Below are 57,671 nucleotides of genomic sequence, written 5' to 3'. Positions count from 1 at the left end.
CATCGCCTCGATCGCCGGGCGCGCGGGAGCGGCCGTGGCCAGCGCGGCCACCAGCGCGGCGGGCGTGCGGGCCTCGAAGAGGGCGGCCACCGGAACCTCTACGCCGAACACCGCACGGATCCGCCCGATCAGCCGGGTGGCCAGCAGGGAGTGCCCGCCGAGCAGAAAGAAGTCGTCGTCGCGCCCCGTGCCGGGCACGCCCAGGACGTCGGCGAACAGGGCACACATCCGCTCCTCCTCGGGTGTGCGCGCAGCGGCGCCCGAAGCGGTGAGCGGCGCCGCGGCGGGAAGGCGGCCGGTGTCGAGTTTTCCGTTGGACGTGAGCGGCAACGCGTCGACGACGGCATAGGCGGAGGGAACCATGTGCTCCGGCATCCGTGACGCCAGTGCGTCGCGCACGCCGACGAGATCGGGAACCTCGTGGCCGGGCCTCGCCACGAGCCAGGCCGTGAGGCGCTGGGGGCCGTCGTGCCCGGTGACCAGCGTGACGGCGGCCTCCGCGATCTCGGGCAGGGAGCCCAGCGCGGACTCGACCTCGCCGGTCTCGACGCGGTAGCCGCGCACCTTGACCTGCCGGTCGCTGCGGCCGAGGAACTCCAGCGCGCCGACGTCACTCCACCGGGCCAGGTCGCCGGTGCGGTACATGCGCGTGCCGGGCGGGCCGAACGGGTCGGGGAGGAAACGCTCGGCGGTGAGGTCGGAGCGGCCCGCGTAGCCGCGTGCCACCCCCTCGCCCGAGAGATACAGCTCGCCGGCCGTGCCGGGCGGCATCGGGTGCAGGGCGCTGTCCAGGACATAGGCGCGGGCGCCCGCGACCGGGCGGCCGATGACGGGCTGCGTTCCGCGCACGATCCGTGCGGTGACGGTGTCGACGGTGGTCTCCGTCGGGCCGTAGAAGTTGAAGACCAGGAGGTTGCTGTGGGCCGCGAGCTCCTCCCACAAGGCGCTGTCGACGGGTTCGCCGCCGAGGGCGATCACGCGGGGACGGTGTGCCGCGGACGTCAGAAGTCCGGCCCGCATCAGCTGGCGCACATACGTGGGCGTGCTCTCGACCACGTCGATCCGCTGCGCCACCAGGTGCCGCACCAGGGCCTCGGGGTCCCTGCGGGTCGTGTCCGAGACGATGTGCAGCTCGTGCCCCGCGATCATCCACAGCACCGGGTCCCACGACGCGTCGAACGAGGTGGCAGCTGTCAGGGCCACCCGCGCCCGCCGTCCGAGCATGTCCTGCGCGGGCGCGTGGAACTCGCGGCGGTGGTGTGTCAGGAGGTTGGCCAGCGAACGGTGCTCCACGACCACTGCCTTCGGGCGGCCGGTGGACCCCGACGTGTAGATGACGTAGGCGGCGTCGTGCGGGCCCGGTGGCCGGACGGGCGCCGCCGCCCGGTCCGCCGACTGCCCGTGGGCGTCGGGCGCCACGAGGGTGACCGTGCCCTGTGGATCCACCCTCCGGCGCGTGTCCGGCGTGGCGATCAGTGCGACCGGCCGGGCGTCCTCGAGCATCCAGGCGAGTCGATCCGCCGGGTACGAGGAGTCCAGGGGCAGGTAGGCGGCCCCGGTGCGCAGCACGGCGAGCATCGCGACGACCAGGTCGACCGAGCGCGGAAGGGCGACACCCACTCGGGTACCCGCACGCGCCCCGTGCCGGGACAGTTCCGAAGCCAGGGCGTCGGCGCGCGCATCGAGTTCCGCGAAGCCCAGCCGGCTGTCCTCGGCGACGACGGCGGTCTCCTCGGGAGCAGCGGCGACACGGCGGGCGAACTCCTCCAGCAGTGTCGTCGGCGTCCCGGCCACCGGCGCCGGCCCGGGGCTCAGTGAGAGCACGTGTGCTCGTTCCTGGCTGCGGAGAAGGCTGAGCGACCCGATCACGCGCCGCGGATCCCCGGCGAATTCCTTCACCAGGTCGGCGAACCGGTTCCGGTGGGCATCCAGTTCGCCCGCATCGTGCAGGCGGGGGTTGCCCAGCAGTTCGATGCCGAGCTCACCGTCCGCGAAGGAGGCATGGACCGCGAGGGCGAGATCCTCCACGGGCCCGATGGAGAGATTGTGGAGTGTGGCCAGTGCGGCGCCGAAGCGCAAGGCGTCGTCGAAGGCGAGGACGTTGACCGACGGCCCGACCAGACGTCGTGGGCTGCCGGTAAGACGGTGGTCCCGGCGCATCTGCTCGGCGGGGTAGCGCTGGTGGCGCAGCACGAGCTTGGCCTGTGCGGAGGCGCGCCGCGTCACCTCGGCGACGGTGTCCGACGGCGACACGGAGAAGCGCAGCGGCACGATGTTCGACAGCATCCCGGGGGTGGTGCGCGCCGTCTTCGTGCGCCGTCCCGTCACCGGCAGGCCGAGCACGACCTCCCCGAGCCCCCGGGCGCGGTGGAGGTAGACGCCCATGGCGGCCATGAAGAGGGTGGGCCAGGCGACACGCATCTCTTTGGCCGCCGCTCTGAGGGCTTCGACCGGCAGGTGGGAGGCGCCGCGGCCGCTGACGATCGTGCCGTGTCCCAGCGGGGCGGTGGCGTCGGCCAGACCGGTGGCGGGCGGCGCGTCCGCGAGGTGATCGGCCCAGAAGCGGGCGTCGCCTGCCCGCTCGGTCTCCTCGTAGGCCCGCTCTTCGCGCAGCAGCGGGCTGAGAGGTGCCGGTACGAAGGGCGCCGGGGCGCCTGACGAGCATGCCAGGAGGCTGTAGATCTCGGCGATCCGCGCGAGCGCGAGCGCGGCGCCGTAACCGTCGAGCGCCAGGTGGTGCACCTGCTGGTGAAACAGGTGCCGTTCCCGGGACAGGCGATAGAGCGTCAGCCGCACGAGCGGCCCGCGCGTCACGTCGGCGGCCTGCGTGAGGTCGCGCTGCATCCGGCGAGCCGCCTCGTCCGCAGGCTGCTCGTGCCTTCGAAGGTCGACGAGGGCGATCCGGAGCCGGCCCGGCGGGTGCACCCGCTGGAAGGGGACCCCTTCGCGCTCTTCGAACGTGACACGCAGCGCCTCCATCTCCCGCTCGGCGTGCCGCACCGCGCGTTCCAGGCAGGAGAAGTCGAGATCGCCGCGGATGTCGGCGTACTCGGCGATGTTGTACGACGGGTTGCCCGGATCGATCCTCTGCGCGAACCACAAGCCCGACTGGGCGGCCGTGAGCGGGAGGATCTGCACCTTGTTCGTCACATGCGCGTCGGACACGCGGCAATCACCTTTGCGTAAGAGCGGGAGAGATCAGGCGAGGAAGGGAGAACCCGCGATCGAGAAGGCTCGCGGGAGTCGCCTCCACGTCACGGGATTTGCGAAGGAACACGGGTTCCTCCGCGGGCGTGGCATCGCATGTGCCTCTCCTTCGAGCGCGGCCGTGCAGCGGGTTCGGTCCCACCGCCGCTGTTAGCCCCTGTGGGCGCCATCGGTGGACCATTCGGAGGCCCCGTGACCGAGGATTGGACTTTGTGCCGCACACCACACGACGTCACCACATGTTCACAAACGCACAGTTCGCCAGGGTGAGGTGCGTCACGTCTGTCTGCGGCCACCAATCCCCGAGGGCCCGGGTGCCGAACGAAGCTGAGTGACACATTCGATTCGACGTACCGGAGGATCCGTGACCATCTCCCGTTCCGCGTTGCGTTGGGGCACTGCGGCCACGGCCGCCGGCCTCCTGCTGATGTCCACGACTGTCACGGCCGAGGCCGCATCGGCGAGTGGCTCCGCGCTGCCGAGCCACCACGTCGTGCGGCACTCGGGGACCACAGGACAGGAAAGGACGTCGGCGTTTGGGCGACCGGCCATGCCGACGTCCTACGAGGGGATACAGGGCTTCAATCTCTGCCTGCTTGCCCAGTGTTCACTGGGAGGCGGGCACAGCGGCGGTGTCAGCAACACGCAGGGCGGAAACCTGTGCCTCCTGGCTGTGTGCTCCCTCGGTTCGAACTAGGCGACCCGCCTGGTCGCGTCGGGCGGCGACTGAGCCCGTCAGCTCCCGCAGCGGGGCACGCGTTGTCGACGCGGTTCCCGGGACCGTGGCATCGCCGGACGTGCCGCGGCAGCCGCACGCGACCCTCCTGATCAGGTGTCCCACGTGCAGGGAGCCGATGACCTCGCCGATGGCGACCTCGCGGGCGGGCCGCCCCGGCCGGGTCATGTCCCGGTCCGGCGATCCTGTGCTCGACCAACTGGGCCCGCCGGCGGCCCACCGCATGCGCTGCCGACCCCGACTCCACGACCACACCTTCGTTGGAAGCGCCGGTTGAACAGGCCGGGACGATCCGACACCGCGAGGCCCAAGCGCTCCGATCGAGGAGCCGGGGTGGCTGCTGCCGTTCGGGGCGGGGTGGGAAACTGGCGGGTATGGATATCCGCCGCAGGAACAATGTCACTGTCGTCGGCCGCGAGGACGGACCGGTGCTCCTGCTGGCTCACGGGTTCGGCTGCGATCAGAACATGTGGCGCCTGGTGCTTCCGTTGCTGACCGACGCCTACCGGGTGGTGCTCTTCGACTATGTGGGTTCGGGTCGGGCGGACTCGGCGGCCTGGGACGAGCGGCGTTACGGCTCGCTGGAGGGCTACGCACGGGATGTGCTGGACGTCGTCGAGGAGCTGGACCTGCGGGATGTGGTGTTCGTGGGACATTCGGTCAGTGCGATGGTGGGGGTACTCGCGGCGGCCGGAGCCCCGCACCGCATCGCACGACTGGTGATGATCGCCCCCTCACCCCGTTACGTCGACGAGGACGGGTATCGGGGCGGTTTCAGCGCAGAGGACATCGAGGAGTTGCTGGAGTCGTTGGAGTCGAATTATCTGGGCTGGTCGGCGACGATGGCCCCCGTCATCATGGGCAACGCGGAGCGCCCGGAGCTCGGGCAGGAGCTGACGGCCTCGTTCTGCGCGACCGACCCGGACATGGCCCGTGTCTTCGCCCGCACGACCTTTCTGTCGGACAGCCGCAACGATCTGAGAACGGTCACCGTGCCGACGTTGATCCTGGAGTGCCGGCAGGACCTGATCGCGCCCCGGGAGGTGGGCGCATACGTCCGCGACGCGATTCCTGGTAGTCGGCTGATCACGTTGGAGGCGACGGGGCACTGCCCGCAGCTGAGCGCTCCGCAGGCGACGGCGGCGGCGATCGCCGAGTTCATGGGGGCAGTCTGATGATGTGCCGCACCGACCAGGTGCCCGAGCCGGGCGAGGGACAGGACGTGGATGCCACGGACGCGGTGTTCACATCGCTGCTGGAGGACAGTGCCGAGGAGCTGTACGAGGAGGCTCCGTGCGGCTACGTGTCGACGCTGATGGACGGCACGATCGCGAAGATCAACGCCACGTTGCTGGCCTGGCTGGGTCTGGAGCGCTCCGAGGTGGTCGGGCGGAAGCGCTTCGCTGATCTGCTCACCGTGGGTGGCAGGCTCTACCACGAGACGCACTTCGCGCCCATGCTGCAGATGCAGGGCGCGGTCAGCGGCATCGCCATGGACATCAAGACCGCCGCGGGCCGGATGCCGGTGCTGGTCACCTCGAAGGTGAAGACCACCGAGGAGGGCGAGCCGCTGCTGATCCGCACCACCGTCTTCGACGCCCGGGACCGCCGCGCCTACGAGAGCGAGCTGTTGCGGCGCCGCACGGTGGCCGAGGAGGCACGCCGGCAGGCCGAGGCGGACCGAGCCCGGCTCCAGGAGGCTCTCGCGGTGCTGCAGCAGAACCTGCTGCCCGCGGAGCTGCCCACGATTCCCGGACTGGAGGCGGGTTCCTACTACCACACGGCGTCCCCGGATCTGCTGGGCGGAGACTTCTACGACCTGTTCCCCCTGGAAACCGGCAGATGGGCGTTCTTCCTCGGAGACGTGTGCGGCAAGGGGCCCCAGGCCGCCGCGGTGACCTCACTGACCCGCTACACGCTGCGCGCCGCCGCCCTGCACAATCCCGATCCCGTCACGGTCCTGACCACCTTGAACACGGTGTTGCACGAGCGCTACACCAGCGGCGATCCCCGCTACTGCACCGCCATATACGGCGTCCTCGACCTCACCGGCGAGCACGTCGGCGTGCACCTGGCCTCCGGCGGCCACCCTCCGGCTCTGATCCAGCGCACAGACGGCAGCGCGGACTACCTGCCCACCCCGGGCGGCATGCTCATCGGAGTCCTGCCCCAGGCCCACTTCAGCGCGACCCGCACCGACCTGCTGCCCGGCGAGACCCTGCTGCTGTACACGGACGGCCTGACCGAGGCCCGCACCGGGCCCCAGCGCGAGCGGTACGGCGACGACGCCCTGCGCGAGTTCACCGCCGCCCGGCCCGGGCACGGCCCGCAGGCCCTGATCGCTGCCCTGACCGGCCTGTTGGCCTCCTTCGGCACCGGACTCGACGACGACACCGCGCTGCTCGCCCTCGGCGTACCCGCCCCGCTTCCCACCACCGTGAGTGAAAGCTGACATGAGCCCACTGACGATCACCACCCGAGACGCCGCCCCCGGTCCCGTACTGGAGATCACCGGCGACCTCGACTACATGACGGCGCCCGAACTGCGCACCGCGGTGGCCGGCCTCTCCCTGACCGCGGGCCACCTGCTGGTCCTGGACCTGGCCGCTTTGGAGTTCTGCGACTCCAGCGGGATCAGCGCGCTGCTCGCGGCGCGCAACGTGGTCATGGAGCATGATTGCGGCCTCGCCTTGGCCGCCGTCCCCGCCAACACGGCCCGCATCCTGTCCATCGTCGGTCTGGACCAGGTCTTCACCCTGCACGCGGACGTCTCGGCGGCCACCGCCCGCACCTCCGCCAGGCACTGAGCCGGTCTCGACCGCACGGCACGGCCCGTCCCGGCGCCTGGCCAAGGCCGGCGCGCGGTGTCAACGGTCGCACACCACGGCGGTCGGTGGACGTTCGTAGGGGCTGGCAACTGCGCGGCCCATCGGCTACCAGGTCTCCCCGCCGAAGGGCGCCGAGCCGGCACCACAACCCGGCACCTGAGCCCCGTTCGCCGGGCCCCTCCAAGCGGCACATAAGAGAGTTCGATATTCGGCACATGCCATGACCTCTCGAGGGCATACGGCTCCTCGGAGGTAATAACCATGGTTCCCATTCTGCTCGTTCTGCTTCTCGCACTGATTCTCGCCGGTGCGGGTTTCGCGCTTCACCTGCTGTGGTGGATCGCAATAATCGTTTTGATCGTGTGGGCGCTGGGCTTCCTGATCCGCCCGGCGGCACACGGCGGAGGCAAGCGGGGGCGCTGGTACCGCTGGTAGAAGCACCCGCACACTTGGTGAGGGCGGCCCCGCATGTCGGCGCCGCCCTCACCAGTTGTGCGGGTCCCTTCACTCCACGCGTGGGAAAGGTCCTGTCGGGTAGGTGATGAATCGGCCGGGACGGCCCTCGTATCAGCGATAGGGAACCGCTCCTCCAATGCGAGGACCATCCCGCGCACCAATCGGGTCCTGCCGAAGGTCGTAGACCTTCGGCAGGACCCGGTCGCGCATTCGCTGCTTCGGAACGCGGACCGCGAGCGGCCGAAAGCCCAGCCGTACACGTCGGCCGGCCGCCCCGCCACAGCCGCACGTCGAGCGGCGCCCGGCAGCGGAGGGAGCCCGGACGCCCCATCGGCAGGCTGCGGACGACCGGACGCACCAGGTGCTGGACGACTGGATGAACTGCGGGGGGAGCAACCGAACGCCTCGGTCGAGCGGGGAGAGCGTCCGTTGAGGGGCCCGCGAGACCCTGGTGGAAGCGTCCTGCGACGCGGATCCGGTTGTGCCGGTGCCCGGTATCGGGGTCGTGGAGAGGGGCACGGAGTCGGCCGGCCCGGCCGCGTCGGCCATGTGGACGTCCAGGATGCCTCCTGCCCGGCGGTGCCTGAAGGCAGCTGCGAGCGGGCGCGGCATCCGTCACCGTAGCGGTCGGCACCCGCCCAGGCGTGCGAGACCAGTGACTGCTCCTCCAGAGGTGGGGGACGGCGGGTCGGCCGGCCGGGATCACCGGGTCGGTTCAGGATTCATGGCGGTGGAATCCGCGGGTGCGCCATTCGGTGCCGTCGGGCAGGACGGCGAGTGCCTCGTAGCCGTCCTGTTCTTCGACCCATTCGCGGGCGGCCGGGCCCATGGCGAACGCGGCGGTGGCGTAGGCGTCGGTCAGGGTGAGCCCCGGGCCGACGAGGGTCAGAGAGGCGAAGCCGCTGACAGGGCTGCCGTCGTGGGGGTTGAAGATGTGCACACCGCGCTCCGCCGTACCCGACGTGGCGACGGCCAGATTCCGGTCGATGGTGATCACGGTGGCGAGGGCGCCGGGCCGCAGCGGGTGGGCGACGCCGACACGCCAAGGTGTGCCGGGCGCCCTGCGGCCCGTGATCTGCAGGTCTCCACCGCCGTTGACGTAGGTGTGGCGGGCGCCCGCCTCCTGAAGTATGCGGGAGGCCCGCTCCGTGGCCCAGCCCTTGACGAGACCCGACGGGTCGAGGGTGCCGGCCGGAACGATGCTGAACCAGCCGTCCGTGGCCCTGGCGGCGTGGGCACAGTGTTCGAGCACTTCAAGGACGTCCCGGGGGCAGTCGTGCATCCCGATCTCTCCGCGGTCCAGCCGACTGATGCAACTGTCCGCGCGGTAGGTCGAGAAGATTCCGTCGGCCCGGTGGAGTTCGTCGACGGCCCGGGCGAGGGCGCAGCGGAGGTCGGGTGTCGGCGCGTCGCGGATGTCGAAGGAGAAGACGGTCCCCATGACGTCCTCCACGTGCCGCAGCCCGTGCGTGTGCTCAGGCATGGGCCTGGTCCAGAGCGCTCTGGAGGGACTGGACGTAGCCCTGGCTCGTGTAGCTGGCGCCGGACACGGCGTCGATGTGGGCGCTCTGCGCGCCCATCGCCTCCCGGGTCAACCGCGGCAGGGCGTAGGCGGCGATCTGCTGGTCTCGACCGCTGCGGTCGGGTGCCCGCAGGACTGTGATCGACGTGATCCTCCCGTGGGTCAACCGCGCCTGGATCTGGACGGGTCCGTACTGGGTGTCGACGGACGATCCGGTGAAGGTGCCCGACCCCCCGGGGCGGGGCGTCGCCCCGCCCCGGGGGGTCGGCGCGGACGACTGAGGGGAAGCGGGCGCGGACAGGACCGCGGGCTGGTGGGGCTTGACGGCCAGCAGTCCCACCACGACGGTACTGATTCCCGTGGTGACGACGAGGGCTCGGCGCATGGTGGTCGCTCCTCAGAACGCGAAGGACTCGTGGTGGATGCGCCGCAGGGGTACACCCGCGTCGCGCAGGGCCTGGATCGCGGCGTGCGCCATGCCGGGAGGTCCGCACAGATAGACCTCGTGTGCGGCCAGGTCCGGGACCAGGGCGCTCAGGCCGGGGCCGGTGAGTGGGCTGTGGTGCCCGGGCGGTTCGTCGACGGTGTAGTGCACTGCTGCCCGCCGCCGGGCGGCTATCGCGTCGAGCTCCCGGCGCAGGGCCAGGTCGTCGAGGCGGCGCGCGCGGTAGACGAGTGTGACCTGTCCCGGCAGGGTCTCGAAGAGTGAGCGCAGGGGAGTGATCCCGACGCCGCCTGCCAGCAGCAGCACCTTGTCGAAATGGCGGCGATCGGCGGTGAAGCTGCCGTAGGGCCCCTCGGCCCAGACCCGGGTTCCCGGGGCCAGGTGCCTCACGGCGGCGCTGTGGCCTCCGGCGGTCTTCACGGTGATGCGCAGCCGCCCAGGCTGTGGCGGAGCCGACAGGGAGTAGGGGTTGGCCGTCCACCACAGGCCGGGGGCCAGGAAGCGCCAGCGCAGGAACTGTCCCGCCTGGCCACCGAGCTCCTCCAGGTGCTGCCCCGTCAGGTGGACCGACACCACGCCCGGGGCCTCGGGTGTCACGGCGGCCACGCGCAGCCGGTGCCGCAGCCCCCTGCGCAGGGGTACGGCGAAGCGGTACCACCCCAGGAGCGCCGCGACGCCGACGAACAGGGCGTACCAGGCGGCCTGTGCGGGCCGGTTGCCCACGAAGTCCGCCCCGTTGGACAGCTGGTGCCCGAAGGTGAGAAAGACCGCGAGGTACGTGGCGAAGTGCAGGTAGTGCCAGGTCTCGTAGCTCATCCTGCGCCGGGCCGCACGAGCCGAGAGAACAGCGGTGACGAGGAACAGCAGGAACCCCGCGGTGCCTTTGAGGAGGTCGGGGTAGTGCAGGACGAGCGTGGCAGCCTGGCTCGTCACCCGCGCGTTTGAACTCAGGGAGTAGCCCCAGATGATCAGCAGAGTGTGGGCGAGAGCCAGGCTGACGGTGCAGCGCCCGCCGAGCGCGTGCCAGCGGGCGAGCCGGTCCGTGCCGATCGTGTGGTCGAGCAGCGGCACGCGGGCCATGAGCGCGAGCAGGACGGCACACGCGTATCCGGCGAGCAGCCCGGTGATGCGCCCGGCGCCGGTCAGCCACCCGGCCGCGCCGATCACCGACGTCGTGTCGCTCCACCACAGGGCGAGGACCCCCGCGGCACCGGCCCAGACGACGACCTGCGCCAGGAGCGGTACCGGGCTGCGCCGTGACCGCCGGTGACGCACCCCGCGGGAGTCGTACGTCGTGCTGGATGTGGTCGCCATGGCGCTCCTCCGGATGAGACACGCTCGGTGCTGGGTGGACAGCGTCACAGCGGAACCTCTGTGTACCTTCTGAAACAGCGCCGAGGAACAGCGCCGGCGCCTACTCAGAGGAAACTCAGAGGTTCACCCGGCCCGGCTTCCGACATGTGCCCTGAGATGCTGAGGGAACCATGGACGAACCGCGCGCCACCCCGCTCCTGCACCGCCCCGACGGACTCCCGGTGCGGGTACTCGTCGTCGACGACGAGCCCGACGTCACCGATGTGCTCGCCCGTGCGATGACCGGCGAGGGCTGGCAGGTCCGCACCGCGGGCGACGGAGCCGCGGCTCTCACGCAGGCCCGCGATTTCCGTCCCGACGCGGTGGTGCTGGACTGGATGCTCCCCGACCTGGACGGCCTGCACATCCTGCGGGTGCTGCGCCGGGAGGCGCCCAGCGTCTGCGTGCTGTTCCTCACGGCGCGCGACGCGGTCGAGGACCGCATCGCCGGGATCACGGCGGGCGGCGACGACTACGTGACCAAGCCCTACAGCCTGGAAGAGGTGCTCGCCCGACTGCGGGGGCTGCTGCGACGCGCGGGGATGGCGGCGGAGCCCAACGGTGACCGGCTCGTCGTGGGCGACCTGGTGATGGATGAGGAAGCCCGGGAGGTCCGGCGCGACGAAACGCCCGTCGAGTTGTCGCGCACCGAATTCGAGCTCCTGCGCTTCCTCATGCGCAATCCGCGCCGCGTACTGTCCAAGGAGCAGATCCTGGACCGGGTGTGGGCCTACGACTTCGGAGGGCGGGCCCACGTGGTCGAGCTCTACATCAGCTACCTGCGTAAGAAGATCGACGCGGGCCGCACCCCGATGATCCACACCGTGCGTGGCGTCGGCTACGTCCTGCGGCCGGGACCGGCATGAGGGGGCTGCCGGTGCGCAGCCTGCGCGGCCAGCTCACCGCCGGGCTCGTCACCCTGCTCGCCCTGGCCTGCCTGGCGGTCGGTGTCACCACGGTCTTCGCGCTCCGGGGATTTCTGCTGGGCCGTCTGGACGACCAGTTGTCCGCGTCCGGCGGCCGGTTCGCCGCCAGCTTGGAACACGACAACGACCACGACGCCGACAACCGCCCCGACACGCGCGGTCAGGCCGATGCCACCTTCGGAGCCCGTCTTCTCGACGGCACGGTGCCCCGGGCCGGCGTGGTCGACGACGCCACCGACCGGCCGCTCGATCTCACGGGTTCGGACCGGCGTGCGCTCGCGGGCGTTCCCACCGACGGCAGCGGTCACACCATCCACATCACCGGGCTCGGGGAGTATCGCGTCGCGGCCGTCACCGGGGACGACGGCGACATCCTGGTGACGGGCCTGCCCCTGCACCCGGTGGAGGAGACGCTCCACCATCTGGAGGGACTGGAGGCAGTCCTCTTCGGCGCCGCACTGGTGGTCACGGGTGTCGCCGGCGCGGTGTGGGTACGTATCTCACTGCACCCGCTGCAGCGGGTCACCGCCCGTGCGGCCGAAGTAGCCGGGATGCCTCTTGCCAGTGGAGAGGTCGCCATGCCCGAGCCACTGCCCGACACGGACCCGCGCACCGAGGTCGGGCAGGTCGGGACGGCCCTCAACCACATGCTGGCCCGCGTCGAGGACGCGCTCTCGCACCGGCAGGCGAGCGAGGAGAGGCTACGGCACTTCGCCGCCGACGCCAGCCACGAACTGCGCACACCAGTCGCCAACATCCGCGGTCACGCCGAGCTCGCCCTGCGGCAGCCCGGGCCGGTCCCAGGCGCCGTCCGCCACGCCCTGGAACGCATCGACGCCGAATCGCGGCGCATGACCCGCCTCGTCGACGACCTGCTGCTCCTGGCCCGGCTGGACGCCGGCCGTCCGCTGGAGCACGAGCAGGTGGACCTGACTCGCCTGATCCTCGACGCGACGCAGGACGCGCGCGCCGCCGGGCCGGCGCACCACTGGCTCCTCGATCTGCCCGAGCAGCCCGTCGCCGTCACGGGCGACTCCCACCGGCTGCAACAGGCCATCGGCAACCTCCTCGCCAACGCCCGCGTCCACACACCACCGGGCACCGAGGTGACCGTCGGACTCTCCACCGGGCAGGACCAAGTGATCCTCACGGTGAGCGACAGCGGTCCCGGTATCCCCGAGGAACTGCAGGATGAGGTCTTCGGGCGGTTCGTGCGGGCCGATCACGCGCGTTCCCGAACCACGGGCAGCACGGGCCTGGGGCTGGCCATCGTCCATGCCGTCGTCACGGCCCACGGAGGGACGGCGGAGGTGACGAGCCGCCCCGGGCGCACCACCTTCCGCCTCACATTTCCCCGCTCGTGATCCCGGGTGCTCGGCGCCGGCCCGCGGCGACGTGTCACCGCGACTCCACCCGCCGACGCCGTTGATCGCGATACGCCCGCCGCGTCCGGCCGTGGCGAGAACGTGGACCGGGACGGGAACGGGCCCGGCGTGGTGGCGCCGGCCGCCGCCCTGGATCTCTCGCAGGCCCCGCCGTGTTCACCTGGCCGACCAAGGGCTCGGTTATGGTGCGCGGACTTCGTACCTCATCGTGGGGGAGGCCGGGACATGAACACGCGGAGGGCGTCTGCCGGGGCGGGAGAACTCCGGCGGAGCCTGGGCATGTTCGATGCCGTGGTGATCGGGCTCGGGTCGATGATCGGCGCCGGTGTCTTCGCCGTGCTGGCACCGGCCGCCTCCGCCGCCGGCTCCTGGCTGCTGCCCGGTCTCGCGCTGGCTGCGGCGGTCGCCTACTGCAACGCCACGTCCTCCGCGCGTCTCGCAGCTCGTTACCCGCAGTCCGGAGGGACCTACGTCTACGGGCGCGAACGCCTTGGAGAGTTCTGGGGCTTTCTGGCCGGCTGGGGATTCGTGGTCGGCAAGACCGCCTCCTGTGCGGCGATGGCGCTGACGGTCGGCTCCTACGTCTGGCCCACCCAGGCGCACGGCGTCGCTGTCGCTGCCGTGGTGGCAATGACGGCGGTGAATTGCGCCGGAGTTCAGAAGGCCGCCTGGCTGACCCGGCTGATCGTCGCCGTGGCCCTGGCGGTGCTCGCCGCCGTGATCACCGCATGCTCCACCGGCTCGGCCGCCGTCACCGGTCACTGGGGCCCCGGCGCTGGAGGACACGGCGTACTGCGGGCCGCAGGGCTGTTGTTCTTCGCTTTCGCCGGGTACGCGCGCATCGCGACCCTCGGCGAGGAGGTCCGTGACCCGGCCCACGTGATCCCGCGCGCCATCTCGACGGCACTGGGCATCACCCTGGTCGTCTACGTCATGGTCGCGCTCGCCGTCCTGGCGGTGCTGAGCCCCGACCAGCTCGCCCGCACCTCCGCTCCTCTGGCCGACGCGGTCCGTGCCGCCGGCGCGCCGGGGCTGGCCCCGGCGGTGCGCACGGGAGCCGCGGTCGCCGCCGTCGGATCGCTGCTGGCGCTGATCCTCGGCGTCTCGCGCACCACTCTCGCCATGGCCCGCGACCACCACCTGCCCAAGGCCCTGGCCGTGGTGCACCCGCGCTCCCAGGTTCCCCAACGCGCCGAACTCGCCGTCGGGACTGTCGTTGCCGTCCTCGCGGCCACCGTGGACGTGCGGGGGGCGATCGGCTTCTCCTCCTTCGGCGTCCTGGCCTACTACGCCGTCGCCAACGCCTCTGCCTGGACCCTCACCCCGGTGGAGGGCCGCCCGCCCCGGATCGTGCCCGTCCTCGGCGGCTCCGGCTGCCTCGTCCTTGCCTTCGCCCTGCCCGGCACTTCGGTGCTGTGGGGCGCGGCCGTACTCGCGTTCGGTGCTGCCGCCTACGGCATCCACCGGATGCTCGCCCACACCTGAGTGTCGGGGGCAGGAGCCACCGGCCGCGACTCCACCCCGTCGGCACGACCCACCACGTGGAGTGCGTCGCGGTCCTCGACCCGGTCGTAAAAGGGTTGCTGACCTGTGGTTTTGCCGGGCCTGCGGGATGGCCCTCTTGAGCAGTCCGCGGGTCGGGGACGACGGCCGGCCGCAGCAGGACGACAGACGCCTTCGTCGTAGGCGATGCCCGGAATCCGACTGATCACCGTCAGCGATGCGCCCCCTCGGATCGGCTCGCCCGAGGGTCTATCGGGACGCTCATATGAGCGCGGTCGGGTGGTGGCGCCGTGCGGTTCCCGCCGCGATCAGGTAACCAGGAAGGGTGGTTAAGGACGCGTCCGACCCCTTCGTGCATGTCCGGGGCGCCAGTGAGAACAACCTGCGGGACGTCGATCTCGACGTTCCGCGAAATGCGATGGTCGCCTTCACCGGTGTCTCCGGTTCGGGCAAGTCCTCTCTGGCGTTCGGGACCCTCTACGCAGAGGCCCAGCGGCGCTACTTCGAATCCGTGGCGCCGTACGCGCGCAGGCTGCTGCAACAGGTCGGGGCGCCGCACGTGCAGGAGATCACCGGACTGCCGCCGGCCGTGGCCCTGCAGCAGCGCCGCGGGTCGCCCAGCTCGCGCTCGTCGGTCGGCACCATCACCACGCTGTCCAATCTGCTGCGCATCCTGTACTCCCGCGCCGGCACCTATCCGCCCCGGGCCGCGCGGCTGGAGGCGGAGGCGTTCTCACCCAACACGCCGGCCGGCGCCTGCCCGGAGTGCCATGAACTGGGCGTCGTGCACGACGTCGCCGAGGACCTGCTCGTCCCGGATCCCTCGCTGAGCATCCGCGAGGGGGCCATCGCCGCCTGGCCGGGCGCCTGGCAGGGCGCCAACCTGCGCAGTGTCGTCAGCGGTCTGGGCATCGACATCGACCGGCCGTGGCGCAGGCTCAGGAAGAGGGACCGGGACTGGCTGCTGTACACGGACGAGCAACCCTCCGTGTACGTCGAGCCGGAGGAGGACCGCGTCGACTACGGCTACCAGGGCACATTCTGGAGTGCCCGCAAGCACGTCATGCACGTCCTCGCCGACTCCAAGAGCGAGAAGATGCGCGAACGGGCGCTCCGGTTCGTCAGGAGCGTGCCCTGCCCCGTGTGCCACGGCAGCGGGCTGCGGCCCGAGGCGCTCGCCGTGACCTTCGCCGGACGTTCCATCGCCGAGATCAACGCGATGCCGCTCACCGAGGTCGTTGCCGTACTGCGGCCCGTCGCGGGGCGGGCGGAGGCCGACGCCACCACGTCGACCGCCCGGTCCGGGGAGACGACCGAGGTCGCGGTCCGGATCTGCGGCGATCTGGTGGCGCGGATCACCGTGCTGCTGGACCTGGGTCTCGGGTATCTCAGCCTCGGGCGCCGCTCGACGACCCTGTCGCCCGGTGAGGCGCAGCGCCTTCGGGTCGCCGCCCAGTTGCGCTCGGGGCTGTTCGGCGTCGTCTACGTTCTCGACGAACCCTCCGCGGGCCTGCACCCGGCCGACGCGGAGCCCCTGCTGGACGTGCTGGACCGACTCAAGGCGGCGGGCAACTCGCTGTTCGTCGTGGAGCACGACATGGACGTCGTGCGGCGGGCCGACTGGGTGGTCGACATCGGCCCCGGCGCGGGTGAGGCGGGCGGACGCGTGCTGTACAGCGGTCCGGTCGCCGGTCTGGAGCGGGTCGGGGAGTCGGCCACGAGCGAGCACCTGTTCGGGCGCGCCCGGCCGCTCGACCGCCGACCGCGTACGCCGCAGGGCCGGCTGCGCCTGGGCGGCGTCTCCCGTCACAATCTGCGCGACGTGTCCGTCGACGTACCGCTGTGCGTACTGACGGCGGTGACGGGCGTGTCCGGCTCCGGAAAATCGACGCTGGTGACGCAGGTGCTCGCCGAGGTCGTCCGCGGCCACCTCGGACTCGAAGCCGAGGAGCCCGACGAGGCACGGCTGGAGGTCGACGTCCAAGGCGCCTCCGGGGTCGAGTCGTTCGATCGGCTGGTCCGGGTCGACCAACGGCCCATCGGGCGAACTCCGCGGTCCAACCTGGCGACGTACACGGGGATGTTCGACGCGGTGCGCAAGCTGTACGCAGGGACGGACGAGGCCAGGAAGCGTGGCTACTCGGCCGGGCGGTTCTCCTTCAATGTGCCCGAGGGCCGGTGCGAGACTTGCCAGGGCGAAGGGTTCGTCGCGGTGGAGCTGCTGTTCCTGCCCGGTACCTACGCTCCTTGCCCGACCTGCCACGGCGCCCGGTACAACCCCGAGACCCTGGAGGTCACCCACCGCGGCAAGAACATCGCCGAGGTGCTGGAGCTGTCCGTCGACGCGGCCGCCGCGTTCCTTGCCGCCGTCCCGGCCGCCTCCCGCAGTCTGGAGACGCTGCGCGAGGTGGGACTCGGGTACTTGCGCCTCGGGCAGCCTGCGACAGAACTGAGCGGTGGTGAGGCGCAACGCATCAAACTGGCCACCGAACTGCAGCGGGCCCGCCGCGGGCACGCGCTCTACTTGCTCGACGAGCCGACGGCGGGGCTGCACCCCTCGGACATCGCACTGCTGCTGCGACAACTCCACCGGCTCGTCGACGCCGGCAACACAGTGGTCCTCGTCGAGCACGACCTCGACACGGTCGCCACCGCCGACTGGGTCATCGACCTCGGGCCGGGCGGCGGCGACGCGGGTGGGCAGGTGGTCGCGGCGGGCCCGCCGGCCGAGGTGGCGAGGGTTCGCCGCAGCGCCACCGCGCCCTACCTCGCGGCCCGGCTCGCGCGCCCCTGACGACGTTCCGAGGAACTGGGCGCCGGTGGGCCTGGGCCGCCGGAGGGTCGCGCGCCTCGACATACTGCGGTCCAGCCGGTGGTGGACGTCGCTCGCGAGGTGTTCCGTCTGGGCCGGCCCATTCCGTCGCGTCAGCCGTGCGGGGGAGGCGCGACCGGGTGGTCTGCTCCACGAGAGCGGCGCGGAATGCGGGCGGGCCGGCCGGACTGCAGGTGTACGTCGTCGGCCGCCCCTTGATCTGAGGGGTGTCCAGATGGCCGCCGGGGACGTAGGCCCCCGCTTGGAGGCGTGCCATCGTGTGTCAACTCCTTCAGAGCGTCTCCAGGGGCGTGGGCCCGCTGGGCGGCGGGAACGCCTTGTCCAGTGCGTCGAGCGCCTCGGCAGGAAGGTGGAGGTCGGCTGCTCCGCGGTTGTCCCGAACGTGTTCGGGTGAACCGGAACGCGGGATCGCTGGCGTCCCTTGGGCCAGCACCCAGGCGAGTGCGACCTGGGCCGACGTGGCTCCGAGGGCACGGGCCACGGCGCTCAAAGCCCCGGTCTTCATCAGACGTCCCTGCTCGATGGGGGAGTAGGACATGACCGTCACCCCTGCCTCGCGGCACCACGGGAGCAGATCCCATTCGATGCCGCGCCGGGAGAGGTTGTACAGCACTTGGTCGACGGCCCCGGTGTCGCCGCCGGGGAGTGTGGTCAGCTCCAGCATGTCGGCGGCGTCCAGGTTGCTCACGCCCCAATATCGGATCTTTCCCGCCTCCATCAGGTCGGTGAAGCCCGCAAGGGTCTCCTCGAGCGGCCACCGTCCTCGCCAGTGCAGCAGGTAGAGGTCGACCCGTTCCGTACGGAGTCGCCGCAGACTGCCCTCGCAGGCGGCGACGGTGCCCTTCCGATCGGCGTGGCCGGGCAGTACCTTGCTGACGAGAAAGACCTCCTCCCGCCGTCCATGGAGGGCCTCCCCGACGAGTTCCTCGGCCGCGCCGTCGCCGTACATCTCCGCCGTGTCGACGACGGTCATACCCAGTTCCACGCCCAGCCGCAGCGCGGCGATCTCCTGGTCACGCCGGTCCGGATCCTCCCCCAGGTACCAGGTGCCCTGCCCGAGCGCCGCAATCTCCTCACCGGAGGGGAGCGCGATCGTCCTGGTCGATTCCGCAGACATCTCTTGCCTCCCGTCTGCCGCGGGTTCGTGTCGCGTGCCTCGCACCGAGTGCCCAGGCCCGCGGAGCCGAGACAACCCGTGTCGCATGCGCCGGCGGAGGTCGGCAGGGGTGGACCGCGCCGAGCGCGGACCGCGGCAGGGCCTGCGGTAGCGCGACGCGACGGGACTGGCACGACGGCACCGCGGGAGAGGACCGCAGCGAAGCCGATCTTCGCCGGCTGCACGGTGAAGTGCCGCAAGACGATGTCGAGCGGGAAGAAACCGTGGGGCGACCATGAGAGGCGAGTCGATGTGCGGGGTGACAGCCGCGCCGAAGGCGGGAACGACGGGACGACAATCCGAGCCACCTGAAAGTCCGGGCGCCGATGCCGTCGCAGGCAGCACACTGGAATCATCGGCAGGAGCCGCCACCTCACTACCTTGGCGGGTGACACGCATGCGCGACACAGAGCCAGGAGACGTTTACGTTTTCGGGTATGAGCTGCTCTTCCAAGAACCAGGCCGCGAAATCGAGACGGTACTCGTCCACCGCACAGACCGCACCGGCCCCGGGGGCAACCCCGTCTACGCAGATGAGACAGGCATCGTGCTGGCAGAGATCAGTCCCCAGGCGGAAGTCCGGATCATCCACACCAGCGGCTTCCAGGAACCCTCCAGTGTGAAAGCGATTCGGATCTCGCCGTAGGCGCCGACGCTGGACCGTCCCCTGACCAACGTTCGCCCCGACGCGCCAGGCACCTGGCATTTCCCTTTTTCGCTGTGCCAGCTCGCCTGCCTGCAGGCGTCCGGTGAAGCCATGAAGGGCACCGCCGCGCCAGAATCGGTGACAAGGCCCGCACGCAGATGCCTGGGCCCGGTGGAGCAGTACCGCGAGGTTGAAACGGGCCCGGCAGGGTCATGCGGTCGCGCGCGCCCATCGGCAGGCTGTGCTGGGAGTTCGGGTGCCGAGAATTGTTCGCGCGCGCATTAGGAGGTTGCCGCCATGCCAGTGATGTCCATCGCCAGGTTCGAGAAATTCTTCCGCACGGCCGCGGGGCTGGACGTCGACAAGAACGATCTCAAACGCTACAGCGACTTCGTCGACGCGAAGCTCTACGACCTGCTGACCATTGCCCAGGCCACTGCCAAGGCAAACGGCCGCGACATCGTCCGGATCTCCGACCTGCCGATCACGAAAGGCCTGCAGGAGAGCATTCACCGTTTCCGGGAGATCGACCAGGAGCTGGAACTCGGGCCCATTCTGGAACAGCTCGCCGCCCGACCGGCCCTGGACCGGGCACCCGACGAGGAGACCGAGGCGGCCTATCCGGAGATCATCGGGGGACTCAGCCTGGCTCTCGCTCGGAGCTTCAAGATCATTCACCCTGACCTGAAGAACCCGCGGACCCAGCACTGGGATGACGCTCGAGCCGTCTTCGACCTCCTGCTGTGAGGTGTCACGGTGTCGGAGCGGCCCGAAGCGCCATCTGTCGAACGGGCAGCGCCCCGCACGAGCAAAGGGTCGTGGTGCCGTGGCCCCGGGTGTCGGCGCTCCAGGGGCGCGGTCCCGCCGTGGGTGCTTCGTCGCCGAATGGGGGGCTCCTCCTTTTCGGCGTGCCGCAGTCCTTGAGGGCCGCCTTGGAAGGGGAAGGCCCCGCCGGTTATGTCGCGACCCTGGCGCCGCCGGTGCTCGCACCCCGCTGCGGTCTATCCTCGGCGGGCACCGCTGTACGAGATCCTCCTCGGCGGGCACCGCTGCACGAAAGGGTCGCAGGCGATGACGATGACGCGCAGGCTCGCTCGTGCCCGGAGCAGACATCCCCGGCACGAGCGCCGTGGAGAGGCGCGTCTGCCCGGTGTGGTCGCGACGCTCTCCGCGATCGCCCTCTATGTGGGCTTGCCTCAGCGGCTGCTGATCGCACCGCGCTACGTCCTGCCTGCTCTGGAACTCCTGCTGCTGGTGATGCTCATCGCCGTCAATCCCAAGCGGCTGACCCGGCAGAGTACGGCGTTCCGTGTCCTGTCACTGGTGCTCGTGCTGGTGATCGCCGCGAGTAATCTGGTTGCCCTCGGCATCCTGATCCACGACCTGGTCTACGCGGGGGTGAAGGACGGGCGTTCCTTGTTGGTGGCCGCGTTGCAGGTCTGGCTCACCAATATCATCGTCTTCGGCCTGGCGTACTGGGAGCTGGATCGTGGCGGCCCCGTGACCCGCACTCAGGCCCGTCGCGTCGATCTGCCGCTGGCGGACTTCCGTTTTCCCCAGGACGAGGACGACGACGCGGTGCAGGAAGTCGCGGACGGCGCCAGTACGACATCGGACTGGATGCCGACTCTGGTCGACTATCTGTATGTCTCCGTGACGAACTCGGCTGCCTTCAGCCCTACGGACACCATGCCGCTGTCCACTCGCGCCAAAGTGATGATGAGTGTGCAGAGCCTCGCCGCACTGGTGACGTCGCTCCTCGTCATCGCCCGGGCGGTGAGCATTCTCCACTGACCTGGCCGCGGCGACCCATCCGCGCCCGCCCGAAGAGCGGCCGGCGTCCGTCACCGGATCAGTCCTCTTGACGCACGGGGTCCGGTTCACCGTGCGTGGTCCGTCGGCGGAGGGCCAGTGCCAGGGCGCGGACGGTCCCCCGCCTGTGGTCGCCCCTCCGCGCTCGCGGAGTGGACGAGATGGCCGTTCTGTTCCCGGTGCTCGTGCAGAAAGCTGATAGCCATGGCGCCTTCGCCGGTCGCCGAAGCCACCCGTTTGACCGAGCCGCTCCTGATGTCCCCGGCTGCGAAGACACCGGGAAGGGTGGTTTCCAGCAGATACGGCTCGCGGCCGAGGGGGGACCACCGGGCCGTGTCGGCGGAGGCCCAGGCGTCGGCTCCGGTGAGGACGAATCCCTTGTCGTCAAGTGCCACCGCGCCCCGGAGCCATTCCGTGCGCGGCCGGGCCCCGATGAAGACGAACAATGCCGCCGCCTGCAGTTCAAGACGGTTACCACTTGCCGTGTCCTCGACCGTCAGGGACTCCATCGCCTCCTCCCCGGACACGCCCCGGACCTCGGCGTTGAGCCGTGTCTCGATCCTCGGATGCCGCTCCACCCGGTCCACGAGGTAGCGGGACATGTTCGCGCCGAGGTCGTCGCTCCGGACGAGGAGGTGCACCGTGGACGCGTGGCCCGCGAGGAACAGTGCCGCCTGCCCGGCGGAGTTCCCGCCGCCGACCACGGCAACAGGGCCCGCCCGGCAGAGACTGGCCTCGTGGACCGTCGCCGCGTAGTAGACGCTGGTGCCTTCAAGGCGGTCGATGCCGGGAACGTCCAGCCTGCGGTACCGCACACCCGAGGCGAGGACCACGGCGCCCGCCCGTATCCGCGACCCGTCCGCAAAGGCGACGTCGTACGCGCCGTCCTGCGGCGTCAGACCGTTGACCTGAGCCGGTATCAGCAGGCGTGCACCGAATTTGCGGGCCTGGAGCACTGCGCGTTCGACCAGTTCGCCCCCGGAGACGCCCGATGGGAAGCCGAGGTAGTTCTCGATGCGGGAGGAGGTGGCTGCCTGGCCTCCGGTGGCCTCGGCGTCGGCACTGACGGTGGTGAGGCCGTCGGAGGCTCCGTACACGGCGGCGGCAAGCCCTGCGGGGCCCGCGCCGACCACGAGCACGTCGCACTGGCCCGCGTCCGGCGGGTTGGCCGGCAGCCCGATGAGCCGCGCGAGTTCGGCGTTGCTCGGGTTGCGCAGCACCCGTTCGCCCTTCCAGACGACCACCGGGGTCTCTTCGGGACGGATGGAGAACCTGCGCAGCAGTGCCTCGGCTTCCCTGTCCTGCTCCAGATCCACCCACCGATGGGGGAGGCGGTTGCGGGCCGCGAACGCACGGAGGCGCAGTGTGTCAGGCGAATAACACGAGCCCAGGATGCGGAAGCCGGCGCCGAGGCCGATGAGCAGATACCGGCGGGCCACGTAGGCGCGGAGGATCAGGTCACCGAGCGCGGAGTCGCGCCCGACCAGGGCGCGCTGCCGCTCGACCGGCACCGCCACGATCTCTCCCGCCCGGCGCACGACGGCCGTTTCGAAGGCAGCCTGTCCCTCCAGCAGTCCGAGTTCCCCCAGGAATTCGCCGGGCCCCTGTACTCCCAGCGTGAGTTCGTCGGGCCCACCTCGGTCGTGGACGACCTCGACGGTCCCCGTGAGGATCGCGAGGAACTCCCGGGAAGGCTCGCCCTCGCAGTACAGCACCTCCCCCTCGGTGGTCCTGCGACGCTCGCCGAGCTCTGTCAGCTCATCGAGTCGCTCCGGCGGCAGGCGCGGAAACTCCCCAAGCCGTTCAGGGGGCGTGGGGACCGGCGCCTGCTCGTGCGCGGGCCCGCCCATCAGACCGGAGCCTCGTGAACGTAGCACCAGCGCCATTCCTCTCCCGGTTCGAACGACTGCACGACGGGGTGGCCGACGGTGCCCGCGTGGCGCCTGGCGTGTTTGCGGGGAGAGGAGTCGCAGCAGCCCACGTGCCCACACGTGAGGCAGAGCCGCAGGTGCACCCAGGGGGAGTGCTCCTTGAGGCACTCCTCGCAGCCCTCGGGGGTACGCGGCGTGACCGGGTGCACCATGGCCAGGTGCGGGTCGGGAATCGTCGTCATGCGGGACCCTCCTTGCGTACGGGGCTGTGCCCCTTGGCCTTCGACGTGGCCGCCGGCCGTGGTGTGCCGACCGCGGCGCGGCGCCCAGATGTGCGGTGGCCCTTCATCGAACCCGTGTGCCGACCACCTGCGGCAGGGAAATCGATACGTAGCCGGACCATCTGTTCACCCTCCTGCGGACGTGTCCCGGGCCGCCATCGCGTGCTCGATCCACGAGCGCAGGGTGTGCGTGGGTGCGGCCCCGGCCTGCCGCGCGATCGGCTCGCCCCGGTCCAGGACGAGCAGAGTCGGCACCGCCTGCACCTCAAAGCGGCGGCTGAGCAGCGGGTTGCGGTCGATGTCGACCTTGACCAGCTTGATCCGTCCCGCGAGGTCCCGTGCGACCTGTTCGAGGGCAGGGCTCACCGCGCGGCATGGGCCGCACCACGTGGCCCAGAGGTCGACCACGACGGGCGTGGTGGCGTTGTCGGCGATGTCCAGGAAGTCGTAGTCGCCCGCGTCGACGATCCACGGCAGGGGCTGCCGGCAGTGACCGCACCGGGGGCTGCCCTCCGCGGCCACGGGAACCCTGTTGCCGCGCCCGCAGTTCGGGCAGGTGACCGTTGTGGTCCGGATGGTGTTCACGCTGTCGCCGCTTCCCGGTCTCCCGCCGGCTGGTCGTAGGTGACCAGCAGTTCTCCGTGCACGGCGTCGACGCGTACCGTCGCGCCGTCTTGAACGTCCCCGCGCAGCAGCGCCCGTCCGACGAGTGTCTCGACCTCGTGGGAGATGTAGCGCCGCAGCGGCCGGGCCCCGTAGACCGGGTCGTAGCCCTGATGGGCGATCACCTCACGTGCCGCGTCGCTGAGTTCGACGGCGATGCGGCGCTCGGCGACCCGCTGACGCAGCTCGTCGAACTGCAGCTCCACGATCCGCTCGATCTGCTGTTCACCGAGCGGCTTGAACAACACGATGTCGTCGACGCGGTTGAGGAATTCCGGGCGGAAGTGCCCGCGCAGTTCGCCCATGACCAGGGCGCGGGCGTCCGGCTTGATCTCGCCCTCGGCGGTGGCGCCGTCGAGGAGGTGCTCGGAGCCGATGTTGGACGTCATGATGATCACCGTGTTGCGGAAGTCGACGGTGCGGCCCTGGGCGTCCGTGATGCGGCCGTCGTCGAGGATCTGCAGCAGGGTGTTGAACACGTCGGTGTGCGCCTTCTCGATCTCGTCGAACAGTACGACGGAGTACGGCTTGCGGCGTACCGCCTCGGTGAGCTGGCCGCCCTCCTCGTAGCCGACGTATCCGGGCGGTGCGCCCATGAGCCGGCTGACGGTGTGCCGCTCCTGGTACTCGCTCATGTCGAGGCGCACCATGTTGTCCTCGGTGTCGAACAGAGCGCGGGCGAGCGTTTTGGCCAACTCGGTCTTACCGACGCCGGTGGGGCCGAGGAAGATGAAGGATCCGATGGGGCGGCGCGGGTCGCGGATGCCGGAGCGGGCTCGGATGATGGCGTCGGCGACGAGCTTGACGGCCTCGTCCTGGCCGATGACGCGTTCGCGCAGGATCTCGTCGAGGCGCAGCAGTTTGTCGCGCTCGCCCTCCGTCAGGCGGGCGACGGGAATGCCGGTCCAGGTGGCGACGATGTCGGCGATCTCCTCCTCAGTGACGACTTCGCGCAGCAACCGGTCCTGGCCCTGCTTGGAAGTCAGTTGCTCCTCCGCCGCGGCGAGTCGGCGTTCCATGTCCTGGAGGCGTCCGTAGCGGAGCTCCGCGGCACGGTTGAGGTCGTAGGCGCGTTCGGCCTCTTCCGCCTCGTGGCGGACCTGTTCCAGCTCCTGGCGCAGTTCCTGCACACGCCGGATCGCCTGCCGCTCGGCCTCCCACTGGGCGCGTTTCGCGTCGGCCTCGCCCCGCAGGTCGGCGAGTTCCCTGTGCAGCTCCTCAAGGCGGGTGCCGCTGGCGGGGTCCGTCTCCTTGGAGAGGGCGGCCTCCTCGATCTCCAGACGGGTGACGCGGCGCGTGATCTCGTCCAGTTCGGCGGGCATCGAGTCGATCTCGGTCCGCAGCCGTGCGCATGCCTCGTCGACGAGGTCGATGGCCTTGTCGGGCAGGAAACGATCGGTGATGTAGCGGTGGCTGAGGGTGGCTGCCGACACCAGCGCGGTGTCCTGGATTTTCACGCCGTGGAAGACTTCCAGGCGTTCGCGCAGTCCGCGGAGGATGGAGATGGTGTCCTCCACGCTGGGCTCGTCGACCAGGACCTGCTGGAAGCGGCGTTCGAGGGCCGCGTCCTTCTCGATGTGCTTGCGGTACTCGTCGAGGGTGGTGGCGCCGACCATGTGGAGTTCGCCGCGGGCCAGCATCGGCTTGAGCATGTTGCCGGCGTCCATGGCTCCTTCGGCGGCGCCCGCGCCGACGACGGTGTGCAGTTCGTCGACGAAGAGGAGGATGCGCCCCTGGGCTGCCTTGACCTCGCTCAGCACGGCCTTGAGGCGTTCCTCGAACTCACCCCGGTATTTCGCGCCGGCGACCAGGGAGCCCATGTCGAGGGCGAAGACCGTCTTGTCGCGGAGTCCTTCGGGGACGTCGCCGCGGACGATGCGCTGTGCGAGGCCCTCGACGATGGCGGTCTTGCCGACGCCGGGATCGCCGATCAGAACCGGGTTGTTCTTGGATTTGCGGCTGAGGATCTGGGTGACGCGCCGGATTTCGGCGTCTCGCCCGATGACGGGGTCGAGCCGGCCGCTCCTGGCCTCGGTGACGAGATCGCGGCCGTACTTCTCCAGCGCCTCGTAGGCCACTTCGGGATTGGCCGATGTGACGCGTTGGTTGCCGCGGACCTGTGTGAGCGCGCCGAGGAAGGAGTCCTTGGTGACGCCGGCCTGCTTGAGAAGGCGCCCGGCGACGGTCGAGGAGCCCTCGTCGAGCAGGGCGAGCACGAGGTGCTCCACTGACACGTACTCGTCTTTGAGGCGTTTGGCCTCGTCGTCTGCGGCGTCGAGCAGGCGGGTGAGGCGCTGGGTGACGAAGACCTGGCCGGGGGTGGCGCCGGGACCGGTGACCTTCGGGCGCCGGGAGACCTCCTCGCTCAGCGTCGTGCGCAGTTCGTCCGGCCGGGCCCCGGCCTCTTGCAGCAGCCGCGGGACCAGACCGTCCTCCTGGTCGACAAGAGCGAGCAGCAGGTGCTCCCCGTCGACCTCGGTCTGGCCCGCACGGACGGCCGCGGTCTGTGCCTCCTGGAGGGCGTCCTGTGACTTCTGGGTGAGACGGTTCATGTCCATGGGGGCGATTCACTCCTCGTGCCGCGGCCGCGCAGGGCGGCTTCGAGCAGGCTGATGCGGTCGAGCAGGTCGAGCACCAGACCGATGGATGCGTAGTTGAGGCACAGGCCGGTTCGCAGCCGCTGGATGCGCGCGAGAGCGGCGGGCGCCGTGCGGTCGAAGACGAGGCGTCCCGCGGCGTCACGCTCGGCCTCGACCAGGCCGAGGGCGACGAACCTGCGGATCAGATCGGGGTGGAGGCCCGAACGGCGGGCCACATCACCGAGGGAGAGCCTGGTGGTGGGGACCGGCGCGTACCGCAGGGCTGTCGTGGGGGCGGTGCCGGTGAGGCCCCTGCCCCCTGCTCCCGAGGGTCGGTCGTTCATCGAGTCCTCCTGGGGTCGAACGAGGAGACGGCCGCGAGCTCTTCGAACAGTTCGCGCTCACGGTCACTGAGGGTGGGCGGTACCACGACCCGCAGTTCCGCGTACAGGTCGCCGTCAGCGCCTCGCGGATTGGGCATGCCCTCGCCCCGCAACCGCAGGCGTCGGCCGGTGGACGAGCCCGCGGGAACCGTGACCTTGGCCGTGTCACCGCCGGGAGTGCGGACCGGTACGGTGGCGCCCAGGGCCGCCTCCCAGGCGGCGACGGGTATCTGGACATGCACGTTCCGGCCGTCCAGCCGGAACTCGGGGTGCGGCCGGACACGGACCCTCAGGTACAGGTCGCCGGCGACGGCGTCGCCGCTGCCCCGGCCTCCCTCGCCCGACAGCCGGATGCGCTGCCCGTCGACGACACCGCGTGGCACGTCGACCTCGTAGCGCCGCGGCTGTCCCGTGGGGCCTGCGAGCGTCACGGTGCGACGGCCGCCCCTGTACGCCTCCTCGACGGTGAGGGTCAGCTCGGCCTCTTGGTCGGCTCCCGGGACGCCGGCGGAGGCGGCACCCGCCCCGAAGATCGAGCCCAGGAGGTCTTCGATGTCGACGCCCTGCGCCGCGAAGTCGTCGCCGAAGCCGGTCGAGTACCGGACCCCTTGTGCACCGGCGCCCGAGGTCCCGCGGGTGCGGTGGGCGCCGCCTGCTCCGGCCGCGACCCGCTCGTCGAAGTCTTCGGGAATTTTGCGGAAGTCCTCGCCGAAGCGGTCGTACCGGGCGCGGGTCTTCGGATCCGACAGGACGCTGTACGCCTCGTTGAGGTCCTTGAAGATCTCCTCCGCCCCGGGGTCCTTGTTGACGTCGGGGTGGTGCCTGCGGGCGAGCTTGCGATATGCCTGCTGGATCTCGTCCTGGCTCGCGCCCCGGGGCACGCCCAGCACCTCGTAGAAGTCCCGTGCCATGACCGGTCAGTCCCCCTTCGCGACGGTCACGGTGGCCGGCCTGAGCTGTCGTTCCCCGTCCCCGTAACCTGGGCGCAGCACCTCGACGACCGTCCCCGGTTCCGCGTCGGGGTCCTGGACCACGGCGACCGCCTCGTGCCGGGCCGGATCGAAGACGACTCCGGTCTCGGCGTGCCTGGGGTAGCCGAGCAGGTCGAGGATGTTCACGGCCTGGTCGCGTACCGCCCGGACGCCCTCCACGACCGCGTCCGGGGCGGGGCCGGAGTGTGCCAGCGCGAGTTCGAGGTTGTCCAGCACGGGCAGGAAGGCGGCGGCCGTACGGGAACGCTCGGCCGTCCGCTCCCTCTCCAGCTCCCTGGCGTGGCGCTTGCGCAGGTTGTCGAGGTCCGCGAGCGCATGCCGCCAGCGGTCCTCGAGTTCTTGGAGTTCGGCCGTGTACGCGGCACCGTCGGACTCGGGGCCTCCGGCTGCCTCGGGCGCCGGCGCCGGCGCCGGCGCCGGGTCCGTGCCGTCGCCTGCTGAGGACACCGGGTCCGAGTGCGGCGTGTCCTCAGGCTCGGTCTCAAGGGCGTCCTCCGGCGACCGGTCGGGTTCCCAGGAGTCGTTCGCCATGGTCAACCCCTCAGCCCTTGTCGAATTCGGCGTCGATGACGTCGTCGTCACCGCCGCCGGCGCCGCCCGCGCCGGTGTCCCGCCCGGGAGCGTCCGAGGTGGTGTCGGCCTGATGTGCCGCCAGCCCGGCGAGTACCTGCTGGAGTTCGGACGCCAGGGGCCGTACCCGCTCCACCCCGGCCTCGTCCTTGACCGCTGCTCGGGCGTCCGACACCAGCATCTCGGCGCGTGCCTTCTCGTGTGCGGGTGCGGTGTCGCCCAGTTCGGTGAGGCGCCTCTCGACCTGGTAGGCGACGGCGTCCAGCTCGTTGCGTGCGTCCACGGCCTCGCGGAGTGCCTGGTCCTGGCCCTGATTCCGCTCGGCTTCCTGGACCATGCGGTCGACCTCGCCGCGGTCGAGGTTCGAGCTCTCGCTGATGGTGATGCCCTGCTCCTTGCCGGTGCTCCCGTCGCGGGCGGTGACGTTCAGGATGCCGTTCGCGTCGATGTCGAAGGTGACTTCGATCTGCGGCTCGCCCCGGGGCGCCGGCCGGATGTCGGTGAGCTGGAACCTGCCGAGCACCCGGTTGTCGGCAGCGCTCTCGCGCTCGCCCTGGAGCACCACCACATCGACGGCCGGCTGATTGTCCTCGGCGGTGGAGAACGTCTCGGTGCGCCGTACCGGGATGGTGGTGTTCCGCTCGATGATCTTGGTCATGACGCCGCCGCGAGTCTCCACACCCAGTGACAAAGGTGTGACGTCGAGCAGCAGGACATCCTTGACCTCGCCCTTGAGTACCCCGGCTTGGATCGCGGCGCCCAGGGCCACGACCTCGTCCGGGTTGACGCTCATGTTGGGTTCCTTGCCGCCGGTCAGCCGGCGGACGAGAGCCTGCACCGCCGGGATGCGGGTCGAGCCGCCGACGAGGATGACCTCGTCGATGTCGCTGTCGCCGACCTTCGCGTCGGCCATCGCCTGCTCGACCGGTCCCAGGCAGCGCTCCACCAGGTCGCCGGTGATCTGCTCGAAGGTGGACCGCATGATCGAGTCGGTCAGATGCTTGGGCCCCGAGGCGTCCGCGGTGATGAACGGCAGGCTGACCTGCGTCTGTGTCACCGAACTGAGCTCGGTCTTCGCCTTCTCCGCCGCCTCGAACAGTCGCTGGAGAGCCTGCGGGTCGTTGCGCAGGTCTATGCCGTTCTCCTTCTGGAAGTCGTCGGCGAGGTGATCCACCAGACGCCTGTCGAAGTCGTCGCCTCCCAGGTGGCTGTCGCCCGCCGTGGAACGCACCTCGACCACACCGTCGCCGACGTCCAGGATGCTCACGTCGAAGGTGCCGCCTCCCAGGTCGAAGACCAGGACGGTCTCGTGCTGCTCCTTGTCCACGCCGTACGCGAGAGCCGCCGCCGTCGGCTCGTTGATGATCCGCAGCACCTCCAGTCCCGCGATCCTCCCGGCGTCCTTGGTGGCGGTGCGCTGGGCGTCGTTGAAGTAGGCGGGAACGGTGATGACCGCCTCCGTCACCCGTTCCCCCAGTTGCTTGGAGGCGTCGTCGGCGAGTTTGCGCAGCACCTGTGCGCTGATCTCCTCGGGGGCGTACAGCTTGTCGCGGGCCTTGAACCGGGCCGTCCCGCCGTCGCCCTCGACGACGTCGTAGGCCACAGCCCTGGCTTCGTCGGATATCTCGTCGAAGTGTCGGCCGATGAACCTCTTGGCCGAGTAGATCGTGTCCTTGGGATTGAGGATCGCCTGGCGCCGGGCCAGCTGGCCCACGAGCCGTTCGCCGGTGTCGGTGAAGGCCACCACGGACGGCGTCGTTCGATTGCCTTCGCTGTTGGGCACGACGGTCGGTTCGCCGCCCTCCCACACGGCGATCACCGAGTTGGTGGTGCCCAGGTCGATGCCCACTGCCTTGGCCATGAAATGCTCCTCCCGATGCGGCGGCGTCCGCCGCCACCGCCCAGCGGCTTTGTGTTCGTGTATGGGTGAGGCGTCCGCCGTTGGTCTGCGGTCCGCTGTCTCCCTCGCCGGCAGACGGCCGGAGCCGAGGGACGGCGTCGGGCAGGCGGTGAGGTTGCCTCGGTCACCCGGGGCCGTGGGACGACCTCGAAGCGGCTCAGCCATGCCTCAGACTTCGGCAGCCGTCGGCACCCGGCCGAACACGTCGGCGCGCCGGAGGCAATTCACCGGTGGCGGTTCACGGGCATCGAGAACCCAATCGGTCGGTTCCTTCGACGCGCCTCCGGACGGCCGTGCCCCCTACGCGAGGCCGAAGGTCCGTCGGTGTTGTTCTCCCGACATTCCCGCGCAGTCCTTCTACTGCCCAGCACTTCGCAGTGTGGAGAACCGCATGGAAACCTTCCTCCGTCCACCGGGGCAGAGGTGCTCGCGTCCGTTCGCCCTCCGGGTACGAGAAGAGGTCCGACAGCACCGATCAGCTGCCGCGACATGGGGTACTCGGCCGCCGTCCCTGCCGGTCAAGGCTCGGAAGGACAAGTGGTTTCATGTGTGGAAGCCGGGCGCACGAGCTGCCCCGCCGCCATCTCGAACCGGAGGCCCCAAGTCCGCCGGGGAGTGCCGCGCGGCTCTCCTCGACCGCGCGTGGAGTAGCCGGCCCCTCTGTGTCCGACGGCGTCCTGGCCGAGCTGGCAGCGCTCTCCCGTGCCCTGCTCGACACCCGGGACGAGGGCGAGATCCTGCGCTTGGCCATGGATCACATAGGCGTCGCGGGACCGTACAGCGCCGAGGCCGGTTACCTCCAAGTGGACGACTACCTGGTCCCCGGCCCGAGGTGCGAGAGGGCCCGACCCGCGGTACTGGACCCGAGGGTGCGGGAGCTTGACGGGCAGGACGGCCCTGTGGCGGTCCCCGGCCGGACCTGGTGCTGGGCCCTCGGGCTGCGCGGCACCGAGGGGCTGCGCGGTTATCTGGTGGTAGGGGCTCGCTCCCGCCCCACCGAGGCGGACTACTCCGCGCTCACGATGCTCGTTCGGGACGCCGCCTGCGCTCTGTCACTGGCCTTCCTGCGTCGTCGTCGGCGCGACGACGCGGCCGAGCTGTACCGGCTCAGGGAGGAGCGGTCGTGCCTCCAGCGGCAGCTGACCTCCGTCGCGGCCGATCTGGGACATGCGCGGGCTCTGCATGCGCTCATGAGCGACTTTGCCGCCTCGGGCGGCGGCGAGGAAGCGGTCACGCGCGGCCTGCACCGGCTTACCGGACTCCCTGCGCTGGTGGAGGACCGTTTCGGTCGCTTGAGGTCCTGGAGCGGTCCCAGCTGCCCCGACCCCTACCCGGAGCCGAATTCCGCGCGCCAGGACGAAATGCTGCACACCGTTGCCCGGGAGGCCGGGCCGGTGCAGGTGAAGGACCGGTTGGCCATCCTCGTCCGTCCGCACGGGGAGATCCTGGGTGTGCTGGCCCTGGTGGACGCACGGCGCGAGGCCGACGAGCACACGAAGCTCGCGCTGGAGGATGCCGCCTCATCGCTCGCGCGCGAGATGGACCACGAGCGCCGTCTGGCCGAGATGGAACTGAGGCTGCACGGCGAACTCGCCGACGACCTGCTGCGGGGAACGGACGAGGCGAGCGCCTGCGCCCGGTGCCTGGCGGCCGGAATCGATGTGTACCGCTGCCACTACATCGTCGTGGTGCAGTGGTCGAACCGGCGCTCGGACGCTTCCTTCGCGGGGACCGTCGCCCGCGCGGCATCGGTGGTGGGCATGCGCTCTGTGCTGGCCCGACGCGCCGATCACGTCGTGCTCGTCACCGACGAAGAGTCGCACCCTCACGCGCTGTACGAGGCGATCGCCCGGGAAGCCGGAACGCATTCCGGGGCCGTCGGAGTGAGCAGCCGTTGCGACGCTCTGGACAGCATCCCCCACCACTACCAGGAGGCACTGCGCGCCCTGAAAGTGGGCCTCACGTCTGGGCACCGCGGCGGTGTGACGTTCTACGACGAGCTGGGCCTCTACCGCATTCTGGGGCCCGGCAGCGGCTACGGCGAAATGGAGACGTTCGTTCACGACTGGCTCGGGCAGCTCATCGACTACGACTCGCGGCACCACACGGCCCTGGTGGAGACCCTGTCCCGCTACTTCGACTGCGGAGGCAACTACAGCGCGACCGCCGAAATCCTCGTGATCCATCGCAGCACGTTGCGCTACCGGCTCCAACGTATCCGTGACATCACGGGCAGGGACCTCACGAACGTCGAGGACCGACTCAACCTCCAGGTTGCTACGCGAGTGTGGAAGGTCGTCCTGGGCGGACCGGGCTGACGTGCCTCGTGTCCTCGACGGACTCCGGCGAGCGGAGGATCGGCCGACGTGTTGCTGTTTCGTCTCCGGGCCGGGGGACACCCGGACGTCAGGTCGCGGGGCGCCGCCATTCGTCCGGCGTACCGGCGGCGACAGCATCCCCCGTCCCCGTGATCATCCGGGTGGGCGGGCCCGCCCTGGCACGCGAGTGGTCGTCGTGGCCCCTCACGGCACTCCGGCTCATGCGCCGGGGTTCTGTGTCGCCACTGCGGCGGCCGTGCCCCGACATCAGGGAAGTCGTCATGAAGGCAGCGGTATACGAAGGTCCGCGCACGGTCACGGTGAAGGATGTACCGGACGCGAGGATCGAGCACCCCTGCGACATCATCGTCAAGATCACCACAACCAACATCTGCGGTTCGGACCTGCACATGTACGAGGGCCGCACCTCGTTCGAGACCGGCCGCACACTCGGTCACGAGAACATGGGCCAGGTCGTGGAGGTCGGTTCGGCCGTGAGCAAGGTCCAGGTCGGCGAATATGTGGTTCTGCCCTTCAACATCGCGTGCGGCTTCTGCAAGCAGTGCGAGCGGGGGCTGACGAACTACTGCCTCACCATGCAGCCGGAACCCGCCCTCGCGGGAGCCGCCTACGGATTCGCCGACATGGGCCCCTACCAGGGCGGTCAGGCGGAACTGCTGCGCGTGCCCTACGGCGACTTCAACGCGCTGCGCCTGGGCGAGGACGCCGCCGAACGCCAGAGCGACTACGTGATGCTCGCCGACATCTTCCCCACCGGCTACCACGCCACCGAGATGGCCCACGTCAAACCGGGCGACCAGACGATCGTGTACGGGGCCGGTCCCGTCGGGCTGATGGCGGCCTACTCCGCCCTCCTGAAGGGCGCCGGCCGCGTCTGGGTCGCCGACCACCAGCCCGACCGGCTGCGCAAGGCGGAGGAGATCGGGGCCATCCCGATCAACACCGCGGAGCAGGACCCTGCAGAAGTCGTCAAAGAGGCGACGCTGGGCCTGGGTGCCGACAACGGCTGCGAGTGCGTCGGCTACCAGGCACACGACGCCGAGGGCAACGAGGACGCCAGCATCACACTCAACGCACTGATCGACTCGGTCAGGTTCACCGGTGACATCGGTGTGGTGGGCGTGTTCATGCCCCAGGACCCCGGCGGCGAGCAGGCCCAGGGGAAGCTGGAGGCGCGGGGCAAGGTGCCGATCGACTTCGGCCTCATGTGGTTCAAGGGCCAGCAGATGGGCACCGGGCAGGCACCGGTGAAGCGGTACAACCGGGCCCTGCGAGACCTGATCGCCGGCGGCAAGGCCAAGCCGAGCTTCCTCGTCTCCCACGAACTCGGCCTGGACGACGCCACCACCGCCTACCAGCACTTCGACGCCCGCGACAAGGGCTGGACCAAGGTCGTCCTGCACCCGAACGGACACGCCAACGGCCACAAGCAGTAAGGCGTGCGGCCGCTGCGCCGGCCCGCGAGCCTGACACCGCGTCACCCGGTCAGGGTCGGGTCCGGGCCGTAGGCCACCCGTCCGGCGGCCGCCGGCGGGGCCGGGCGCCGGCCGGGCGGGAAGGATCGCGGGGTACTGACGCCGCCGATCGCTCCGATGCTCGCCCGTCCGCTGCCGGCCCCGCCGCTCGCGGGTCGGGAGCGGGCCTTGTATCAGCCGAAGTCAACCCCCAAAGGAATCCCCACCATGACCGATGAACTGCATGGCAAGAAGGTCGCCATCCTGGCCACCGACGGCGTCGAACGCGTCGAGCTGGAGGAGCCACGCGGCGCGCTGCACGGTGCGGGCGCCCGCACCGAGTTGCTTTCGCTCCACACCGGCGAGATCAACGCGCGCCAGATGGACATCGACCCCGCCGGAACCTTCGCGGTGGACGACAAGGTCGCGGACGCGGCCGTCGACGACTACGACGCGCTGCTGATGCCCGGCGGCACCATGAATCCCGACCAGCTGCGCACCGACCCCGACGCGGTCGCCTTCGTCAAAGCGTTCATGGAGACAGGCAGGCCGGTCGCCACCATTTGCCACGGACCGTGGACGCTGGCAGAGGCCGATGTCGTACGGGGCCGACGCCTCACCTCTTGGCCCAGCATCCGCACCGATCTGCGCAACGCGGGCGCAGAGGTTGTTGACGAGGAGGTCGTCATCGACGGACAGCTCATCTCCAGCCGCGGTCCCGACGACCTCCCTGCCTTCTGCGCAACCATCGTCGAACGATTCGCCAAAGCATCGCAGCCCGCCTGAGTGGCTGACGCTGTCGGCGCAGCGGGGCGACGGCCAGCACGACGCCCGAACTGGGTCTCGCCGCAGACCCGCTCGGGCTGGGCAGAGAGCCACGACGAAAGGAGACATCATGGCCCGGGACGTGAACGCCGCATTGCTGGTCCGCATCGAAGCGATGCCTGGAAGGGAGGAGGACGTTGTCGACTTCCTTCGCCAGGGGCTCTCGCTCGTTCAGCAGGAGGCCGGGACGGCACGCTGGTTCGGCCTTTGCTTCGGGCCGTCCTCATTCGGCATCTTTGACGCCTTCCCTGACGAGTCCGGCCGTCAAGCGCACCTCAACGGCAACGTTGCAAAGGCCCTTCAGGAGAAGACCGGCACGCTGTTCGAGCAGCCCACGATCGAGCAGATCGACGTGCTCGCCGAGAAACCGCCGCAGTGAGCACGTCCGGACCTGGTCCGGGCGAGGCCGCCCCAGCGCGCCGACGACGCTCCTCCTGGGACGGCCGGGCCCGGACGGGCGCCTGCACCTGGTCGCCCGCACGACACTCCTGCTCTCGACCGACCGCGCGCAGCTCGGCCCGCTGCTCACCGCCGCCGGGCCCGGCCATCCCTGGATGGGCGCCAGGTTCAGCGCGTCGTGGGGATCGCGGGAGCCGTTGGAGTTCCGGTCGACCCGGGGCGCACGTGGTATGTGCCGCCGCGGCTGGTGCGCCCGCCGCGGCGAATCTCCGGCCACGCCGAGCCGGTGGAGGGTCTCCTGCTGGATCCACGCGTCGATACGTGCGAGGTCTTGGAGCAGGAAGCGGCGCAGGAACCGGGCGCAGGAACTGTTGGAGGCTGCCGGCCCGGGGCCGGGCGCGGCCCAGGCCAACGAGCACCCATGAGGGGTCCGCAGGCCTTGCGGGCGGGGTCGTGACGTCTCTTCAGGCTCTTCGCGCGCCGAGGTCGGTGTGCCCGTGGCAGGCGGGGGTCTTCGTCCGGATTGGGGTGCCGACGTTATGTCGGGGACATTATGGGCACCTTTGAACGCCGTGTGGTCGACGAGAAGAGGCTGTCGTGGATGAGTCGTCGCAAACTGTCACGGTCGTGGCGCTCCTGGCGGACCCGGACGCGCCGACGGACGTCGCGCAGCGCGCAGCCCGGGGCCTCCCCGCTCGCCTCGCGGACAGGCTCGGTCGGCATCGGGACTTCGACGTCAGGGTCGTGAGTGAGCCCTTCACCGCGGGGAGTGAGGACCTGTCCACCTTGACGGGCCGAGTCCGGGAGCGCGGACGCGGCGAGGACTGGGACGTCGTGGTAGCGCTCACGGACCTGCCGTTGCACGCGCGGGGGCGCAAGCTCGTCGTGGAGGTCAGCCATGAGCACGGCCTGGCGCTGCTGTCCCTCCCCTCGCTGGGGGGCCTGCGTTTCCAGAAGAGGGCCCGGCGGGCGGTGGAGAGGGTCGTGGTCAGCTTGGCCGCCGGTCAGACTGGTGGGGCCGAACGGGCCCGCCTCCGTCTGGGAGGTTCCACCGGTCGCCTCGCACGCCGGGCCCCGGTCGGCGAGGAGGAGGCCGCGGATCTCCGGTATGTCGTCGGCGGGCCGCGCGGTTACCTGAGGGTGCTTGGCGGCATGGTCCGGGCGAACCGGCCGTGGCGCCTGGTTCCGGGGCTGTCGAAGGCATTGGCGGCCGCACTGGCCACGGGGGCGATCGCCACCGTGAACTCCACACTCTGGAATCTGGCCGCGTCCCTCGACATCGCACGTCTCGTGATTGCCACGGTCGGCTCCATCGCCCTCATGATCGGCTGGCTCATTGTGGATGCGCGCCTGTGGCATCGGTCGGCGGAGGACTCCCCGGAGGCGAGGCAGCGGGCGGCTCTCTACAACGTGTCCACGGTCGTGACGGTCGGCATCGGGGTGGTTGTCTGCTACGCGGGGTTGCTGGTCATCAACTTCGTGTGGGCGCTGTTCATCCTCAACGGCCGCGTCTTCGCCTCCTTCACACGGACTCCGCTGCACGCCGCGCAGTACTGGGCGATGGCCTGGTTCGTCGCTTCGGTCGCCACGGTGGGCGGCGCCCTGGGGTCGGGGCTGGAGAGTGACGAGGCGGTCCGGGCAGCCGCCTACTCCAAGCGCGAGCAGGAACGTCGTGACATGCTCCGCGACACCAGCGCTGACGGCTCGGGGGCAGGTGCCTGAGTTTCGGGTGCGTGGCCGGTCGGTGCCGCGCCTTGACGATTCCGGCGGGTCGGCCAGTGCATGGCTGTTTCGTCTCCGGGCCGGGGGACACCCGGACGTCACGTCGCGCGGCGCCGTGGTTCGGCCGGCGAACCGGCGACGAGATCCCCGCCCCGGAGATCCGGGTGGGCGGGGCCCGCCCAGGCACAAGAGCACCGTCGTAGCGCCGCTCGGGACGCGGGCTCACACGCGTGTTCGCATCGTCGCCACGACGCTCACGCCCCGACACCCAGGCAAGTCGTCATGAAGGCAGCGGTATACGAAGGTCCGCGCACGGTCACGGTGGAGGATGTAGCGGACGCGAGGATCGAGCACCCCTGCGACATCATCGTCAAGATCACCGCAACCGACATCTGCGGTTCGGACCTGCACATGCACGAGGGCCGCACCTCGTTCGAGACCGGCCGTACGCTCGGTCACGAGAACATGGGCCAGGTCGTGGAGGTCGGTTCGGCCGTCAGCAAGCGTCGCGGTCCCAGCCTCACCCCTGCCGGTCTGAGCGCGGAATGAGACCGCGGATCACTCCCGCAGCCCCCTCACGGCAACTGGTCCGGGGCCGCCTGTCCCGGAGAGAGGGACTGCTCGGTCCAGATGGTCTTGCCCGAACCGGTGTAGCGGGTGCCCCACTGCTGCGCGAGTTGGGCCACGATGAAGAGTCCACGGCCGCTTTCGTCCAGGGTCCTGGCATGGCGGAGGTGGGGCGCGGCGGGACTGGTGTCCGAGACCTCGCAGGTCAGGAACCGGTCCCTGATGAGGCGCAGTTGCACCGGAGGCGCACCGTGACGGATGGCGTTCGTCACGAGTTCGCTGACGATGAGTTCGGTCGCGAGGGCGTTGCCGGTCAGGCCCCACTCCTCCAGTTGCCGCACCGCGCGGTCACGGGCCCGGGCCACCTCCCCGGGATCCGGGGGGACGTCCCAGGTGGCGATCTGGTCCTCGTTGAGAATCCGCGTGCGGGCCAGCAGGAGAACCGCCTCGTCCTCGGGGCGCTGGACGCTCTTGACCGAGTACACGGCCTCGTCACGCAGTCCCTTCAGGGTGCGGTCGCGCCAGGAGAGCACCTCGCGAAGGCGGTCGCGGGCAGTGCCGGGCGAGGTGTCGCCGTATGCCCGCGACAAGCCGTCGTTGTACAGCGCCAGAACGCTGCCCGCGGGAAGCCGCGTCCGTGCGGCTGCGAAAGGCTCGTGTTCACCGCCCAGGGGCGGGCCGTGCGGTACCTCGGGGCTCTCGTCGATGCCGTCGGGCCGGACGAGAACCGGAGGGGGGTGGTCGGCGCACGCGATGGCGCAGTCACCGGTGGCCGGGTCGTACACCACATATGTGCACGAGGCTGTCAGCGGTTCGGCGTGCATCGGGTCGGCGGGCGGCAGAGCGGACCGTTCCGCCGCCAGGCGGATGACTGTGTCGTTGAGGCGTGCGAGAAGTTCGTCGGGCTCCGGATCCAGTGCGGCGAGCGCGTTGATCGCCGCGCGGAGCTGTCCCATGGCGGTGGCGGCATGGATACCCCGTCCGGCCACGTGGCCCACGGTCAGGGCGAGACGGGCGCCGGACAGCGGGATGGCGTCGAACCAACCCCCGCTCGCCTCCGCGGGCCGGTGGAAGTGGACGACCTCGGCCGCCCCCTGGGGGGCATGGCCCTGGGGCAGAAGGCGGCGTTGCAGGGTGAGCGCGACGGTGTGCTCCCGTGTGAACCGGCGGGCGTTGTCCAGGCATACGGCCGTGAACGCCGCCAGGTCACTCGCGAGAACCACGTCGTCTGCCGTGAAGGGGGCGGTTCGGGCGGAACGGTAGAAGGCGGTGATGCCGAGCACGGCTCCGCGCACGACGAGCGGGGCGACGATCATGCCGTGGACACCCGCCTCGCGCAGCGCACGTCCCCGTTCCGGATCCGCGGCCAGCCATGATGTGGTCTCGTCCAGAGTGATCAGGCGGGGCTCGAGGTCATTGAGGCTCTGTGTGTACGGCGTGGGGTAAGGAAACCTGCCCGTCTCACCCAGCATATGAACCTGCGTCAGGCCGGTGGACGACGTGAACGCCGTGCGCCGCATCGGCTCGTCACCGAGGAGTGGTCCGAGCGGAGGTTCGTCGCCTCGAACCACGGCGTCCAAGACATCCGCCATTGCCGTGTCCGCGAAGTTCGGTACGGTCACCTCCGTGAGTTCACGGCAGATCGTGACCATGTCCAGGGAATCGGCGATCTTCTTCCGAGCCGCATCGCGCACAGCACCGCGCGCCAGCTCTTGCTCGCGTTCTGTCACGTCGATCACGGAGAACACGGCGCCGAGTACGTCACCGTTGCTCTCTTGGAGGCGGAACACGGAGAGCGAGTAGACATGCTCGGTGTGGGGCTCGGCGGTCGGACGGCCGGACACGAGGCGATCGAGGACCGGAGCACCGGTACTCAACACGGTGCGCGCCATGTCCTCGACGTCCTCGGTGTCCATCGCGTTGATGACCTCTACCACGGGGCGACCGACCAGATCGTCCGCGGTGGAGCCCTGGATGCCGTCGGAGGCGGTGTTGACGCGTCGGACGCGCAGCTCCGTGTCCACGATCAACAACGCGACCGGCGCTTGTGTGAACAGGACCTCCAACAGCGCCGCACGGACCTCGCCGCTGACTCCACCGCCGCGGTTCGGGGCCATACGCACCTCACCAGCTCACTGTTCCGGCAGCACGGCCCAGGGGAGCCGAGCAGACAGGTATCCGACGAGCCGTCCGGCCCCGGCCGACGCGGCCCGCCTCCCCGCGATCCGCAGCTTCCCCGGTGGAAGGAGCCGGCTTCCGTGACCGATCAGCTGTTCGCGCAGCAACTGGTTCATGCCAGGTCCTACGCCTTCTACCGGGTCTTCCCGCCAGCCACTTCACCAGCAGACCCGAGTGCATTGTCGCCCGGGGGCACCGACTGCTGGCCCAACGCTCCGTCTACGGGTACCGAAGTGCCCGTTCTTCACTCGGAGGGCCTACACGCCACGCCCGTGCCTCCTGCCCACGGAGGCGGTGTTCCGATGGTCAGCGAGGGAGTCCCACAGCGCGCCAAACTGGAGTTGGTCCGCCGCAAACTGTTTCGGATGTACCGCCGCACCCTTATCCACGGTCACGGCTCCCCGCTGCCACTTGCCGGCGCACATGGCTCCGGGAGCGGAAGCCCTCGCCCAGGGCCTGGTGGCCCGCGTGGTGATGGCCGCCGTCTCCGTCTTGGCCGCCGCGGAGATCGCTCCCGCGCCGGGCTCCTTGTATCGGGGCCGCAGACGGATCATGGCGGGACGTACGCCGGTGGCCAGGAGGAGCCCGGTGCCTTTGGGAAGTGCGCGGATCCTGTCCGGCGGCAGCACCTGGTCCTGCCGGTGTGCCGTCGGCTGAGAGGGTGCCTGATCGTGGTGCGGAGCCGGCTTGCCATGGGTTCCCGGGGGGAGGGTGCTGATCAGGTGTGGGCTGGGTCGAGGCGGACGCCATGCCCGGCCCCAGGTCGGCAGGGCGGTGGCAGTGGCTCGATGCGGGCCGGCGGCGCGACGGGGGTGCAGCCGGTCAGTACGGCGGCCAAGACCGCAGCCCCATCGGCCCCGACGGCGAGATTGCAGCGCGTGGCGCCTACTGTTGCGCCGTCTCCATCGCTTAGCTCACCTCACGGGTCGGTACACCATTCAGGCTGGTGAGGTGCCGCGCCAGAGGTTGGCGCCGGCGACGAATACGATCGGGTCCATGAGGACCAGCTCTGTACGTACTCGGGCTTCGAACTCGGTTCGGGGTGTCTGCCGGGAGGGCCTCGATGAAGGCGCGGGAGCCATATGAGAGCCCCCAGTCCCAGAACGTGTCGGCGTCAGGGACGGGGAGACGCTGTTTGATGGCGTTCTCACGGACACTGATGAACCCCGCCGTCGTGAGCAACTGCTCTTCGTCCAAAGGGCGACTGAGTCGTCCTTCGCCGATGGGTATCAGGGGCTGAAACTCGCGGAAGAGGGCGCCGTGGAAGTCCCACTCCGGTGCGTCCTCGACCGGACCGGGGACGGAGAAGGAGAACACCCCCGCCGCGAGCGAGGACACGACGGGTCTCTCGGGCCGCCGCAACAGGATCCTCGCGCAGATGGACGACGAATCCCGCGGCGCCCGCATCCCCGCCGACGGCGGTCCTGCGGCATGGGCCGTTTCGCGTGTACGCGAAGGGCTGGGGCACCCCGGTGTCCGGTTCCCTTGCGTGGTGACAGGCCGGGCAGGTGAGGTGCTGCGGGCGCTGTCGGTGCCGAAAAGATCTGGATCGACACCTGCGGGGTGTGGGAAGGGCTCAGAATGGCGTGAATGGGCGGAGGGCGTGGTGGCAACAACTGGAGCGAGGACGGGGCGGGCTCAGGGGCCGGGTGGATTCATCGCGGGTCGTTACAGACTGCGGCAGTCTCGGCCGGGGGACCCGTCCGTTTGGGTCGCCCTCGATGAGGAGTTGGACCTCGTTGTGGAGATGACGAAGATCGGAGGCGCGCTGGCCGGTGAACCGGCCGACTTGGTCAGGCAGCGACTGCAACACGTCCGACGAAGGATTGTGCACCAGGCCCGGTTGCGCCATCCCTACTTGGTGGCCGCCAGGGACGTGGTGGAGGACCGCTCCGGACTATGGCTTGTCACGGAGCACGTGCCCGGCGCCGTTACTTTGGCGCAGGCGTTTTCCGCACACCCGTTGCAGACGAGAGAGACCGCGCGCATCGGAGCCGCGGTACTCGATGCGCTCGAATCACTCCACGCGAACGGCATGGTGCATGGTGACGTACGGCCGGGCGCCATCCTGCTTGCGCCGGACGAGTCGGGAGATCCGCACGGACGGGTCCTGCTGGCAAACTACAGGCCGGATCGGGCCCTGGTCGACCATCAGCTCGTTGAACAAACACTTGACCGAGCTGATTTTGCCGCGGTGATGGGAAGCCCTGCCTACATGGCGCCGGAGATGATCCGGGGCTTTCGAGCGACCGAGGCGTCGGACGCTTTTTCCCTCGGTGCCACGTTGTACGCGGCCGTAGTGGGCCACAGCCCCTTTGCACGTCCCCCGGGGGAGGACTGGCTCCGCGCCGTTTCATATGCCGTGGTGCACGAGGACGCGCTGATGCCGCCCGAGGTCGGCCCGCTCGAACCGGTCCTGCGGGGACTGCTGGCCAAACAGCCTGAAGAGCGGGTGGACTTGCTCGTCGCGGCGTTGAAACTGAGGGAGATCGCTGAGGGCTCGCACCCCATGGACGTGGCGACCACAGGCTTAGGGCTTCCCGCATTACCTGTGGCGAGGGGGCCGCAGAATGAGCCGCCCGTGCCGAAGCGTGCGAGGGGTGCCGTCGATACCGGCCGACCGCCAGCGCCGAGCTCGTGGGTCCTGCCGGCCTTGCTGCTCGTCGCGTTCTGCGCAGGCCTCGCGCTCGGCGTCCCGCTCGGTTCCTGGTGGAGCCTGGCGCTTTTCGGCGTTGTGTGGGCTGGGCTGGTCGCGGTTGGCTCGGCCCGTGCTCTATGCCGTCCAAGTGGCCCCGCAACCGTCCAACATCTGAGCGCTGGACGCTCCCGAGCTGCTGCGTTTTTGGACGGATTCACGGCTCCCGCCGGGTTTCTGCGCTCGAGTCCCGTCGCCTCGTCGACATCCCCAGGTGTGGAAGTCCTCCTTCGAGATGCCTACGAACAGCTCGGGCCGCCGCCTGCCGAGGACCCCGGTACTGCGGGGGGCGGCCGGTGAGCGACGCGACGCCGGTACCGGAGCCCGAGGCACCGGGCCGATCGAGAAGCAGCTGGCACGATCTCCCCATTGAGGAGCAGATCGCCTCCTGGGAAGCCGCGGTTCCAGGCAGCGCGGAACGGATGCTGCGCCAGATCGAAGCGGACTACGAACATCGACGCTGGTTGGATCGCGTGGAGATCCGGTTTCGAGTATTCGGCGCCACGCTGGCCGGCACGGGCATCACAGGAGTGTTCTGGCTCACGAAGTATCTGATCGACCAGGGTGACCCTGCTTACGCGGCCGGAGTCTTCGGCGCCAGCGTCGCAGCGTTCGCCGGACTGGTGATCAGACGCGAACGTCACGATGGCTGAGCGACACGCTCGCAGGCGGTCACGACGATGCCGGAGCGCAGCAGTCCCACCCTTTGGGTCTCTGGGCTGAGCGCGTCACCGGCCCGACCGCGGCCTCCAGCGCACTGCGCAGTGGCGGCAGCGTGTCCAGGTCCAACTCTCCGCCCACCTCGATGACCCACGCCCCGCCGCGGTCGTACTGCGTGAGTATCGGCGGTGTAGGGGTGGCGTGGTTGTGGTGGTGATCCGGCGTCGTCGGCACGGTCCGGAGCCTATCTGTGGCTTCGAGGGGCTGTTGAGTCAGCCTGGCGGTCGCGGGCAGGCCGGTGCCGTCGAAGGGCGCCTGGGCGGTGGACGCGAGGTTCCCGGCCGAGTCGTCAACGATGCTCGACGGTTGGTGTCGGGCAGGGGCGGGTTGCGGCAGGCGCGTCCGTGGGTGAGGGTGCATCCCGCCGTGCGCTGTCGCCGGGGCGGGCAGGGAGGCCTTGCATGAGCGGCGGGTGGGTACCGGCGGGACGGCGGGGATCATGCGTTGGGCGGGGGAGGGCGCTGCGGGGCGGGGTGCGGGCAGGAAGTCGTCCCACTCCTGGTCAGGAAAGCGGTCGCGGACCAGGTGCAGGGGTTGGTGCGGCTGGTACGCGAGGCCGGTGGCGGTGAGGCTCCGCCCGGTTTGTGCAAGCCTGCTGCTGCTGGATGAGGAGGTGGAGGCCGGTGACGTCCATGAACGAGGCCTCGCTCAAGTCCCTGACGATGTCGGTGGCGGACGGCGGTGGCAGGCGCTGGGCCGCGGTCAACAGGCCGGGCGGCGTGTCGAGGTCTATGTCTCCGCGCGGGCTCAGCGGGAAAATGTGCGTGAGCGACGTACTTTTGCACGGGATCCTCGGTTACCTGAACCGGCGATTCTCCGGAGCATTGTAGAAGTTCGATCGTCGTGGGGTTCGCTGTAGTGAAGGAACAGACCCGTTTACCCATGTCGCATCTTCGGGGAGCTTGTCCATGGCCTCAGCGCCGTGCAGGACACGGTCTAAGGCAAAGGTCATGCTCGAGGATGGCGAGCCTGAGATCGATAAGTCCTGTCCACTTTGCAAGGCAAGTATTCGCCCACGGCAGACAAGAAAAACCGCCGAAAGGCTGGATGGCGACCACGGGAATATGCCAACATGCAACGCCCGGCCAATGCTGGGCCAGAAGCTACTAGTGGTCAGCCGCGGTCAGGGATTTCGAGAATGTGCGGGATGAAGGGCTGTATGAGTTGCCTGGCTGGTGTGGCGCCTCAACCAACGTACGTGTGACGGGGTGCTGGCGGTCGGACTCGCGCCTTGCGCTCCCTCTTATTTGACTTCCTGGCGGGAGCTGGCCCTGTGGCGTCACTGCGGTGACGGGCGACGTAACTGACGTTCACCGAATAACCAAGGCGGGGATCGTCGGCATCATTTGAAGCCAGGTAGTTGATCTGCTGCAGAAACTGGCGCGTGTCTTGGTCAATGTTCTGCAGCGAACCAGGCGCAACTGGAATTCCCGAGATCCGCACGGTTCACCGCCGTTCCTGGCGGTCGCCTGTACCAGCGCAAGTGGTTGCCAGGGTGATATCTGCGCCGAAAAAACTGGAGGGTCGAGCGTGGCAGAACCGATCAAGAAATTGCCGCCGAATTCGAAGGGGGAGGTGCGTTACCGATTCGTGGTGGACGGTGGCATCGATCCCGTGACTGGGAAGCGTAGGCAGATAAAGCGTACGTTCGACACTCTGAAGGAGGCGAGGGCGGAGTATGCGCGAATTACCAGTAAGTGCTACGAAGGGACGTTCATCGCGCCCAACAGGATGACTGTGGACGAGTGGCTGGACCAGTGGCTTGCGATGAAGGCGAAGATTTGGAGTCCACGACCGTCTACAACTACCGCGTCACCCTGGAACGTGTGCGTGGGAGGCTCGGGTCCATCCGGCTCCAGGAGCTCACCGAACAGCACGTGGAGGAGTGGATGCGGTGGGCCCTCCAGGGAGGCCGGGTGCGTGGTGGTATGGCCGGTACGGGACTTGGGGTTACCTCCGTGGACATGAGCCTGGCGAGGCTGAAGGAGGCCCTGAATCGGGCCGTCACGCGGCGGCTGCTGACCGTGAACGTGGCGAGTGAGGTGCACATTCCGCTGAAGGCTCGAAAAGCGGAGCGGAAGGCAAAAAGGGTCGTGCCGCCGTGGACTGCCGCGGAGGTGGGCGATTTCGTGGCGGCGATGAAGGGGGATCGCCTGAACGCACCGCTGCTTCTTTCCTTGATGGGCCTCCGCCCGGCCGAGGTCTGTGGGCTGCGGTGGTCGGACATCGACTTGGACGCGGCCACGCTCAGCATTGCCAACACGCGGACCCTTATGGGTAATCGCATCGTGGTGGAGAAGGACACCAAGAGCTTGGCGGGGGAACGCATGCTGCCGCTCCCGGTGCTCGTGCATGAAGCGCTGAAGACGTTCCGTGCCATGCAGGCGAAGGAGCGTCTGGCGGCGGGCGAGGGGTACGAGGGCGGGATGTACGCGCTCGTGGAAGAGCTCGGCGCCCCTCTGAACGTACGGCAGCTGAGGGAGCGGGCCTACAAGATCATGGACGCAAACGGTCTTCGCCGGGTTCGTCTGTACGATGCTCGGGCGTCGTGCTTGACGTACCTGGCCAACAACGGCGTGGCAGATCACCTGCTCGCCGTGTGGGCCGGGCACGCGAACGTGAGGACGACCAAGAAGTGGTACGTGAAGCCGGATGTGGTGGATCTGCTTCCGGCGGCAGAGGCGTGGGGCGGTCTCGCGAGGGGGAGTGTGACAGATCGTGACAGATGAAGGTGTGATCCCGTGAGCGAGATATCGACCAAGACCCTGCAGTACCGCGTTGACGGGCCAAAAGACGCCCCGACCCTGGTCCTCGGGCCCTCCCTCGGTACTACATGGCACATGTGGGACCGGCAGGTACCCGAGCTCGCCAAGCAGTGGTGCGTGGTGCGCTTCGACCTGCCGGGCCACGGGGGTGCGCCCGCCGTGCCCGCCGGCTCCGTCCCGGAGCTCGCGCAGCGCCTGCTCGACACGCTCGACGGCCTCGGTGTCCAGCGCTTCGGGTACGCGGGCTGCGCGCTCGGCGCCGCGGTCGGCGCGGAGCTGGCGCTGCGCAGGCCCGACCGGATCGCGTCGCTCGCCCTGACGGCGGCCTCGCCCCGCTTCGGCACGGCGGACGAGTTCCGCCAGCGTGGCGTGATCGTCCGGGCCAACGGCCTCGAGCCCATGGCGCGCAGCGCACCGGAGCGGTGGTTCACCGCCGGCTTCGCGGCGGCCCAGCCGGCGATCGTGGAGTGGGCGGTGCAGATGGTCCGCACCACCGAGCCCGCCTGCTACATCGCCGCCTGCGAGGCGCTCGCCGCGTTCGACATCCGGGCGGAACTCGGCCGGATCACCGTGCCGACGCTGGTGCTGGTGGGCGCCGAGGACCAGGTGACGGGGCCGGCGGAGGCGCGGACCCTGGTCGCGGGCATACCCGACGCGCGTCTCGCGCTCGTGCCCGGAGCCTCGCACCTGGCCCCCGTCGAGCAGCCCGCGGCCGTCACGGACCTGCTCATGCACCACTTCTCGACGGCCTGGTACAACCCGTCGGACACCTCGACGGGCATCACGATCCTGCCCGAGCGGCTGCCGGCCGCCCCCCAGGAGCCCGCGGCCCCGCGCCCCGGCGAGCCGGGGACCGGCGAGGAGCCGGCGTCCGAGCAGGCCGAGCAGCCCGAGCCGGTGGCGGAGCCCTCCGCGCACGCGGACGCGCACGAGGCCGGCATGCGGGTGCGCCGGGAGGTCCTGGGCGACGAGCACGTGGATCGCGCCGTCGCCGCCACGGACCCCTTCACGGAGGACTTCCAGGAGCTGATCACGCGCTACGCGTGGGGCGAGATCTGGACCCGGGACGGACTCGACCGCCGCACCCGCAGCGTCATCACCCTCACGGCGCTCGTCGCGGGCGGCCACTTCGACGAGCTGAAGTTCCACACCCGGGCCGCGCTGCGCAACGGCCTGAGCCCCGCGGAGATCAAGGAAGTGCTCCTGCAGAGCGCGATCTACTGCGGCGTGCCCGCCGCGAACTCGGCGTTCAAGGTCGCCGGAGCGGTGATCCGGGAGGAGACCCGGCCGCAGGAGTAGGCCCGGAGGAGATCCGGCCGCAGGAGTGGGCCCGGAAGGGACCCGGCGGCAGGGGTGGGCCCGGGAGGAGACCCGGCCGCAGGAGTAGGCCCGGGAGGAGACCCGGCCGCAGGAGTAGGTCCGGGAGGAGACCCGGCCGCAGGAGTAGGTCCGGGAGGAGACCCGGCCGCAGGACTGGGTCCGGGAGGAGACCCGGCCGCAGGAGTAGGAGGATGGCGGTGGGAGCACCGCTCCCGCCGAGGGGCCGCGCCGGCCCCGCCCCCCGCAGGCGGCACCGGGGCACACCGGTGGCCCGGCCCGGGGTATCCGACGAGCAAAGGCGGTCGACGGTGAAGTTCACCAAGCGCAAGCACGCGTGCGTGTGGCTGGAGAAGGACGGGCGCACCCTCGTCATCGATCCCGGCGGCTTCAGCGAGGAGGACGCCGCCGTGGGCGCGGACGCCAGCCTGGTCACGCACGAGCACCCGGACCACTATGACGAGGGACGGCTGCGGGCCGGGCTCGAGGCCGATCCCGCGGTCGAGCTGTGGGCTCCGCGCAGTGTCACCGACAAGATCGCGGCGGCCTTCCCCGGCCGGGTGCACGCCGTCGGGCACGGCGACACCTTCACGGCCGCCGGCTTCGACGTACAGGTGCACGGAGAGCTGCACGCCGTCATCCATCCGGACATCCCGCGCATCCCCAACTCGGGGTACCTGCTGGACGCCAGCGTCTTCCACCCGGGGGACGCGCTCACGGTCCCGGAGGCTCCCGTGGACACGGTCATGCTGCCCGTGATGGCGCCGTGGAACCGGATCTCCGAGGTCATCGACTACCTGCGGGAACTCAAGCCGCGGCGCGCATACGACGTGCACGACGCCCTGCTGACCGACACCGCGAGGCCGCTCTACGACGGGCTCCTCGGATCGCTCGGGGGCGGCGCCGACCACGGCAGGCTCGCGCCCGGCGAGTCGCTGGAACTCTGACTGTCGTACCCCGCCGATAGGCTGGCCCGCATGCGCATCGCGACCTGGAACGTCAACTCGATCACCGCCCGGCTGCCGAGGCTGCTGGCCTGGCTGGAGAGCAGCGGCACGGACGTGCTGTGCATCCAGGAGGTCAAGGCCACCGAGGAGCAGTTCCCGACCGCGGAGCTGAGCGAGGCGGGCTACGAGTGCGCCGTCCACGCCACCGGCCGGTGGAACGGGGTGGCCCTGCTCTCCCGCGTCGGCCTCGCCGACGTGGTGCGGGGCCTGCCCGGCGGCCCGGAGTACGACGGCGTCGCGGAGCCGCGTTCCGTCTCCGCGACCTGCGGCCCCGTCCGGCTCTGGTCGGTGTACGTGCCCAACGGCCGCGAGGTCGGCCATGAGCACTACGCGTACAAGCTGCGCTGGCTGGAGGCGCTGAAGGACGCCGTCGCTCAGGACGCGGCAGGCCCGCGCCCCTTCGCCGTCCTCGGGGACTACAACATCGCCCCGACCGACGAGGACGTATGGGACAGGTCGGCCTTCGAGGGCGCCACGCACGTCACCCAGCCGGAGCGGGACGCCCTCGCGGCCCTGCGCGCCACGGGCCTGGGCGACGTGGTGCCGCGCCCGCTCAAGTACGACCACCCCTTCACGTACTGGGACTACCGGCAGCTCGGCTTCCCGAAGAACCGCGGCATGCGGATCGACCTCGTCTACGGAAACGAGCCGTTCGCGTCCGCCGTCAAGGACGGCTACGTCGACCGTGAGGAGCGCAAGGGCAAGGGGGCGTCGGACCACGCGCCGGTCGTGGTGGACCTCGACGTCTGACCGCGGTGCCGCCCGTGCGGGGTGAGTGTGCGCGGGCGGCGCGGCGGGCCGCCCCGGGTGGCCGGGAAGGCATCGTCATCTGACGGAAACAATTGTTCAACGATCCTCCCTGGGGATAGGGTTTCGTTCCCGTGACACGGTCGTCACGGGCCGACCTGTCCGCCCAGGGGGGAAGATCCGCATGAGCACCGACCTCGGTCCCGCCCTGTCCGAGCTGCTCGCCGCGCGGGAGGCGCTGAGCCGCAAGAGCACCGCGGAGCGGGTGGCCGCGATACTGCGTGAACGCATCGCGCAGGGATCGTTCCCGCCCGGCAGCCGCCTGTCGGAGGAGCGCATCGGCCAGGCGCTCGGCATCTCCCGCAACACGCTGCGCGAGGCGTTCCGGCTGCTCACGCACGAGCGGCTGCTGGTGCACCGGCTCAACAGGGGCGCGTTCGTGCGGGTCCTGACGGCCGCCGACATCGCGGACATCTACCGGGTCCGCCAGGTCGTCGAGTGCGCGGCCGTACGCTCCCACGGCATGCGCCCCCAGCCCCTCGACCAGGTCGAGGCGGCCGTCGAGGCGGGCCGCCACGCGGCCGAGACGGGCGACTGGCCCGCCTGCGGCACCGCGAACATCCACTTCCACCAGGCGATCGCCGGCCTCGCCGGCAGCGAACGGCTGGACGACCTGATGCGGGGCGTCCTCGCTGAGCTGCGGCTCGCGTTCCACATCATGGATGACCCCCGCCGTTTCCATGAGCCCTATCTCACCCGCAACAAAGAGCTGCTCACCGCGCTGGAGTCCGGTGACGTGGCGGGCGCGGAGCGGATGCTCGGCTTCTATCTGGAGGATTCCAGAAGGCAGTTGGCGGAGGCGTACCCGGACCCGGCCGGGCTGCCGGACTGACGCCGGACGGCTGCGGAGCGCGGCGCCCCCGGACGGGGACGAAAAACCTGTGCCGCCCATAGTCTTGTCGTATCGTTCAACAATCATCTAGCCTCCGTGCACACCCCCCGGTCCGCGCCGCAGCGTTGCGGAGCCCTGTACGGAAGGCCGAGAGCGCATGATCGTTCTGCTCGGCGTCCTCGTGGTGATCCTCGGATTCGCCACAAGGCGCAACCCTCTGCTGGTCGTCGGAGTCGCCGGGATCGTGACCGGAGTGCTCGGCAAGCTCTCACCGGACGAGATCCTGAAGACGTTCGGGGAGAGCTTCGCCTCCAGCCGGTCCGTGACCATCTTCGCCATCACGCTGCCGGTCATCGGCCTGCTGGAGCGCAACGGCCTCCAGCAGCAGGCCCGCACGCTCATCGGCAAGCTCGGCAGCCTCACCACGGGCCGCTTCCTCACGCTCTACCTGCTGCTGCGCCAGGTGACCGCGGCCGTCGGCCTCCAGACCATCGGCGGGCCCGCCCAGAGCGTCCGCCCGATGATCGCGCCGATGGCCGAGGCCGCCGCCGAGCGCAAGAACGGCGGCCGGCCGCTGCCGAGGGCGGTGCGCGACAAGGTCCGCTCGCACGCGGCGGGCGCCGACACCGTCGGCGTGTTCTTCGGTGAGGACATCTTCCTCGCCATCGGCTCGATCCTGCTGATCACCGGCCTGGTCAACGCGACCTACCACACGCACCTCGAGCCGCTGAACCTCGCTCTGTGGGCGATACCCAGCGCCATCTGCGCCTTCCTCGTGCACGGCGCCCGGCTGCTGCGCTTCGACCGCACGCTCGAACGCGAGCTGGTCGTCGCCAACGCCGAGCTCGACGTCGAGGAGACCTCGAAGTGATCAAGGCCGAATGGTTCTACTGGCTGGTCGGGGCCGTCTTCATCGTCATGGGCGTGCAGACCCTGCTCGACCGTTCCAACGCCAAGCGCTACACCTCCGGCAGCTTCTGGACGCTGCTGGGCGTCACGTTCTTCTACAGCTCCTGGGTCGTCGACAAGTCGCTGCCCTCCGAGCCCCTCGGCATCGCCGTGCTCGTGCTGATCTGCCTGGGCGGCTTCAACCTCGTCGGCAAGGGAACGCCGAAGACCACCGACGAGAAGCAGCGCACCGAGCTGGCCAAGCGGTTCGGCAACAAGCTGTTCATCCCCGCGCTGACCATCCCCGTCGTCGCCGTCGTCTGCGCCGTCGTGATCCCGAAGTTCCACTTCGGCGGCCACGTGGTCTTCGAGAAGGGCAACGAGACCATCCTCGGTCTCGGGGTCGGCGCGATCGTCGCCCTGCTGGTCGGCATGTGGGTCCTGCGCGAGCCGCGGGTCTCCGTCCCGATCCACGCCGGACGGGGTCTGCTGGAGTCCATGGGCTGGGCCCTGCTGCTGCCCCAGCTCCTCGCCGTTCTCGGCGCGATCTTCCAGGCGGCGGGCGTCGGCACCCAGGTCGGCAAGATCACCGAGAAGATCCTGCCGGACGGGCAGCTGCTGGCCGCCGTGGCGCTGTACTGCGTGGGCATGTTCGTCTTCACGGTGATCATGGGCAACGCGTTCGCCGCGTTCCCCGTCATGACCGCGGCCATCGGCTGGCCGGTGCTGGTGCAGCACCTGCACGGCAACGCGGCGGCCGTCATGTCCGTCGGCATGCTCGCCGGCTTCTGCGGCACGCTCTGCACGCCGATGGCGGCCAACTTCAACCTCGTACCCGCCGCCCTGCTGGAGCTCAAGGACCAGTACGGGCCGATCAAGGTGCAGGCCCCCACCGCCGTCGTGCTGCTCGCCTGCAACATCCTGATCATCTACTTCTTCGCCTTCTGACCGGTGCGGGCCCCCCGGGGGCCCGGCCCGCGTCCCACCCCCCCCTCGCGCTACGGAGCATCCATGAGAGTCCTGATCACCGGCTTCGAGCCGTTCGGCGGCGACGGGGTCAACCCGTCGTGGGCGGCGGCCCAGCAGCTCGCCGCCGCCGGCATCGAAGGGCTCGACATCACCGCGGTCCGGCTCAGCTGCGTGTACGGACGGGCGATCGAGGAACTCCGGGCGGCCGTCGCCGAGACCGGCCCGGACCTCGTCCTGTGCACCGGCCAGGCCGGCGGGCGCAGCGGCCTGAGCGTCGAGCGCGTCGCCGTCAACGTGGACGACGCCCGCATCCCCGACAACGCGGGCAACCAGCCGGTGGACGAGCCGATCGTGCCCGACGGTCCGGTCGCCTACCTCGCGTCCCTGCCGGTCAAGGCGTGCGTCGCCGCGGTGCGGGAGGCGGGCCTGCCCGCGTCCGTCTCCGGGACCGCGGGGAACTTCCTGTGCAACCACGTCTTCTACGGGCTCGCCCATCTCATCGCGACCGAGCGGCCCGCGCTGCGCGGCGGCTTCGTGCACGTCCCGTACGCGCCGGAGCAGGTCGTCGACCGGGCCGAGCCGTCCATGTCCGTCGCGGACATCGCCCGGGGGCTCGGCATCATCGCCGAGACCGCCGCCCGTACCACCACGGACCTCCGGGTCCCGGAAGGAGCGACGCATTGAGCACCCCGCCCCGGGGCGCCGGCGCGCACGCCGCACTCGCCCCGCACGCCGGCGCCTTCGCGCGCCTCGCCGTCGGCAACATCACCCGCGCCTATCCGAACTTCCCCGCCCACCTGCTGGCAGGCCCGGAGGACCTGGTCGACCCGCGGGTGCACCACCCGGCCTTCTACGGCGCGTACGACTGGCACTCCGCGGTCCACATGCACTGGCTCGCGATGTGGCTCCTGCACCGCTGCACGCCCGGCGCCGACGAGGCCCGGGCGATCACCGCGGCGCTCGACGCGCACCTGACGCCCGAGGCCCTCGCTGCGGAGGCCGCCTACCTGCGGGCCCACCCCTCCTTCGAGCGTCCCTACGGCTGGGCGTGGGTCCTGATGCTCACCGCCGAGAGCGCGGAGCGCGAGGACCGGCGCTGGTACACGGCGCTCGCACCCGCCGCCGGCGCCGTCGCCGAGCTGATCCTCGACTGGCTGCCCAAGGCCCGCTACCCCGTGCGCCACGGCGTGCACGGCAACAGCGCCTTCGCCCTCGGGCTGGTGCTGGACGCGGCGGAACGCGCCGGGGTGGGCCATCTGGCCGAGCCCGTGGGGGCGAAGCTGCGCGCCTGGTTCGACGCCGACCAGGGCGGCTCGCTGGCCTGGGAGCCCTCCGGCCAGGACTTCCTCTCGCCGCTGCTGACGGAGGCGGACGCGATGCGCCGGGTCACCACCCCGTCCGAGTTCGCCGTCTGGACGGCCGCCCTGCTTCCGGAACTCACCGCCGCCGCGCACCGGGGGGACCGGCTGCTGCTCGCGCCGCCCGAGGTCACGGACCCCGCCGACGGCCAGATCGGCCACCTGCACGGACTGTGCTTCAGCCGGGCCGCCGCGCTGTACCGGCTGGCGGACGCGCTCGGCGACTTCCGCACCCGGATCCTGCGCGAGACGGCGGACGCCCATCTGGCGGCCGGCATGTCCGCGCTCGGTTCGGGCGACTTCACGACGGACCACTGGCTCGCCACGTTCGCCGTGCTGGCCCTGGAGGCAGCGGACGCCGGCGGGGCCGCCTGAGCGGCCGGGCACAGCCGTCTCACAGTCCGGGACCCGCCCCGCGCGTCCTATGGTGCCTCCCCGGCACGGGTGGCACGCTGAGCGGTATGAATATCTCTTTCCTGGACACTTGGCGCAACAGGCGGCGGGGCGGCGGCCCCGGGCCGTCGTCGGCCGCCGCCGCCCGTGAGCAGGAGGGGATCACCGAGCTCCTGTCGGAGTGCGAGCTGCTGCGGGTGCACGCGATGCGGCTCGGGCTCCGGCTGGACGACTCGGTCGACTCGTTGTCCGCGCTGGACCAGCTGCCGCCGCGCTGGCGCGAGGACAAGGAGGAGCTGCCCTGGTTCGGCAACGACGCGGGCCTCTACCTCGGCACCGTGATCGTGCGAACCGTCCCCGGGGCGCGGTGGAACATCTGGCCGAGCGGACATCCCGTGGTGCGTCTCGCGTCGGGCCGTGAGATCCAGGTGGTGGAGGCCGGTCTGGACTGGGCCGTGACCGGAGCGCCCGAGCTGGCCCAGGTGTACGCGGAGGCCGCCGAGGCGTGACGCCCCGAATGGCCGATCTGTGCGTAGTTTGCAGTAAATCGCGCTTATGCCGGATTTATGCGTGTCGTCCGTGTCCTCCTCGAAGTCCCTTGGCCGCATGGATAGTTTGCGCTGACCTCGACAGAGCCGAGAATGGGGTAGGGCAGCATATGGCCGTCGAATCGTTGATCGAGCCACATCAGCGCAGAGCAGGGCCTCCAGGCCGAAACTCGACTAGGATGGGGAGTTCATCCCGGACGGGATCGGTGGCCGAGGGCGGCACCCCGGCCGCACCAGGGATGCTGCTGCGAGGCGTGCAGTAGCTCAGGGGCAATGGCCCGGACCGGGCGGCAGCCGGTGATCACTTCTCTGTTCAGGGGAGAAGGTCAGCTGCGGGCCGGCCGGGTTGTGCTCGGCGTGGAGCGGGCCCACGCCGCGTGGAAGCGCGGCGGGGGCACCGCTCTTTTTTCTGCCCTTCCCGCCTTCGCCCCCGGGCGCCCGTGTTCCGTGGCCCCTCCCGCCCGCTCCCGTCAGCCTTCCCCCTTCCCCGTCGGCGGCCCTTCGAAGCCTCACTTCCGCCACGCGCGGGGGGAGTTCGGGCCCGGCGGGCCACCCGGGCAGCACCGCCGTCAGGACTTCTCGCCCGCACGGTGCGAGGGCCGCTGCGTGCCGGCGGGCGCCGGCTCCCTGGCCGCCTTCGTGACATCCGCCACGAACTCGGCGACGTCGGGCCCGTACGCCTGGGAGTTGACCACCTTGAGCAGCAGGCAGAACGGCCCGTCACCGTGCTTGCGCTGCAGGCGCTCGTGGTGCCGGGCGAGATAGCGCGCCGCCGCCTGGTGCGCGATCGGGCGCTGCCCGCAGAACACGAACACCGGTCGGGCGCCCTGTCCGCCCGTCAGCCGCGCCAGCAGGACGTGCTCGGCGACGCCGGGCTGGACGCGGTAGAAGTCCGTCCCGATCCGGAACGAGCCGCGGTCGGGCCCCTGCTCCGGGTCGGCCTCGATCCTGACCCCCGGGAGCATGGAGGCCAAGTGCGCCGCGGTCCTGCGGTTGACGGACGGCCCGCCGACGCAGAACTCCGTGCGCTCGCCGAACCCCTGCTGCGTGGCGTCGTGCGCGACGAGCCGGGTGTGGGCGCCGCACTCCTTGGCCACCGCGGACAGCTCCAGCAGCGCGAAGACGTCGTGCCGGTGCACGGAGGCGTCACCGCCCGGCTCCCGGCCCACCACCGCCAGCGCCTCCGCGTGCTCGGGGAGCCCGAAGAACGCCTGCTTCCTTCGCAGCGCGCGGCGCCACAGCGCGGTGCGGGCGAACCAGCCGAGTGCCCCGCAGGCGAGGGCCGCCACCACGCCGAGCACGATGTCGCGTACGTCGTCCGTCATGGCCGGGCATCGTAGCGGTGTTCCGTACCGGCGTTCGAGCCCCGGGTGCGAGGGGACTGGCTGACGTGTTCCTGACGCATCGTGGGGTGCGGGGCTAGGCTGCCCGGACTGACCGCTTCAGGGGGTTCGGAGGTACGGATGCGCCGCTCCACCGCACGGAACGTCTCGGCACTGGCCGTCACCGCGGCCATGCTCACGGCCGGTGCCGCCGCGCCGCCGTCGGCCGCCCACGGCCGGGCGCCCGCCGCCGCGCCCGCGAAGACGCCGGTCGCCACCGGCTACGGGGGAGCCGTGGCCAGCGTGGACGCCGACGCCACCGCGGCGGGCATCCAGGTGCTCAAAAACGGCGGCAACGCCGTCGACGCGGCCGTCGCCACCGCCGCGGCCCTCGGCGTCACCGAGCCCTACTCGTCGGGCATCGGCGGGGGCGGCTACTTCGTCTACTACGACGCGAAGTCCCGTACGGTGCACACGATCGACGGCCGGGAGACCGCGCCCGCCTCGGCCGGCACCGGGCTGTTCCTCGACGAGAACGGCAAGCCGCTGCCGTTCGACGACGCCGTCACCAGCGGCCGCAGCGTCGGCGCACCCGGCACGGCCGCCACCTGGGACAGCGCCCTGCGCGCCTGGGGGAGCAGGTCCCTCGGGCAGGTGCTCACGCCCGCCGAGCACCTCGCGAAGGACGGATTCACCGTCGACGAGACGTTCCGCTCGCAGACCGCCGCGAACCAGGCGCGGTTCGCGGACTTCCCCGACACCGCGAAGCTCTTCCTTCCCCACGGCGCGCCGCCCGCCGTCGGATCGACTCTCCGCAACCCCGATCTGGCGCGCACCTACGAGAAGTTGGGGCGCCAGGGCATCGGCCTGCTCTACCACGGGGACCTGGGCCGCGACATCGTCCGCACCGTCCGCACGCCGCCCGTCGCCCCGGGCACCACCCGGGTGGTGCGCCCCGGAGACCTGACCACCGGTGACCTCGCGCGCTACGGCACGGTCTTCCGCAAGCCGACCGAGGTGTCCTACCGGGGCCTCGACGTGTACGGGATGGCGCCGTCCTCGTCCGGCGGCACGAGCGTCGGCGAGGCACTCAACATCCTGCGGAACACCGACCTGAAGCACGCCTCGCAGGTGCAGTACCTGCACCACTACATCGAGGCGAGCCGGATCGCCTTCGCGGACCGCGGCCGATGGGTCGGCGACCCCGCGCAGGAGGACGTGCCGACCGCCGGGCTGCTGTCCAGGCGCTTCGGTGACTCCCGCGCCTGCCTGATCAGCGACAGCCACGCCCTCACCAGCCCGCTCGCGCCCGGCGACCCCCGCCACCCCGTGCCCTGCGCGAGCGGCGGGAAGGCCGTCCCCACGACGTACGAGGGGCAGAACACCACGCACCTGACCGTCGCCGACAAGTGGGGCGACGTGGTCGCGTACACCCTCACCATCGAGCAGACCGGCGGCAGCGCGATGACCGTCCCCGGCCGGGGCTTCCTGCTCAACAACGAACTCACGGACTTCTCCTTCGCGCCCGCCGACCCGGCGGTGCACGACCCGAACCTGCCGGGCCCCGGCAAGCGCCCGCGCTCCTCGATCTCGCCGACCGTCGTGCTCGACCGCGACCACCGCCCGGTGTTCGCGATCGGCTCCCCGGGCGGCGCCAGCATCATCACCACCGTCCTGCAGACGCTGACCAACCGTGTCGACCGCGGGATGCCCCTGGTCGACGCGATCGCCGCGCCGCGCGCGAGCCAGCGCAACGCGGCCACGACGGAGCTCGAACCGGCCCTGTACAACAGCCCGTTGCGCGGGCAGCTGGAGGCACTCGGGCAGAAGTTCACGCAGATCGACGAGATCGGCGCGGCCACCGGCGTCGAGCGCCTGCCCGACGGCCGGTGGCAGGCCGCGGCGGAGAAGGTGCGCCGGGGCGGCGGCTCCGCGATGGTGGTGCGCCGCTCCGGGCCGCAGTAGGCGGCGGGACGGGCCGCCGCACGGGACCCGAGGGCGCGGCCCGGCCGGGTGGCCGCGCCCTCGGTGACACCTTCGAGTGCCTTCGAGCACCTTCGGCGGCGGCCGTGGTGCCGGGGCCGTGCCGGTAGGACGGAGGCCGCGGGCGGCTGCGCGCGGCCTCCGACGCGCGCTCGATCCGGCGGCCCCGGCACCGCGGGCACGGTTCCGGGCTTGCCAATAATTATACCGGTCATAGAATGGGCGGCATGGTACGCACCCCGCTCACCCCCGCAGAGCGCGAGCGCGGCGAGCGCCTCGGCCGCCTGCTGCGCGAGGCCCGCGGCGGGCGCAGCATGACCGTGATCGCCGCCGCGGCGGGCGTCTCCGCCGAGACGCTGCGCAAGATCGAGACCGGCCGTGCCCCGACGCCGGCCTTCTTCACGGTGGCCGCGCTCGCCGACGCGCTGGGCCTGTCGATGGACCGCCTGGCGGTGGCCTGCGAGCCTGCGCCGCTGCCCGCCGTCACCCTCCCGGCGACGGCCTGACGGGGCCGTCCCGGCCGCGCCCCGAGGCTG

Annotated in this window: 45 protein-coding genes and 3 pseudogenes (1 of these 48 running past the window's edge); 32 read left to right on the top strand and 16 right to left on the bottom strand. The window is 70.5% G+C overall.

Annotated elements, in window-relative coordinates; all coding sequences use genetic code 11:
• On the bottom strand, positions 1-3,165 hold the 5' portion of the coding sequence (locus tag L1885_RS00240) for a non-ribosomal peptide synthetase (RefSeq protein WP_235794836.1). Its footprint begins 7,179 nt before the window's first position; only the first 3,165 of its 10,344 coding nucleotides appear in the window; it begins with the start codon at positions 3,163-3,165; its stop codon lies beyond the left edge, outside the window.
• A gap of 1,152 nt (positions 3,166-4,317) precedes the next feature.
• Here L1885_RS00240 and L1885_RS00235 point away from each other — a divergent pair.
• The 4 genes from L1885_RS00235 (at position 4,318) to L1885_RS00220 (ending at position 7,206) form a co-directional block, all read left to right on the top strand.
• Positions 4,318-5,118 carry an alpha/beta fold hydrolase gene (locus L1885_RS00235; RefSeq protein ID WP_235794835.1) on the top strand — a complete coding sequence of 267 codons (801 nt, stop codon included), beginning with the start codon at positions 4,318-4,320 and terminating at the stop codon, positions 5,116-5,118.
• Between the two features lie 2 nt (positions 5,119-5,120).
• Positions 5,121-6,395, top strand: a complete 1,275-nt coding sequence (locus tag L1885_RS00230) for a PP2C family protein-serine/threonine phosphatase (RefSeq protein WP_372481830.1) — start codon at positions 5,121-5,123, stop codon at positions 6,393-6,395.
• Between the two features lies 1 nt (position 6,396).
• A complete protein-coding gene (locus L1885_RS00225) occupies positions 6,397-6,750 on the top strand; it encodes an STAS domain-containing protein (RefSeq protein WP_235794833.1) in 354 nt (117 codons plus the stop codon).
• A gap of 282 nt (positions 6,751-7,032) precedes the next feature.
• A complete protein-coding gene (locus L1885_RS00220; RefSeq protein ID WP_235794832.1) occupies positions 7,033-7,206 on the top strand; it encodes a hydrophobic protein in 174 nt (57 codons plus the stop codon).
• 736 nt (positions 7,207-7,942) lie between these two features.
• Here the strand turns inward: L1885_RS00220 and L1885_RS00215 are convergent.
• The 3 genes from L1885_RS00215 to L1885_RS00205 are packed head-to-tail and all read right to left on the bottom strand — an operon-like array spanning position 7,943 to position 10,508.
• A complete protein-coding gene (locus L1885_RS00215) occupies positions 7,943-8,710 on the bottom strand; it encodes an FAD:protein FMN transferase (protein ID WP_235794831.1) in 768 nt (255 codons plus the stop codon).
• Positions 8,703-9,134, bottom strand: a complete 432-nt coding sequence (locus tag L1885_RS00210; protein ID WP_235794830.1) for an FMN-binding protein — start codon at positions 9,132-9,134, stop codon at positions 8,703-8,705. The genes L1885_RS00215 and L1885_RS00210 overlap by 8 nt, the downstream gene beginning before the upstream one ends.
• A gap of 12 nt (positions 9,135-9,146) precedes the next feature.
• Positions 9,147-10,508: a ferredoxin reductase family protein gene (locus L1885_RS00205; RefSeq protein WP_235794829.1), complete on the bottom strand. Its 1,362-nt coding sequence runs from the start codon at positions 10,506-10,508 to the stop codon at positions 9,147-9,149.
• Positions 10,509-10,678: 170 nt separating this feature from the next.
• Here L1885_RS00205 and L1885_RS00200 point away from each other — a divergent pair, with 170 nt between their 5' ends.
• The 4 genes from L1885_RS00200 to uvrA all read left to right on the top strand — a co-directional run bounded on the left by L1885_RS00200 (position 10,679) and on the right by uvrA (position 17,155).
• Positions 10,679-11,413 (top strand): response regulator transcription factor, encoded by a 735-nt coding sequence (locus L1885_RS00200; protein WP_308117261.1) that lies wholly within the window; start codon positions 10,679-10,681, stop codon positions 11,411-11,413.
• Positions 11,410-12,837 carry a HAMP domain-containing sensor histidine kinase gene (locus L1885_RS00195; protein ID WP_235794828.1) on the top strand — a complete coding sequence of 476 codons (1,428 nt, stop codon included), beginning with the start codon at positions 11,410-11,412 and terminating at the stop codon, positions 12,835-12,837. Before L1885_RS00200 ends, L1885_RS00195 begins: the two co-directional genes overlap by 4 nt.
• 246 nt (positions 12,838-13,083) lie before the next feature.
• The gene (locus L1885_RS00190; RefSeq protein WP_235794827.1) at positions 13,084-14,343 is read left to right on the top strand and encodes an APC family permease; all 1,260 of its coding nucleotides are present in this window, start codon (positions 13,084-13,086) and stop codon (positions 14,341-14,343) included.
• Between the two features lie 343 nt (positions 14,344-14,686).
• A complete protein-coding gene (gene uvrA, locus L1885_RS00185; RefSeq protein WP_235794826.1) occupies positions 14,687-17,155 on the top strand; it encodes an excinuclease ABC subunit UvrA in 2,469 nt (822 codons plus the stop codon).
• Positions 17,156-17,465: 310 nt separating this feature from the next.
• On the opposite strand, the gene L1885_RS00180 is transcribed toward uvrA, so the two are convergent.
• Positions 17,466-18,311, bottom strand: a complete 846-nt coding sequence (locus L1885_RS00180) for an aldo/keto reductase (RefSeq protein WP_235794825.1) — start codon at positions 18,309-18,311, stop codon at positions 17,466-17,468.
• A 436-nt stretch (positions 18,312-18,747) separates the two neighbouring features.
• Here L1885_RS00180 and L1885_RS00175 point away from each other — a divergent pair, with 436 nt between their 5' ends.
• The 3 genes from L1885_RS00175 to L1885_RS00165 all read left to right on the top strand — a co-directional run bounded on the left by L1885_RS00175 (position 18,748) and on the right by L1885_RS00165 (position 20,790).
• Positions 18,748-18,996, top strand: coding sequence for a DUF6296 family protein (locus L1885_RS00175; protein ID WP_235794824.1), 249 nt, complete (start codon positions 18,748-18,750; stop codon positions 18,994-18,996).
• A gap of 297 nt (positions 18,997-19,293) precedes the next feature.
• Positions 19,294-19,743: a DUF1931 family protein gene (locus L1885_RS00170; RefSeq protein WP_235794823.1), complete on the top strand. Its 450-nt coding sequence runs from the start codon at positions 19,294-19,296 to the stop codon at positions 19,741-19,743.
• Between the two features lie 324 nt (positions 19,744-20,067).
• Positions 20,068-20,790, top strand: a complete 723-nt coding sequence (locus tag L1885_RS00165) for a hypothetical protein (RefSeq protein ID WP_235794822.1) — start codon at positions 20,068-20,070, stop codon at positions 20,788-20,790.
• An 86-nt stretch (positions 20,791-20,876) separates the two neighbouring features.
• Here the strand turns inward: L1885_RS00165 and L1885_RS00160 are convergent, their stop codons facing one another.
• The 8 genes from L1885_RS00160 to dnaK all read right to left on the bottom strand — a co-directional run bounded on the left by L1885_RS00160 (position 20,877) and on the right by dnaK (position 30,008).
• Positions 20,877-22,694 (bottom strand): FAD-dependent oxidoreductase, encoded by a 1,818-nt coding sequence (locus tag L1885_RS00160; protein ID WP_308117260.1) that lies wholly within the window; start codon positions 22,692-22,694, stop codon positions 20,877-20,879.
• Positions 22,658-22,921 (bottom strand): UBP-type zinc finger domain-containing protein, encoded by a 264-nt coding sequence (locus tag L1885_RS00155; protein ID WP_235794821.1) that lies wholly within the window; start codon positions 22,919-22,921, stop codon positions 22,658-22,660. Before L1885_RS00155 ends, L1885_RS00160 begins: the two co-directional genes overlap by 37 nt.
• A 165-nt stretch (positions 22,922-23,086) precedes the next feature.
• Positions 23,087-23,545 (bottom strand): thioredoxin, encoded by a 459-nt coding sequence (gene trxA / locus L1885_RS00150; protein ID WP_235794820.1) that lies wholly within the window; start codon positions 23,543-23,545, stop codon positions 23,087-23,089.
• Positions 23,542-26,181 carry an ATP-dependent chaperone ClpB gene (gene clpB / locus L1885_RS00145; protein ID WP_235794819.1) on the bottom strand — a complete coding sequence of 880 codons (2,640 nt, stop codon included), beginning with the start codon at positions 26,179-26,181 and terminating at the stop codon, positions 23,542-23,544. Before clpB ends, trxA begins: the two co-directional genes overlap by 4 nt.
• Entirely contained in the window at positions 26,172-26,546 is a 375-nt protein-coding gene (locus tag L1885_RS00140) for a chaperone modulator CbpM (protein ID WP_235794818.1), read from the bottom strand. The genes clpB and L1885_RS00140 overlap by 10 nt, the downstream gene beginning before the upstream one ends.
• Positions 26,543-27,496, bottom strand: a complete 954-nt coding sequence (locus tag L1885_RS00135) for a DnaJ C-terminal domain-containing protein (protein WP_235794817.1) — start codon at positions 27,494-27,496, stop codon at positions 26,543-26,545. The genes L1885_RS00140 and L1885_RS00135 overlap by 4 nt, the downstream gene beginning before the upstream one ends.
• 6 nt (positions 27,497-27,502) lie before the next feature.
• The gene (locus L1885_RS00130; protein ID WP_235794816.1) at positions 27,503-28,108 is read right to left on the bottom strand and encodes a nucleotide exchange factor GrpE; all 606 of its coding nucleotides are present in this window, start codon (positions 28,106-28,108) and stop codon (positions 27,503-27,505) included.
• A gap of 10 nt (positions 28,109-28,118) precedes the next feature.
• Positions 28,119-30,008, bottom strand: coding sequence for a molecular chaperone DnaK (dnaK, locus tag L1885_RS00125; protein WP_235794815.1), 1,890 nt, complete (start codon positions 30,006-30,008; stop codon positions 28,119-28,121).
• Between the two features lie 584 nt (positions 30,009-30,592).
• Here dnaK and L1885_RS00120 point away from each other — a divergent pair.
• The 6 genes and pseudogenes from L1885_RS00120 to L1885_RS00095 all read left to right on the top strand — a co-directional run.
• On the top strand, positions 30,593-32,365 hold the full coding sequence (locus L1885_RS00120; RefSeq protein WP_235794814.1) for a PucR family transcriptional regulator: 1,773 nt from the start codon (positions 30,593-30,595) through the stop codon (positions 32,363-32,365).
• A 281-nt stretch (positions 32,366-32,646) separates the two neighbouring features.
• On the top strand, positions 32,647-33,822 hold the full coding sequence (locus tag L1885_RS00115) for a glutathione-independent formaldehyde dehydrogenase (RefSeq protein WP_235794813.1): 1,176 nt from the start codon (positions 32,647-32,649) through the stop codon (positions 33,820-33,822).
• Between the two features lie 246 nt (positions 33,823-34,068).
• Positions 34,069-34,626 carry a type 1 glutamine amidotransferase domain-containing protein gene (locus tag L1885_RS00110; protein WP_235794812.1) on the top strand — a complete coding sequence of 186 codons (558 nt, stop codon included), beginning with the start codon at positions 34,069-34,071 and terminating at the stop codon, positions 34,624-34,626.
• A gap of 109 nt (positions 34,627-34,735) precedes the next feature.
• Positions 34,736-35,044 carry a putative quinol monooxygenase gene (locus L1885_RS00105; protein ID WP_235794811.1) on the top strand — a complete coding sequence of 103 codons (309 nt, stop codon included), beginning with the start codon at positions 34,736-34,738 and terminating at the stop codon, positions 35,042-35,044.
• A gap of 617 nt (positions 35,045-35,661) precedes the next feature.
• Positions 35,662-36,786 (top strand): hypothetical protein, encoded by a 1,125-nt coding sequence (locus L1885_RS00100; protein ID WP_235794810.1) that lies wholly within the window; start codon positions 35,662-35,664, stop codon positions 36,784-36,786.
• A 282-nt stretch (positions 36,787-37,068) separates the two neighbouring features.
• Positions 37,069-37,290 (top strand): annotated as a pseudogene (locus L1885_RS00095) (alcohol dehydrogenase catalytic domain-containing protein); the annotation flags it as partial.
• A gap of 71 nt (positions 37,291-37,361) precedes the next feature.
• Here L1885_RS00095 and L1885_RS00090 read toward each other — a convergent pair.
• Positions 37,362-39,470 carry a SpoIIE family protein phosphatase gene (locus L1885_RS00090; protein ID WP_235794809.1) on the bottom strand — a complete coding sequence of 703 codons (2,109 nt, stop codon included), beginning with the start codon at positions 39,468-39,470 and terminating at the stop codon, positions 37,362-37,364.
• A gap of 318 nt (positions 39,471-39,788) precedes the next feature.
• Positions 39,789-40,172, bottom strand: a pseudogene (locus tag L1885_RS00085) (hypothetical protein); the annotation flags it as partial.
• Between the two features lie 1,106 nt (positions 40,173-41,278).
• Between L1885_RS00085 and L1885_RS00080 the strand changes: the two are divergent.
• The 13 genes and pseudogenes from L1885_RS00080 to L1885_RS00020 all read left to right on the top strand — a co-directional run bounded on the left by L1885_RS00080 (position 41,279) and on the right by L1885_RS00020 (position 53,791).
• The gene (locus L1885_RS00080; protein WP_235794877.1) at positions 41,279-42,526 is read left to right on the top strand and encodes a serine/threonine-protein kinase; all 1,248 of its coding nucleotides are present in this window, start codon (positions 41,279-41,281) and stop codon (positions 42,524-42,526) included.
• Entirely contained in the window at positions 42,523-42,879 is a 357-nt protein-coding gene (locus tag L1885_RS00075; RefSeq protein ID WP_235794808.1) for a hypothetical protein, read from the top strand. The genes L1885_RS00080 and L1885_RS00075 overlap by 4 nt, the downstream gene beginning before the upstream one ends.
• 1,597 nt (positions 42,880-44,476) lie before the next feature.
• Positions 44,477-44,587, top strand: a pseudogene (locus L1885_RS29305) (hypothetical protein); the annotation flags it as partial.
• Positions 44,588-44,727: 140 nt separating this feature from the next.
• Complete coding sequence (locus tag L1885_RS00065; RefSeq protein WP_235794807.1) at positions 44,728-45,675, top strand: tyrosine-type recombinase/integrase; 948 nt, start codon at positions 44,728-44,730, stop codon at positions 45,673-45,675.
• A gap of 12 nt (positions 45,676-45,687) precedes the next feature.
• The gene (gene pcaDC, locus L1885_RS00060) at positions 45,688-47,010 is read left to right on the top strand and encodes a bifunctional 3-oxoadipate enol-lactonase/4-carboxymuconolactone decarboxylase PcaDC (protein WP_235794806.1); all 1,323 of its coding nucleotides are present in this window, start codon (positions 45,688-45,690) and stop codon (positions 47,008-47,010) included.
• 329 nt (positions 47,011-47,339) lie between these two features.
• On the top strand, positions 47,340-47,975 hold the full coding sequence (locus L1885_RS00055) for an MBL fold metallo-hydrolase (protein WP_235794805.1): 636 nt from the start codon (positions 47,340-47,342) through the stop codon (positions 47,973-47,975).
• Between the two features lie 30 nt (positions 47,976-48,005).
• A complete protein-coding gene (locus tag L1885_RS00050) occupies positions 48,006-48,785 on the top strand; it encodes an exodeoxyribonuclease III (protein ID WP_235794804.1) in 780 nt (259 codons plus the stop codon).
• Positions 48,786-48,966: 181 nt separating this feature from the next.
• Positions 48,967-49,674 carry a GntR family transcriptional regulator gene (locus L1885_RS00045; protein WP_235794803.1) on the top strand — a complete coding sequence of 236 codons (708 nt, stop codon included), beginning with the start codon at positions 48,967-48,969 and terminating at the stop codon, positions 49,672-49,674.
• Between the two features lie 157 nt (positions 49,675-49,831).
• The gene (locus L1885_RS00040) at positions 49,832-50,545 is read left to right on the top strand and encodes a DUF969 domain-containing protein (RefSeq protein ID WP_235794802.1); all 714 of its coding nucleotides are present in this window, start codon (positions 49,832-49,834) and stop codon (positions 50,543-50,545) included.
• On the top strand, positions 50,542-51,510 hold the full coding sequence (locus L1885_RS00035) for a DUF979 domain-containing protein (protein ID WP_235794801.1): 969 nt from the start codon (positions 50,542-50,544) through the stop codon (positions 51,508-51,510). Before L1885_RS00040 ends, L1885_RS00035 begins: the two co-directional genes overlap by 4 nt.
• A 63-nt stretch (positions 51,511-51,573) precedes the next feature.
• Positions 51,574-52,215, top strand: coding sequence for a pyroglutamyl-peptidase I (gene pcp / locus L1885_RS00030; protein ID WP_235794800.1), 642 nt, complete (start codon positions 51,574-51,576; stop codon positions 52,213-52,215).
• On the top strand, positions 52,212-53,264 hold the full coding sequence (locus L1885_RS00025; protein ID WP_235794799.1) for a DUF2891 family protein: 1,053 nt from the start codon (positions 52,212-52,214) through the stop codon (positions 53,262-53,264). The genes pcp and L1885_RS00025 overlap by 4 nt, the downstream gene beginning before the upstream one ends.
• A gap of 86 nt (positions 53,265-53,350) precedes the next feature.
• Positions 53,351-53,791 (top strand): DUF6278 family protein, encoded by a 441-nt coding sequence (locus L1885_RS00020; protein ID WP_235794798.1) that lies wholly within the window; start codon positions 53,351-53,353, stop codon positions 53,789-53,791.
• 608 nt (positions 53,792-54,399) lie between these two features.
• Here the strand turns inward: L1885_RS00020 and L1885_RS00015 are convergent.
• Positions 54,400-55,155, bottom strand: coding sequence for a hypothetical protein (locus L1885_RS00015; RefSeq protein WP_235794797.1), 756 nt, complete (start codon positions 55,153-55,155; stop codon positions 54,400-54,402).
• 138 nt (positions 55,156-55,293) lie between these two features.
• Here L1885_RS00015 and ggt point away from each other — a divergent pair, with 138 nt between their 5' ends.
• Both ggt and L1885_RS00005 read left to right on the top strand, forming a co-directional pair.
• On the top strand, positions 55,294-57,117 hold the full coding sequence (gene ggt / locus L1885_RS00010) for a gamma-glutamyltransferase (protein ID WP_235794796.1): 1,824 nt from the start codon (positions 55,294-55,296) through the stop codon (positions 57,115-57,117).
• A gap of 245 nt (positions 57,118-57,362) precedes the next feature.
• A complete protein-coding gene (locus L1885_RS00005; RefSeq protein WP_235794795.1) occupies positions 57,363-57,641 on the top strand; it encodes a helix-turn-helix domain-containing protein in 279 nt (92 codons plus the stop codon).
• The last annotated feature ends 30 nt before the right edge of the window (positions 57,642-57,671 follow it).

This window comes from Streptomyces fuscigenes (assembly GCF_021556455.1).
In the GTDB taxonomy this organism is placed as follows: domain Bacteria; phylum Actinomycetota; class Actinomycetes; order Streptomycetales; family Streptomycetaceae; genus Streptomyces; species Streptomyces fuscigenes.
The sequence above is the reverse complement of the archived record's forward strand: the minus strand, read 5'-3'. Positions and strand labels throughout refer to the sequence as shown.

Bases quoted from the DNA above. Each gene is read 5' to 3' on its own strand.
- L1885_RS00235 (WP_235794835.1), top strand. From the start codon at position 4,318: ATGGATATCCGCCGCAGGAACAATGTCACTGTCGTCGGCCGCGAGGAC.
- L1885_RS00230 (WP_372481830.1), top strand. From the start codon at position 5,121: ATGTGCCGCACCGACCAGGTGCCCGAGCCGGGCGAGGGACAGGACGTG.
- L1885_RS00225 (WP_235794833.1), top strand. From the start codon at position 6,397: ATGAGCCCACTGACGATCACCACCCGAGACGCCGCCCCCGGTCCCGTA.
- L1885_RS00220 (WP_235794832.1), top strand. From the start codon at position 7,033: ATGGTTCCCATTCTGCTCGTTCTGCTTCTCGCACTGATTCTCGCCGGT.
- L1885_RS00215 (WP_235794831.1), bottom strand. From the start codon at position 8,710: ATGCCTGAGCACACGCACGGGCTGCGGCACGTGGAGGACGTCATGGGG.
- L1885_RS00210 (WP_235794830.1), bottom strand. From the start codon at position 9,134: ATGCGCCGAGCCCTCGTCGTCACCACGGGAATCAGTACCGTCGTGGTG.
- L1885_RS00205 (WP_235794829.1), bottom strand. From the start codon at position 10,508: ATGGCGACCACATCCAGCACGACGTACGACTCCCGCGGGGTGCGTCAC.
- L1885_RS00200 (WP_308117261.1), top strand. From the start codon at position 10,679: ATGGACGAACCGCGCGCCACCCCGCTCCTGCACCGCCCCGACGGACTC.
- L1885_RS00195 (WP_235794828.1), top strand. From the start codon at position 11,410: ATGAGGGGGCTGCCGGTGCGCAGCCTGCGCGGCCAGCTCACCGCCGGG.
- L1885_RS00190 (WP_235794827.1), top strand. From the start codon at position 13,084: ATGAACACGCGGAGGGCGTCTGCCGGGGCGGGAGAACTCCGGCGGAGC.
- L1885_RS00180 (WP_235794825.1), bottom strand. From the start codon at position 18,311: ATGTCTGCGGAATCGACCAGGACGATCGCGCTCCCCTCCGGTGAGGAG.
- L1885_RS00175 (WP_235794824.1), top strand. From the start codon at position 18,748: ATGCGCGACACAGAGCCAGGAGACGTTTACGTTTTCGGGTATGAGCTG.
- L1885_RS00170 (WP_235794823.1), top strand. From the start codon at position 19,294: ATGCCAGTGATGTCCATCGCCAGGTTCGAGAAATTCTTCCGCACGGCC.
- L1885_RS00165 (WP_235794822.1), top strand. From the start codon at position 20,068: ATGACGATGACGCGCAGGCTCGCTCGTGCCCGGAGCAGACATCCCCGG.
- L1885_RS00160 (WP_308117260.1), bottom strand. From the start codon at position 22,694: ATGGCGCTGGTGCTACGTTCACGAGGCTCCGGTCTGATGGGCGGGCCC.
- L1885_RS00155 (WP_235794821.1), bottom strand. From the start codon at position 22,921: ATGACGACGATTCCCGACCCGCACCTGGCCATGGTGCACCCGGTCACG.
- clpB (WP_235794819.1), bottom strand. From the start codon at position 26,181: ATGGACATGAACCGTCTCACCCAGAAGTCACAGGACGCCCTCCAGGAG.
- L1885_RS00140 (WP_235794818.1), bottom strand. From the start codon at position 26,546: ATGAACGACCGACCCTCGGGAGCAGGGGGCAGGGGCCTCACCGGCACC.
- L1885_RS00135 (WP_235794817.1), bottom strand. From the start codon at position 27,496: ATGGCACGGGACTTCTACGAGGTGCTGGGCGTGCCCCGGGGCGCGAGC.
- L1885_RS00130 (WP_235794816.1), bottom strand. From the start codon at position 28,108: ATGGCGAACGACTCCTGGGAACCCGACCGGTCGCCGGAGGACGCCCTT.
- dnaK (WP_235794815.1), bottom strand. From the start codon at position 30,008: ATGGCCAAGGCAGTGGGCATCGACCTGGGCACCACCAACTCGGTGATC.
- L1885_RS00120 (WP_235794814.1), top strand. From the start codon at position 30,593: ATGTGTGGAAGCCGGGCGCACGAGCTGCCCCGCCGCCATCTCGAACCG.
- L1885_RS00115 (WP_235794813.1), top strand. From the start codon at position 32,647: ATGAAGGCAGCGGTATACGAAGGTCCGCGCACGGTCACGGTGAAGGAT.
- L1885_RS00110 (WP_235794812.1), top strand. From the start codon at position 34,069: ATGACCGATGAACTGCATGGCAAGAAGGTCGCCATCCTGGCCACCGAC.
- L1885_RS00105 (WP_235794811.1), top strand. From the start codon at position 34,736: ATGGCCCGGGACGTGAACGCCGCATTGCTGGTCCGCATCGAAGCGATG.
- L1885_RS00090 (WP_235794809.1), bottom strand. From the start codon at position 39,470: ATGGCCCCGAACCGCGGCGGTGGAGTCAGCGGCGAGGTCCGTGCGGCG.
- L1885_RS00080 (WP_235794877.1), top strand. From the start codon at position 41,279: ATGACGAAGATCGGAGGCGCGCTGGCCGGTGAACCGGCCGACTTGGTC.
- L1885_RS00050 (WP_235794804.1), top strand. From the start codon at position 48,006: ATGCGCATCGCGACCTGGAACGTCAACTCGATCACCGCCCGGCTGCCG.
- L1885_RS00045 (WP_235794803.1), top strand. From the start codon at position 48,967: ATGAGCACCGACCTCGGTCCCGCCCTGTCCGAGCTGCTCGCCGCGCGG.
- L1885_RS00040 (WP_235794802.1), top strand. From the start codon at position 49,832: ATGATCGTTCTGCTCGGCGTCCTCGTGGTGATCCTCGGATTCGCCACA.
- pcp (WP_235794800.1), top strand. From the start codon at position 51,574: ATGAGAGTCCTGATCACCGGCTTCGAGCCGTTCGGCGGCGACGGGGTC.
- L1885_RS00020 (WP_235794798.1), top strand. From the start codon at position 53,351: ATGAATATCTCTTTCCTGGACACTTGGCGCAACAGGCGGCGGGGCGGC.
- L1885_RS00015 (WP_235794797.1), bottom strand. From the start codon at position 55,155: ATGACGGACGACGTACGCGACATCGTGCTCGGCGTGGTGGCGGCCCTC.
- ggt (WP_235794796.1), top strand. From the start codon at position 55,294: ATGCGCCGCTCCACCGCACGGAACGTCTCGGCACTGGCCGTCACCGCG.
- L1885_RS00005 (WP_235794795.1), top strand. From the start codon at position 57,363: ATGGTACGCACCCCGCTCACCCCCGCAGAGCGCGAGCGCGGCGAGCGC.